Annotated in this window: 50 protein-coding genes (2 of these 50 cut by a window edge); 22 read left to right on the forward strand and 28 right to left on the reverse strand. The window is 67.3% G+C overall.

Features of this window, described 5'->3' with window-relative positions:
- Both IPM49_03940 and IPM49_03945 read left to right on the forward strand, forming a co-directional pair.
- Nucleotides 1-993, forward strand: partial view of an efflux RND transporter permease subunit gene (locus tag IPM49_03940; GenBank protein MBK9273675.1) — the 3' portion only. The gene continues 2,163 nt to the left of window position 1, outside the view; 993 of the gene's 3,156 nt are visible here — the last part of the coding sequence; its start codon lies beyond the left edge, outside the window; it ends in the stop codon at nt 991-993.
- Between the two features lie 5 nt (nt 994-998).
- Nucleotides 999-2,438: a TolC family protein gene (locus IPM49_03945; GenBank protein ID MBK9273676.1), complete on the forward strand. Its 1,440-nt coding sequence runs from the start codon at nt 999-1,001 to the stop codon at nt 2,436-2,438.
- A gap of 71 nt (nt 2,439-2,509) precedes the next feature.
- Here IPM49_03945 and IPM49_03950 read toward each other — a convergent pair whose 3' ends face one another.
- Nucleotides 2,510-3,094, reverse strand: a complete 585-nt coding sequence (locus IPM49_03950; protein ID MBK9273677.1) for a MarR family transcriptional regulator — start codon at nt 3,092-3,094, stop codon at nt 2,510-2,512.
- Between the two features lie 71 nt (nt 3,095-3,165).
- Nucleotides 3,166-3,402: a thioredoxin family protein gene (locus IPM49_03955; GenBank protein MBK9273678.1), complete on the reverse strand. Its 237-nt coding sequence runs from the start codon at nt 3,400-3,402 to the stop codon at nt 3,166-3,168.
- A 170-nt stretch (nt 3,403-3,572) separates the two neighbouring features.
- On the opposite strand from IPM49_03955, the gene IPM49_03960 reads away from it, so the two are divergent.
- The gene (locus tag IPM49_03960; GenBank protein ID MBK9273679.1) at nt 3,573-3,857 is read left to right on the forward strand and encodes a DUF2024 family protein; all 285 of its coding nucleotides are present in this window, start codon (nt 3,573-3,575) and stop codon (nt 3,855-3,857) included.
- A 10-nt stretch (nt 3,858-3,867) separates the two neighbouring features.
- Here IPM49_03960 and IPM49_03965 read toward each other — a convergent pair whose 3' ends face one another.
- On the reverse strand, nt 3,868-5,250 hold the full coding sequence (locus IPM49_03965) for a tyrosine phenol-lyase (GenBank protein MBK9273680.1): 1,383 nt from the start codon (nt 5,248-5,250) through the stop codon (nt 3,868-3,870).
- Between the two features lie 25 nt (nt 5,251-5,275).
- Nucleotides 5,276-7,054 (reverse strand): hypothetical protein, encoded by a 1,779-nt coding sequence (locus tag IPM49_03970; GenBank protein MBK9273681.1) that lies wholly within the window; start codon nt 7,052-7,054, stop codon nt 5,276-5,278.
- Nucleotides 7,055-7,452: 398 nt separating this feature from the next.
- Between IPM49_03970 and IPM49_03975 the strand changes: the two genes are divergently transcribed.
- On the forward strand, nt 7,453-9,831 hold the full coding sequence (locus tag IPM49_03975; GenBank protein ID MBK9273682.1) for a cbb3-type cytochrome c oxidase subunit I: 2,379 nt from the start codon (nt 7,453-7,455) through the stop codon (nt 9,829-9,831).
- Here IPM49_03975 and nadB read toward each other — a convergent pair.
- The 11 genes from nadB to IPM49_04030 form a co-directional block, all read right to left on the reverse strand.
- Nucleotides 9,801-11,351, reverse strand: coding sequence for an L-aspartate oxidase (gene nadB / locus IPM49_03980; protein ID MBK9273683.1), 1,551 nt, complete (start codon nt 11,349-11,351; stop codon nt 9,801-9,803). The two genes, IPM49_03975 and nadB, sit on opposite strands and share 31 nt — an antisense overlap.
- Nucleotides 11,348-12,334: a quinolinate synthase NadA gene (nadA, locus tag IPM49_03985; protein ID MBK9273684.1), complete on the reverse strand. Its 987-nt coding sequence runs from the start codon at nt 12,332-12,334 to the stop codon at nt 11,348-11,350. Before nadA ends, nadB begins: the two co-directional genes overlap by 4 nt.
- Nucleotides 12,335-12,396: 62 nt before the next feature.
- Complete coding sequence (locus tag IPM49_03990; GenBank protein MBK9273685.1) at nt 12,397-15,024, reverse strand: adenosylcobalamin-dependent ribonucleoside-diphosphate reductase; 2,628 nt, start codon at nt 15,022-15,024, stop codon at nt 12,397-12,399.
- 207 nt (nt 15,025-15,231) lie between these two features.
- Nucleotides 15,232-15,765, reverse strand: coding sequence for a fasciclin domain-containing protein (locus tag IPM49_03995; protein ID MBK9273686.1), 534 nt, complete (start codon nt 15,763-15,765; stop codon nt 15,232-15,234).
- A 130-nt stretch (nt 15,766-15,895) separates the two neighbouring features.
- A complete protein-coding gene (locus tag IPM49_04000) occupies nt 15,896-16,663 on the reverse strand; it encodes an ABC transporter permease subunit (GenBank protein ID MBK9273687.1) in 768 nt (255 codons plus the stop codon).
- 2 nt (nt 16,664-16,665) lie between these two features.
- Complete coding sequence (locus IPM49_04005; GenBank protein ID MBK9273688.1) at nt 16,666-17,382, reverse strand: ABC transporter ATP-binding protein; 717 nt, start codon at nt 17,380-17,382, stop codon at nt 16,666-16,668.
- Complete coding sequence (locus IPM49_04010; GenBank protein MBK9273689.1) at nt 17,375-18,601, reverse strand: nitrous oxide reductase family maturation protein NosD; 1,227 nt, start codon at nt 18,599-18,601, stop codon at nt 17,375-17,377. Before IPM49_04010 ends, IPM49_04005 begins: the two co-directional genes overlap by 8 nt.
- A 3-nt stretch (nt 18,602-18,604) precedes the next feature.
- Nucleotides 18,605-19,045: a nitrous oxide reductase accessory protein NosL gene (locus IPM49_04015; GenBank protein MBK9273690.1), complete on the reverse strand. Its 441-nt coding sequence runs from the start codon at nt 19,043-19,045 to the stop codon at nt 18,605-18,607.
- Complete coding sequence (locus tag IPM49_04020) at nt 19,042-19,629, reverse strand: hypothetical protein (GenBank protein ID MBK9273691.1); 588 nt, start codon at nt 19,627-19,629, stop codon at nt 19,042-19,044. Before IPM49_04020 ends, IPM49_04015 begins: the two co-directional genes overlap by 4 nt.
- A gap of 85 nt (nt 19,630-19,714) precedes the next feature.
- On the reverse strand, nt 19,715-21,709 hold the full coding sequence (gene nosZ / locus IPM49_04025; GenBank protein ID MBK9273692.1) for a Sec-dependent nitrous-oxide reductase: 1,995 nt from the start codon (nt 21,707-21,709) through the stop codon (nt 19,715-19,717).
- A gap of 26 nt (nt 21,710-21,735) precedes the next feature.
- The gene (locus tag IPM49_04030) at nt 21,736-22,206 is read right to left on the reverse strand and encodes a cytochrome c (protein MBK9273693.1); all 471 of its coding nucleotides are present in this window, start codon (nt 22,204-22,206) and stop codon (nt 21,736-21,738) included.
- 109 nt (nt 22,207-22,315) lie between these two features.
- Here IPM49_04030 and IPM49_04035 point away from each other — a divergent pair, with 109 nt between their 5' ends.
- Nucleotides 22,316-23,527: a hypothetical protein gene (locus tag IPM49_04035; GenBank protein ID MBK9273694.1), complete on the forward strand. Its 1,212-nt coding sequence runs from the start codon at nt 22,316-22,318 to the stop codon at nt 23,525-23,527.
- A gap of 35 nt (nt 23,528-23,562) precedes the next feature.
- Entirely contained in the window at nt 23,563-25,032 is a 1,470-nt protein-coding gene (locus IPM49_04040; GenBank protein MBK9273695.1) for an HD domain-containing protein, read from the forward strand.
- Here the strand turns inward: IPM49_04040 and IPM49_04045 are convergent.
- Nucleotides 25,029-26,678, reverse strand: a complete 1,650-nt coding sequence (locus IPM49_04045) for a dienelactone hydrolase family protein (protein MBK9273696.1) — start codon at nt 26,676-26,678, stop codon at nt 25,029-25,031. The two genes, IPM49_04040 and IPM49_04045, sit on opposite strands and share 4 nt — an antisense overlap.
- Before the next feature lie 88 nt (nt 26,679-26,766).
- Between IPM49_04045 and IPM49_04050 the strand changes: the two genes are divergently transcribed.
- From IPM49_04050 to IPM49_04065, 4 genes are read left to right on the forward strand one after another with little or no spacing between them, the layout of a single operon-like run.
- Nucleotides 26,767-27,357, forward strand: coding sequence for a hypothetical protein (locus IPM49_04050; protein ID MBK9273697.1), 591 nt, complete (start codon nt 26,767-26,769; stop codon nt 27,355-27,357).
- A complete protein-coding gene (miaA, locus tag IPM49_04055; GenBank protein ID MBK9273698.1) occupies nt 27,357-28,262 on the forward strand; it encodes a tRNA (adenosine(37)-N6)-dimethylallyltransferase MiaA in 906 nt (301 codons plus the stop codon). The genes IPM49_04050 and miaA overlap by 1 nt, the downstream gene beginning before the upstream one ends.
- Nucleotides 28,263-28,319: 57 nt before the next feature.
- A complete protein-coding gene (locus IPM49_04060; GenBank protein ID MBK9273699.1) occupies nt 28,320-29,375 on the forward strand; it encodes a Fe(3+) ABC transporter substrate-binding protein in 1,056 nt (351 codons plus the stop codon).
- 3 nt (nt 29,376-29,378) lie between these two features.
- Nucleotides 29,379-30,968: an iron ABC transporter permease gene (locus IPM49_04065; protein MBK9273700.1), complete on the forward strand. Its 1,590-nt coding sequence runs from the start codon at nt 29,379-29,381 to the stop codon at nt 30,966-30,968.
- Here IPM49_04065 and IPM49_04070 read toward each other — a convergent pair whose 3' ends face one another.
- Nucleotides 30,969-31,130 carry a hypothetical protein gene (locus tag IPM49_04070; protein MBK9273701.1) on the reverse strand — a complete coding sequence of 54 codons (162 nt, stop codon included), beginning with the start codon at nt 31,128-31,130 and terminating at the stop codon, nt 30,969-30,971.
- 40 nt (nt 31,131-31,170) lie between these two features.
- Nucleotides 31,171-31,698, reverse strand: a complete 528-nt coding sequence (locus IPM49_04075) for a DinB family protein (GenBank protein MBK9273702.1) — start codon at nt 31,696-31,698, stop codon at nt 31,171-31,173.
- Nucleotides 31,699-31,793: 95 nt separating this feature from the next.
- Here IPM49_04075 and uvrB point away from each other — a divergent pair, with 95 nt between their 5' ends.
- The 3 genes from uvrB (at nt 31,794) to IPM49_04090 (ending at nt 37,805) form a co-directional block, all read left to right on the forward strand.
- A complete protein-coding gene (gene uvrB / locus IPM49_04080; GenBank protein ID MBK9273703.1) occupies nt 31,794-33,839 on the forward strand; it encodes an excinuclease ABC subunit UvrB in 2,046 nt (681 codons plus the stop codon).
- A 60-nt stretch (nt 33,840-33,899) separates the two neighbouring features.
- Entirely contained in the window at nt 33,900-35,474 is a 1,575-nt protein-coding gene (locus tag IPM49_04085) for a trypsin-like peptidase domain-containing protein (protein MBK9273704.1), read from the forward strand.
- A 120-nt stretch (nt 35,475-35,594) separates the two neighbouring features.
- Complete coding sequence (locus IPM49_04090; GenBank protein MBK9273705.1) at nt 35,595-37,805, forward strand: trypsin-like peptidase domain-containing protein; 2,211 nt, start codon at nt 35,595-35,597, stop codon at nt 37,803-37,805.
- 3 nt (nt 37,806-37,808) lie between these two features.
- Here IPM49_04090 and IPM49_04095 read toward each other — a convergent pair whose 3' ends face one another.
- The 3 genes from IPM49_04095 to fabG form a co-directional block, all read right to left on the reverse strand.
- Entirely contained in the window at nt 37,809-38,438 is a 630-nt protein-coding gene (locus IPM49_04095; protein ID MBK9273706.1) for a YdcF family protein, read from the reverse strand.
- 12 nt (nt 38,439-38,450) lie between these two features.
- A complete protein-coding gene (locus tag IPM49_04100; protein ID MBK9273707.1) occupies nt 38,451-40,541 on the reverse strand; it encodes a hypothetical protein in 2,091 nt (696 codons plus the stop codon).
- Between the two features lie 109 nt (nt 40,542-40,650).
- Nucleotides 40,651-41,400: a 3-oxoacyl-[acyl-carrier-protein] reductase gene (gene fabG / locus IPM49_04105; protein MBK9273708.1), complete on the reverse strand. Its 750-nt coding sequence runs from the start codon at nt 41,398-41,400 to the stop codon at nt 40,651-40,653.
- 175 nt (nt 41,401-41,575) lie between these two features.
- Here fabG and IPM49_04110 point away from each other — a divergent pair, with 175 nt between their 5' ends.
- Nucleotides 41,576-43,489: a T9SS type A sorting domain-containing protein gene (locus IPM49_04110; protein ID MBK9273709.1), complete on the forward strand. Its 1,914-nt coding sequence runs from the start codon at nt 41,576-41,578 to the stop codon at nt 43,487-43,489.
- On the forward strand, nt 43,467-43,691 hold the full coding sequence (locus IPM49_04115) for a hypothetical protein (GenBank protein MBK9273710.1): 225 nt from the start codon (nt 43,467-43,469) through the stop codon (nt 43,689-43,691). The genes IPM49_04110 and IPM49_04115 overlap by 23 nt, the downstream gene beginning before the upstream one ends.
- Before the next feature lie 150 nt (nt 43,692-43,841).
- Here the strand turns inward: IPM49_04115 and sucD are convergent, their stop codons facing one another.
- Nucleotides 43,842-44,711, reverse strand: a complete 870-nt coding sequence (gene sucD, locus IPM49_04120) for a succinate--CoA ligase subunit alpha (protein ID MBK9273711.1) — start codon at nt 44,709-44,711, stop codon at nt 43,842-43,844.
- Between the two features lie 46 nt (nt 44,712-44,757).
- Nucleotides 44,758-45,954 (reverse strand): MFS transporter, encoded by a 1,197-nt coding sequence (locus IPM49_04125; GenBank protein ID MBK9273712.1) that lies wholly within the window; start codon nt 45,952-45,954, stop codon nt 44,758-44,760.
- An 89-nt stretch (nt 45,955-46,043) separates the two neighbouring features.
- Between IPM49_04125 and IPM49_04130 the strand changes: the two genes are divergently transcribed.
- Nucleotides 46,044-46,547 carry a hypothetical protein gene (locus IPM49_04130; GenBank protein MBK9273713.1) on the forward strand — a complete coding sequence of 168 codons (504 nt, stop codon included), beginning with the start codon at nt 46,044-46,046 and terminating at the stop codon, nt 46,545-46,547.
- A 28-nt stretch (nt 46,548-46,575) separates the two neighbouring features.
- Here IPM49_04130 and IPM49_04135 read toward each other — a convergent pair whose 3' ends face one another.
- A complete protein-coding gene (locus IPM49_04135; protein ID MBK9273714.1) occupies nt 46,576-47,901 on the reverse strand; it encodes an NAD(P)/FAD-dependent oxidoreductase in 1,326 nt (441 codons plus the stop codon).
- A gap of 37 nt (nt 47,902-47,938) precedes the next feature.
- Here IPM49_04135 and mnmE point away from each other — a divergent pair, with 37 nt between their 5' ends.
- Nucleotides 47,939-49,291, forward strand: coding sequence for a tRNA uridine-5-carboxymethylaminomethyl(34) synthesis GTPase MnmE (gene mnmE / locus IPM49_04140; GenBank protein ID MBK9273715.1), 1,353 nt, complete (start codon nt 47,939-47,941; stop codon nt 49,289-49,291).
- Here the strand turns inward: mnmE and IPM49_04145 are convergent, their stop codons facing one another.
- Complete coding sequence (locus IPM49_04145) at nt 49,292-50,056, reverse strand: copper resistance protein NlpE N-terminal domain-containing protein (protein MBK9273716.1); 765 nt, start codon at nt 50,054-50,056, stop codon at nt 49,292-49,294. It abuts the gene before it with no gap.
- A gap of 44 nt (nt 50,057-50,100) precedes the next feature.
- Here IPM49_04145 and IPM49_04150 point away from each other — a divergent pair, with 44 nt between their 5' ends.
- The 3 genes from IPM49_04150 (at nt 50,101) to IPM49_04160 (ending at nt 53,472) form a co-directional block, all read left to right on the forward strand.
- Entirely contained in the window at nt 50,101-50,778 is a 678-nt protein-coding gene (locus tag IPM49_04150; protein ID MBK9273717.1) for a WbqC family protein, read from the forward strand.
- A gap of 78 nt (nt 50,779-50,856) precedes the next feature.
- Entirely contained in the window at nt 50,857-52,440 is a 1,584-nt protein-coding gene (locus tag IPM49_04155) for a hypothetical protein (protein ID MBK9273718.1), read from the forward strand.
- A gap of 147 nt (nt 52,441-52,587) precedes the next feature.
- Nucleotides 52,588-53,472, forward strand: coding sequence for an alpha/beta fold hydrolase (locus IPM49_04160; GenBank protein ID MBK9273719.1), 885 nt, complete (start codon nt 52,588-52,590; stop codon nt 53,470-53,472).
- Here the strand turns inward: IPM49_04160 and IPM49_04165 are convergent.
- The gene (locus tag IPM49_04165; protein MBK9273720.1) at nt 53,459-54,316 is read right to left on the reverse strand and encodes a hypothetical protein; all 858 of its coding nucleotides are present in this window, start codon (nt 54,314-54,316) and stop codon (nt 53,459-53,461) included. The genes IPM49_04160 and IPM49_04165 overlap by 14 nt on opposite strands.
- Nucleotides 54,317-54,340: 24 nt before the next feature.
- Here IPM49_04165 and IPM49_04170 point away from each other — a divergent pair, with 24 nt between their 5' ends.
- Nucleotides 54,341-54,538 carry a hypothetical protein gene (locus IPM49_04170; GenBank protein MBK9273721.1) on the forward strand — a complete coding sequence of 66 codons (198 nt, stop codon included), beginning with the start codon at nt 54,341-54,343 and terminating at the stop codon, nt 54,536-54,538.
- Here IPM49_04170 and IPM49_04175 read toward each other — a convergent pair.
- Both IPM49_04175 and IPM49_04180 read right to left on the reverse strand, forming a co-directional pair.
- Nucleotides 54,516-54,965 carry a hypothetical protein gene (locus IPM49_04175; protein MBK9273722.1) on the reverse strand — a complete coding sequence of 150 codons (450 nt, stop codon included), beginning with the start codon at nt 54,963-54,965 and terminating at the stop codon, nt 54,516-54,518. The two genes, IPM49_04170 and IPM49_04175, sit on opposite strands and share 23 nt — an antisense overlap.
- Nucleotides 54,966-55,034: 69 nt before the next feature.
- Nucleotides 55,035-55,880: a hypothetical protein gene (locus IPM49_04180; GenBank protein MBK9273723.1), complete on the reverse strand. Its 846-nt coding sequence runs from the start codon at nt 55,878-55,880 to the stop codon at nt 55,035-55,037.
- A 142-nt stretch (nt 55,881-56,022) separates the two neighbouring features.
- Between IPM49_04180 and IPM49_04185 the strand changes: the two genes are divergently transcribed.
- A protein-coding gene (locus IPM49_04185; GenBank protein ID MBK9273724.1) for a gliding motility-associated C-terminal domain-containing protein crosses the window boundary here: on the forward strand, nt 56,023-57,189 show its 5' portion. The gene runs 210 nt beyond the window's last position; only the first 1,167 of its 1,377 coding nucleotides appear in the window; it begins with the start codon at nt 56,023-56,025; its stop codon lies beyond the right edge, outside the window.

A 57,189-nucleotide genomic window follows, 5' to 3' on the forward strand; every position in this document is an offset into this window, starting at 1 on the left:
GCCAGCTTCCCGCAGTACCTGCTCCACCTGGACATGGACCTGGCCGCCGAGAAGGGCATCACCGTGGAGAACGCGATGAGCACCCTGCAGACCATGATCGGCAGCGAGTACGCCACCAACTTCATCCGCTTCGCGCAGATGTACCGCGTGATGGTGCAGGCCGATCCGGAGTACCGCGCCGAACCCGATGACATCCTGAAGCTCTACCTCAGGAACGACAAGGGCGAACTGGTGCCCTACAGCACCTTCCTGCGTATCGAGAAGGTGTACGGTCCCGAGCAGATCACGCGCTATAACATGTACCCCTCGGCCATGGTGAACGGCCAGCCCGCTCCGGGCTACAGCAGCGGCGATGCCATCCAGGCGATCCGTGAGGTGACGGCAGAGGTGCTGCCCCGCGGCTACGGCTACGACTGGGCCGGCTCCTCCCGCGACCAGGCCAATGCGGGCAACCAGGCCATCATCATCTTCGCCATCAGCCTGCTCTTCGTGTACCTGCTGCTGGCCGCGCAGTACGAGAGCTTCCTGCTGCCGCTGCCGGTGCTGCTGTCGCTGCCCGTGGGCATCTTCGGCGCGCTCTTCTTCCTGCTCATCATGGGGCTGGAGAACAACATCTACGCGCAGATCGCCATGGTGATGCTGATCGGCATCCTGGGCAAGAACGCCATCCTCATCATCGAGTTCGCCACCCTGCGCCACCGCTCCGGCGCCAGCGCGTTCGATGCCGCCGTGGAGGCCGCCAACGACCGCCTCCGCCCCATCCTGATGACCAGCTTCGCCTTCATCGCGGGCCTGATCCCGCTGATGATGGCCAGCGGCGCAGGCAAGATCGGCAACAACACCATCGGCTCCGCAGCCGCGGGGGGCATGCTCTTCGGCACCATCTTCGGCGTGATCGTGGTGCCCGGGCTCTACGTGGTGTTCGCCACCCTGTCCGACCGCCTGAAACGCACCGGCCGCAAGGACGAGATCGCCTTCACCGAAACGCTTTGAGCACCATGGCCCGCATCCACCTTCCCGCCCTGGCGCTCGGTGCCGCCCTCTTCACCGGTTGCGCCTCCCTGGATGATCCGCTGAAGGCCCCGCAGCAGGTGCAGCCCGCGTCCTATGCCGGCACAACTGCCGACACGGCCAATGCCGGAACCACCGACTGGCGCACCTACTTCAACGACCCGCTGCTGGTGCAGCTGATCGACACCGCGCTGGCCCGCAACCTCGACCTGCAGATGGCGCTGCAGCGTGTGGAGATGGCGCGTGCCGGGGCGCGTGCCGCGCGCGGTGCGCAGCTCCCCACCGTGGGCCTCAACACCACGGCCGCCATGCGCCGCTTCGGCCTCTACACCATGGACGGGGCGGGCAACATCGTCACCGAGATCGTGCCCGGCAAGCTCATCCCCATCGACCTGCCCGATCTCTACATCGCCCTGCAGGCCACCTGGGAGGTGGACATCTGGGGACGCCTGCGCAACCAGCGCAAAGCGGCCGTTTCGCGCATGCTCGCCAGCCAGGAGGGCGCCCACCTGGTGATGACCAACGTGGTGGCCGACGTGGCGGTGGCCTACTACGAACTGGTGGCGCTGGACAACGAACTGGCCATCCTCCGCGAAACGGTGGTGCGCCAGGAGGAGGCGCTGAACGTGATCGAGCGGCAGAAGGACGCCGGACGCGCGAACGAGCTGGCCGTGCAGCAGTTCGAGGCACAGCTCCTGGGCACCAAGGCGCTGCAGAAGGAGATCGAACAGCGCATCGTGGCCACCGAGAACCTCATCAACCTGCTGCTCGGCCGTTTTCCGCAACCCGTGCAGCGCAACGCCGCCGGCCTGGCCGGCCCGCTGCCCGCCGATCCCGCCGTGGGCCTGCCCGCCCAACTGCTGCGCAACCGGCCCGACATCCGCGCCGCCGAACTGGAGTTGATGGCCGCACGCTTCGACCTGAAGGCCGCGCGTGCCGGCTTCCTGCCCAACCTCAACATCACGGCGGGCTATGGCTACCAGGCCTTCGACCCGACGTTGCTGTTCGAGAGCCCCTCATCCATTGCCTATCATTTGGTGGGGGGCCTGTTCACCCCACTGCTGAACCGCAACGCCCTCAAGGCACGCTTCCGCGAGGCCAGCGCCCAGCAGCTCGCCGCCGTGTTCGCCTACCAGCAACGCATCATCACCGGCCATGTGGAGGTGATGAACGAGCTGAGCAACCTGGGCAAATTGCGCGAGGCAGGTGACCTGCGTCGTCAACGGAACGACGTGCTGCAAGCCTCGGTGGACGTATCGCGCGAGCTGTACCGCAATGCGAAGGCCGGCTACATCGAGGTGTTGCTGGCCCAACAGAACGCCCTTTCCGCGAACCTGGAACTGGTGGAGGTGCAGAAGCGGCAGCGCTTCGCCCTGGTGGACCTGTACAAGGCCCTGGGCGGCGGATGGTCCGATCAGCGCCGGTGATCGGGCAGGTGGACCGGCCGGCCTGTAGGTAAAGTCTGGCACGCCATCCGGGCGAACGTGGCGCGCGGCGATCAGGCCGCCGCCTCGTGCTCCGGGCAATCGGTGCGCAGCTCGGCCACGGCCAGGTCCGTTCCCAACAACTGGCAGTGGTGCCGGCCCTTGCGATCGCCGCGGTAGTGTGCGCAGGTCCAGCACATGCGTTGCACCTGCACATCACCGCTTTCAAGCAGCGACGCCAGCAGGCGCATCAAGGCCAGCAACAGGGTCTCGCGTTCATGCAGGGGCAGGGTGGCCAGCGCCTCGGTGAAGGGCCCACCCGCAGGCAGCCAGCGCCGCCCGGCCGCCGTGAGCCGCAGCGCATGGCTGCGGCCATCGTGCGGATCGGGCTTCCGCAGCAGCAGGCCGCGTTCCACCAGGAGCGCCACACTGTCGCTCACCGTGGGCCGTGTCACCTGCAGCTCTTCCGCCAAACGCGCCACGCCCACGGGCTCACCGGGGTGGTCGGACACGAAACCCAAGATGCGGATCTGCAGGGGGCTGAGCCCGGCGCCCGTGGCCTGCTGCCAACGCAGGGCACGCGCCACCTCCCCGATGCGCTCCAGCACCCGGGCCAGGTGCGCATCCAGCGCTTCATCAGCGGCGTGTTTCCGGGCCATGGTCGAAAGGTATCGTGAACAAAGGGACCCGGCACGCACGGCCGGGTCCCCTGCTGTTCAACCGGGCCTCCTCAGCCCTTCACCTCGGCCATGCTCGCGCCGTGGTTGATGTGCAGCACATCGCTGCCGATGACCAGGGCGGGCACGCTCTTCACGCCGGCGGCCTCGGCCTCGGCAATGCGGCCGCGGTCCTGGCCCAGATGAACGAATTCCACCTCGAACCTGCTGCGGTCCACCAGTTCGGTGATCCGATCCTCCGCGTTGATGCATACCGGGCAACCGGCATGGTAGAAGACTGCCTTTTCCATGTTGTTGGGGTTAGGTATTGATGTGATCGGGCGGGGACGTCCTTCCCGGGGGCAAATATAGTTAGGCTTCCTTACCTTTGACCCCCGCCTACCACATTCCGATGCGCACGACCCTCCTCCTGACCGGCCTTCTCCTGTGGAGCGGCCTGCATGCCCAACAACGCACGAACATGAACGAACAAACGAAAGCGGCCGAAGTGGCCGTGTGGGACACCTACGTCACCCGCAAGGACGGCCGGGTGATGCACTTCGACATCATCGCACCCAGCAGCCAGCGCGACACCGCCGTGATCCACGGCCATGGCCGCGCCTACCTGGAGCGCAAGGGCGAGGGCGGACAGCCCCTCACGGCGAAGGAGTGCCGCTTCTGCCACGTGCGAGCACTGCACCCCCAATGGGAGACCAACATTCACCGCCAGGGCTATTTCATCCTGGAGATCGAGAACTGCGACTGAGCGGCCGTCGCTACGCCCCCAGCGGCTCGAACCGCGCCTGGAAGAAGCGCAGGTACTTCGGCTCGTAGGTCATCCGCAGGCCGGCGATGCGGTCGCGGCGCTCGTACACGCGTTGTACGCTCTCGGCCACCACGTCCATGTGGGCCTGGGTGTACACGCGGCGCGGGATGGTGAGGCGCACCAGCTCCAGCTCGGGGTAGCAGTGGTCGCCGGTGCTCTTGTCGCGGCCGGCGCTCACGATGCCGCGCTCCATGGCGCGCACCCCGCTGTCGATGTACAGCTCGGCGGCGAGCGCCTGTGCGGGGAAAGCGAGCTGCGGCAGGTGCGGCAGGAAGGCCTTTGCATCCAGGAAGATGCCGTGCGTGCCCACGGGACGCACAATGGGGATGCCCATGTCGATGAGCTTCTGCCCGAGATAGAACACCTGCCCCACCCGCGCGCGGATATGGTCGTCCTGCACGCTTTCGGCAATGCCGATGGCCATGGCCTCCATGTCCCGTCCGGCGAGGCCGCCGTACGTGTGCAGTCCTTCGTAGATCACCACCCTATTGCGCGCCTCCTCGAACACATCCCACTCATTGGTGGCCATGAAGCCGCCGATGTTCACCAGCGCGTCCTTCTTGGCGCTCATAGTGGCCCCGTCGGTGAGCGAGCAGATCTCCCGCACGATATCCGCCACGCTGCGCTCGGCCTGTCCCGGCTCCAGCAGCTTGATCATGTAGGCGTTCTCGGCCACGCGCGTCATGTCGTGGATGATGCGGATGCCGTGCTTCGCGGTCAGCTCCCGCAGGGCCTTCAGGTTGGCCAGAGAGATGGGCTGCCCACCGGCCATGTTCACCGTGGTGGCGATGGAGACGTAGGGGATCTTCTTCGCGCCGTGCTCGTCGATGACGCGCTGCAGCTTGGCGAGGTCCACGTTGCCCTTGAAGGGGAAGGTGCTCCGCGGATCGTGCGCCTCGTCCACGATGATATCCACGAAGGTGCCGCCCGCCAGCTCCTGGTGGAGCTTGGTGGTGGTGAAGTACATGTTGCCGGGCACGATGTCGCCGGGCTTGATCAGGATCTGCGAGAGGATGTTCTCCGCGCCGCGTCCCTGGTGGGTGGGCACGAGGTATTTGTAGCCGTAGAACTTCTTCACCGCCTCCTCCAGGTGGTAGTAGTTGCGGCTGCCGGCATACGCCTCATCACCGAGCATGAGCCCTGCCCACTGCCGGTCGCTCATGGCACTGGTGCCGCTGTCCGTGAGCAGGTCGATGTAGACCAGCTCGGAGCGCAGCAGAAAGGTGTTGTAGCCCGCTTCCTCAATGGCCTTCACGCGTTGTTCACGCGTGGTCAAGAAGAGGGGTTCGACCATCTTGATCTTGAAGGGCTCGGCCCAGGATGTCTTGTGCATGGGGTTGGCAGGTGTTCGGTCGTTGTCAGGCCACGGGCTGGCCATCGGGAAGGAGCAGCGTGCGCACCTCGTCGGCCTGGTGCTCCAAGGCCGCCCGGAAGCGTTCCGCATCCTGGGCCGCATCGGCGAAGGCGCTCTGCACCAGCCCGCAATAGTGCCGCATGCCCTCCAGCAGGTTGTCCCGGAAGGTGGTGAGGCGGCGGCGCTGCTTCGCGTTCATCTCACTGGCGCAGCGCTCCAGTTCGCGCTTGTAGTGGTCCACGTAGAGCCCCAGCTCCTTGATGAACATGTGGGGCCGCTCCACCCCCGCCAGCAGGTCGGTGCGCCCATAGATGTGATCCACCATGGTGCGCAGGGACACCACCTTGCTGAAGTAGGCGGTGTTGGGCCCCGGGCAGATGGCCACGGCCTCCAGCTTGTGGTCCGGGGAAAGCCCGGCCTTCAGCAGCGCAGCGGCCCCCAGCCCTTCGCACAGACAATCCTTGTCCATGACGGCCGCCTCTTCGCGGGCCAGCGCGGCGGGATCGGTGAGGGTGGCGCGCAGCTGCTGCAGCTTCAGGTGCTGGTACTGGCGCGAGGCGGTGCAGATGGGCCGCTCGGTGAACTCGGTGTTGCTGCTGAGGAACTCCTTGTAGCACGGGCTGCCCGGCCGTCCCTTGGCGATGCGCGCCAGCCGCTGCTGCTCCGAGCTGCACGGCCTGAAGTTGTGGAAGGGCACGCCCAGCGGCGAGGCGTTGCTGAGGAAGAAGTCCCCGGGGCGTGCGTGGGTGAGCTGGTGCAGGGTGGCCTCGTCCACGTTGGTGGCCTCGGGCACGAGCAGGAAGGGACTGCCCCACCCGGTGCCGTCCACGCCGTAGTGCTCCAGCAGGAAGCGGTCCTCGGCGGCCGTGCCGATGCCGCCCTGCGCGGTGATGCGTTGTTGAGGTAGCTCCTGGAACACTGCCTTGCCCAGCCCCGCCAGCACCTCGTTGCAGGTGGTGTACAGTTCCAGGGCCAGCGCGCTCCGGTGCTCGGCGAAGTCCTGCAGGATCGGCCCCATCAGCAGGCCGTCCGTCGCGAAGGCATGCCCGCCGCAGTTGAGGCCCGATTCGATCCGGAATTCGGACACCCACACGCCCTTCTTCGCCAGCAAGCGCCCCTGCACCTGGGCCGACCGCAGGTCGCTCACCTTGAGGATGACCTTCTTGCGCAGCTTCCCCTCCGCATCGGGCAGGAAGTCGGCGAACTGCGCGATGTAGTTGTAGAGCCTGGGGTTGTAGCCCGCGCTGAGCACCACGGCGGAGCTGAGCGTGCTGTTGGCGAACCCGCGGAAGGCTGCCATGGCATCGCAGAACTCATCGGGCAGGGGCACGCCATCCGGTCCGTGATTCACGGGGTCGATCTTGGCCATGATGTTCACATCGATGGCACCCGGCGTGATGCGCGCCCGCAACGCCTCATCCGCCATCTCGCGCTCGGGGCCCGGTGCCATGGCCATCACTTGGCGGTAGAGTTGCTGCAAGCGTGATCCAGGAGGCAACAGCTCGAAGTACAGGGCGCTCTCCGAACCGGGCGCCAGCGGCGTGGCCCGCACCCGCGCCGTGTTGCGCTCCACCAGCCGCTGCAACAGGTCCAGGTAGGCCGTGATGCGCCTCGCGCGGTGGTCGGGGGAAGGTTTGGGGATGGCCTCGCAGGGCTCGTCGTTCAAGGCCGCGTGGTGCGCACGCATCCGTTCGATGAGCTCGTCCTCGATGATGGATACCACGGACGAGATGCCGAGATGGGCCACCTTCAACGGAGTGTCGATGGTGTAGCCCAGCCCCATGACGGGGATATGGAAGGTGTGGGCAAGTGCTGGATCCCGCATGCAGGTGAGGAGCGGAACGCATCCGTTCGGAACGGACCAACGGCCACGCGTTCAGGACACAAAGGTCCTTTTATGGTCCCGACGCGATCATGACGCATGTCATATTCCGGTTGCAACCCGGATCCGCCGTACCGGGATCGACCGGCCCATTCGTCGCGTCCCCTCCTCACGCGCTGATCCGCATGGTGCGAGCGGCCGTTCACCGATCGGCGGCGGGTGCTCGCCCCGCGGCGGTGCCGGGCCTGATGTGCATCATGTCACCAGGGTACGCCGCCAGGGCATTTTCAGCCTGCGGGCGGGGATCCCGATGGCGGCTGATCGACCAGCACCATGCATGGGTCCACGCGCGCAGAACGATGAGCGACCGCCCCGTGCTCCGCTGGCTCATGCAGCCTCGCAACTGGTGGATCCCCCTGCTGGCCATCTTCCTCGTCAGCGCAGCGGGTGTCACATGGATCGCACGCGAAGCCTATCACGATGCACCGCCCATCGCCGACATGGTCGGGCCGGATGGGAGCGTAGTGATCCGCGGGGAGACGATCCTCGACGGCCAGGAGGTCTTTCTCAAGTACGCTCTGATGGAATATGGCAGTATGTTCGGCGATGGCGCCGGACGCGGGCCTGATCTCACCGCCGAGGCCCTGCACCACACCGCCGCGTACATGCGGGAGCACCACGCCGCCCGGCACACGGCCAAGGAACACGCTCCGCCGGACGAGTTCCAGCAACAGGCCATTGCTGAACGGGTGAAACGCGAGCTGAAGGGATCGGCCTTCGATGCCGCGACGGGGACGGTACCGATCACGGCAGCACAGGCCTCGGCCATCGAGCGCCTGCGTGCCCACACCATCGCTCGCTTCACCGCGCAGGCGAAGGCCGGGTCGTTCCCGCCGCCCGGCTTCATCACCGATACCGTCGAGCTGCGTGCACTGAGCGACTTCTTCTTCTGGGGCGGATGGGTCTGCGCCGCACAACGCCCCGGTGAGAGCTTCAGTTACACGCACAACTGGCCCTATGACAAGGAGGCCGGCAACCTGCCTACCGGTCCTGTGATGTGGTGGAGCGTGATCGGCGTGCTCGGCTTCATCCTCGGACTCGGTGCGGTGCTATATGCCTATGGTCAGTTCGACAGCTTGAACGAGGGAACGCTGGCCGCTGGATCCGGGGAGCGGATGAGCGCCGCGGCCGTACGCGATCACCGACCAAGCGCATTGCAGCGGACCACGTTCAAGTACTTCCTTGCTGCGGCGCTGGTGTTCCTGGTCCAGGTTCTCAGCGGCGCCATCACCATCACCGCCTTCGCCGACTGGCTGCGCGTGGTGGGCATCGATGTCTCAGGGCTGCTGCCGCTGGTGATCGCACGCAGCTGGCATCTGTCGCTCGCCCTGCTCTGGATCAGCGCGTGCTGGATCGGCGTCTCCATCTTCCTCATTCCCATGATCGGCCACGAGACAGCGCGACTGGTCCGCCTCAGCAACACGCTGTTCTGGATGATCATCGTGCTGGTGGCCGGTACGCTCGTGGGCACGTACGCCGGGCCGATGGGGCTGCTGGGGAGGTACTGGTCGCTGCTCGGACATCAAGGCTGGGAGTTCGTGGAGCTGGGCAGGCTGTTCCAGGGATTGCTGCTCGTGGTGCTCACCACCTGGGCGGCGACCCTCTATATCGGCTTCAGGCCGGCGTTCCGGAAAGGCTCGCCATGGGCGCTGCCCAACTGGCTGGTGTACTCCACGGTGTGCATCAGCCTGCTGCTGTTGTCCGGCTTTGTGTCCACCCCGCGCACCAACTTCGTCATCGCCGACCTGTGGCGCTGGGCGGTGGTCCACATGTGGGTCGAGGCCTTCTTTGAGGTGTTCACCACCATCGTGGTGGGCTACCTGATGGTCCGCATGGGCCTGGTGGGACAGGCGGCCGCTGTGCGCGTGGTGTATCTGGCCACGCTGCTGTTCCTCGGCAGCGGGCTGCTCGGCATCTCGCACAACTTCTACTGGAACGCCAAGCCGGTCGGCACCATGGCGCTGGGCAGCGTCTTCTCCACCCTCCAGGTGGTGCCGCTCATCCTGCTCACGCTCGAAGCCTGGCGGTTCAATCGCCTGCGCCGCCTGGTGGCGAACGGCGATGGGCACAGGCCGGCGTTCGGCCAATCGGAGGTCTTTCTCTTCCTGGTGGCGGTGAACTTCTGGAACTTCCTCGGCGCGGGCGTATTCGGCCTGATCATCAATCTGCCCATCGTGAACTACTACGAACACGGCACCTACCTCACCGTGAACCACGGGCATGCGGCGTTGTTCGGCGTGTACGGGAACCTCTCGCTGGCCGGCCTGCTGTTCTGCTGCAAACTCCTGCTGGAACCCGGGGCATGGAACGGCGTGGTCGTACGCCGATCGTTCTGGTCGCTCAACATCGGCCTGATGCTCATGGTGTTCATGGATCTTCTGCCCGCGGGGCTGGTGCAACTGAACGCGGTGCTGGAGAACGGCCTGTGGTTCGCACGTTCCGAGCAGTTCATCACGGGGTCCGTGTTCGAGGGGCTCACGTGGCTCCGAGGCATCGGCGCCACACTCTTCATTGTGGGCGGTGTGTTCCCTCTGGCCTGGGTGGTGGTGCGGGGCGCGCGCCACCTGAAACAAGTGGGGCACGCGCGCACGCCGGAAAGGGCTGTGTCGATCGAGGTGGATTCAACGGGACGCGGTCCGAACGGACCTCAGCACGACACCGGCACTTCCTCCATATAGTGCGCTCCGACGCTGACGGGTTCGCGCATCGCCGCTTCGGTCAAGCTGCGGGCCACCACCAGAAGGTCGCGCAGGTCCATGAGCCCGGGGGACCAGCGCCGGCGATGCCAGATGGGCTGGAGCTGCCGCTCAATGCAACTGATCACACGCAGCACGCTCTCCAGTCCCTTCGCGTTCCGCACGATGCCCGCGTGGGTGGTCATTCCGTGCGTCAGCGCGCCCATGGCGCGGTCCACGATCTCCACCGGGCGCTTGGCGAGCCGGCTGTGCATCACCGTGCACGAGCTGCGGACGGGGTCCACCGTGGATGCCTCCAAGGTGGCCCCGGCGGCGCGCTCGGGGATCACCAGCGCTTCGAGCAGCGAGTTCGAGGCAAGGCGGTCCGCACCGTGAAGGCCGCTGCCGGCGCATTCGCCCAGTGCATAGAGCCCGGCGATCGACGTCCGGCCGCAGTCGTCGGTGCGCAGGCCGCCGCACATGTAGTGCGCTGCAGGCATCACCGGCAACAGGTCGCGGCCAGGCAGGAGCCCGGCATCGCGGCAATGCCTGGCGATGCCCGGGAACTCGTGCGTGAAGCGGTGGATGCCGATGGGGCTGACATCGAGCCACACATGGTCCACGCCCGCACGCACCATCTCGCGGTGGATCGCCCGCGCCACGACATGTCGCGGCGCGAGGTCACCCATGGGGTGTACGCCGGCCATCAGGGGCTGCTTGTCCGCACCGAGCAGCCGTGCACCCGCGCCCCGCACCGCCTCACTGATGAGGTTCACCGTGCCGCGCTTGCCGGTGTACAGCGCGGTGGGATGGAATTGAACGAAGGCCATGTCGCGCGTGCGCGCGCCGGCACGGATGCCCATGGCGATGCCATCGCCCGTGGCGCCCGGTGGATTGGTGGTGTGCTCGTACAACCGCCCCGCTCCCCCGGTCGCCAGCACCACCGCATGCGCGAAGTGATCGGTGAGGTCACCGGTGCACAGGTCCACCGCGCGCACACCGATGCAGCGCCGTTCGGAGCCATCGCCTTCCATGACGAGGTCGATGGCGCGCTGGTCGGGGACCACGGTGATGGTCGGCGTCCCCTTCACACGCTGTTGCAGCACGCGCACGATCTCTTCACCGGTGCGATCACGGTGATGGACCACGCGCGCGGTACTGTGACCACCTTCGCGTGCCAGCTGAAGGGCGCCACCGGGTTCCCGGTCGAAATGGGCACCCAGCCCGATGAGCCCGCGGATCAGGGCGGGACCCTGCTGCACCACGATGCGCACCACGTCCGCATCGTTGCGACCACCGCCCACCACCAGGGTGTCACGCACATGGTCCATGAACGAATCCTCCCGGCGCATCACGGCGGCCACGCCACCTTGTGCGTGGTACGAATTGCTCACCTGCACCGCTGCCTTCGACAGGATGCGGATGCGCACGCTTCGTTCGCCGGCCCGATCCGCCAGTTGGGTCGCGTAGGTCATGCCGGCGATGCCGCCACCCACCACGATCACGTCCAGCGGCGTGCTCATCCCAGTTCGAGCATGCGGCGCAAGGCGCGGTGTGCGCGCAGGCGGACCTCCTCATCGAGCAGGATCTCCGGGGTCTCATGGAGCAGGGCGTCACGCATCTTCCGCAGTGTGTTCAGCTTCATGTAGGGGCACTCGCTGCACGCGCATTCATTGTCGGCGAAGGAGGGCGCCGGGATGAGCGTCTTGTCCGGGACGGCCGCGCGCATGTTGTAGAGGATGCCCGCTTCCGTGGCCACGATGAAGCTGGTGCCCGGGTCGTGCTTCACGAGATCGAGCAGCGAACTGGTACTGCCCACATGGTCGGCCTCGGCCAGGATGTGCGCAGGACATTCGGGGTGAGCGATCAGCTTCGCCTCCGGATGAGCGCCCATCAGCAGTTTCAGCTTGTCGATGCTGATGTTCACGTGCACCTCGCAGGTGCCATCCCACAGCAGCATGTGGCGACCGGTCACGCGTTGCACATAGGCCCCGAGGTGTTTGTCCGGTGCGAAGAGGATGGGTCTGTCCTCGGGGATGCTGTTCACCACGCGCACCGCGTTGCTGCTGGTGCAGATGATGTCGCTCATCGCCTTCACCTCAGCGGAGCAATTGATGTAGCTCACCACCACGTGATCGGGGTGGGCTGCAACGAACGCGCGGAACTTGTGCGCCGGGGCTGAGTCCGCCAGTGAACAGCCGGCCGCCAGGTCGGGCAGCAGCACCTTGCGCTGCGGGTTGAGGATCTTGGCCGTTTCGGCCATGAAGTGTACGCCGCAGAAGAGGATCACCGGTGCGTCCGTGCGCTCGGCCGCCTGGGCAAGCGCAAGGCTGTCGCCGATGTGGTCGGCCAGCTCCTGCACCTCACCGGTCTGGTAGTAGTGGGCCAGCACCACGACGCCCTTGTCCTTCTTCAAGCGCCGGATCTCGTGGATCAAGGCCTCGGGATGGTCCTCCTGTCCACCCGCCGAAGCTGGTTGCCGGTGAAGCGCGACCGGGGTGTTCATTTCCGGACAAATATGTCCGTTCCTCGTTGTCAGGAACATGACGGACGACAGGTAGGCGGGGCCTACCCGCACTTCGTACCGCCGCAGCTTCGGCACTTGAGGCAGCCCTCCTCGTAGTAGAGCCCTTCGGCATCGCCGCATTCCTGGCACTTCCGGCCCCGGGCCTCGGTGCCGTCGGGGATGTAGCGCGCGAGGGCGCGCACCACGCCGTTCTTCCAGGTGTTGAGGGTGGCGTCGTAGAGATGCAGGTTGGCCACCACGTCCACCACCTGGGGCACGGGCATGCCCTGGCGCAGCATGCTGCTGATGAGGATGGCGTAGTTCCAGAACTCGGGGTTGAAGGTGCGGCTGAGGCCCTGCACGGTGACGCGGTAACCCTCGTCGTCGGCGTACTCCAGGTCGTAGCGGTTCTTGCCGAGCTTCTCATCGCGCCGCTTCACCACCCAGCCCTTGGCGACCCACCTGGGCAGCTCGAATCCGCCGTTGGCCATGCCGGTGAAGATCTCGTAGGGCTTGCCGTCCAGCAGGCCCACCACGGCCAGCCAGGGCTCGGTCTCGTTGTGGAACCGCAGCACGTCGGCCTCCAAGGTCTCGGGGCGCGGTGTGTGGTGGGAGGTCGGGTCGCCCCCCTGGGTCGACGCTGCGGCGTCCTTGGTCTCCGAGGTGGATACCAGCACGCCGCTGCGGCTGCCGTCGCGGTACACGGTGATGCCCTTCAGCCCGTGGTGCCAGGCCTCCAGGTAGATGCCGCCCACCTCGTCCACCGTGGCGGTGCCGGGCAGGTTGATGGTGCTGCTGATGCTGTGGGTGGTGTACTTCTGCACCACGGCCTGCATGCGGATGCGCTTGTGCCAGTCGATGTCGTTGGCGGTGGCACCGGCGTAGGGGCTTTCGGCGGGATCGCTCTTGGCGGTGGCCTGCATCCAGTCCAGCACGCGGGGATGGTGCACGGTGAATTCCTCCCACTGGTCGCCCAGGTCGTCGGTGAAGGTGACCTTGGCGTTGGGGTCACCGGGCACCACCTTGCGGCGGCGCGTGTAGCCGAGCATGTACACGGGCTCGATGCCGCTGCTGGTGCGCGTGAGCAGGCTGAGGGTGCCGGTGGGCGCCACGGTGCTGAGGCTGATGTTGCGGCGGCCGTGGCGCATCATGCGGTCGTGCACATCGGGCAGCTCGCGCTCCATCATGGCGGTGAATTCGCTCGTGCGTTCCACGGCGGGCGCGAAACCGGCGAAGGCGCCGCGCTCGATGGCCATGTCGATGCTGCTGTCGAACTCCGCGCGGCACTTCGTCCTCAGGATGTCCTCGGCGGCGGTGATGGCGGCGTCACTGTCATACTTCAGGTTGAGGCCGGCGAGGGCATCGGCGAGGCCTGTGAAGCCCAGGCCCGTGCGGCGGCCCTTCCGCCCGGTGTCGCGCAGCAGCTCCCAGGTCTCCCGTTCGGTGCGCTTCAGTTCGTCGGGCTCGGGGTCGGCGTTCACCTTGGCCAGGATGCGGTCCACGGCCTCCAGTTCCAGGTCCACCAGGTCGTCCATGAGGCGCTGCGCCTCATAGGTGACGGCCGCGAAACGTTCGTGATCGAACCAGGCCTTGGGCGTGAAGGGTTCGTTGACGAAGCTGTAGAGGTTGATGGCGATGAGGCGGCAGCTGTCCCCGCCCTGCATGGCGATCTCGCTGCAGGGGTTGGTGCTCTCGTTGCGGAAGCCGGGATACACGCTGCTTGTGCTGTACCGGTGCTGGCGGTCCCAGAAGATCACGCCTGGCTCGGCGGTGGCATGGGCGCAGGAGATGAGCGTGATCCACAGCTCGCGCGCCTTCACCACCTTGGTCACCACCGGCTTCCTGCCGCCCGCCTCCGCACCAGGCTTCGGCAGGGCGCTGTCGATAGGCCAGCGCAGGGTGAAGTCGGCATCGGCCTCCACGGCCTTGAGGAACTCGTCGCTCACGCGCACGCTCACGTTCGCACCGGTCACCTTCGCGAGGTCCTGCTTGATGGTGATGAACTGCTCGATGTCCGGATGCGCGATGTCCATGGTGAGCATCAGTGCGCCCCTCCTGCCCTTCTGGGCCACTTCGCGCGTGGTGTTGCTGAAGCGCTCCATGAAGCTGACGGCGCCGGTGCTCGTGCGGGCCGCGTTGCTCACGGGCGCACCGGCCGGACGCAGCGTGCTGAGGTCGAAGCCCACGCCGCAGCGGCGCTTGAAGAGCTGGGCGAGCTGTTGGTCGTTATGGAAGATGCCTCCGTAACTGTCCAGCGGCGAGGGGATCACCACGCAGTTGCTCAGCGAGGCCAGGCGGTAGGGGTCGCCCAGCGAGGCCATCACGCTGCCCTGCGGCACCACGTCGCGGAAACCGTCGAAGAGCTGGAAGATGCGCTCCTCGTCCAACGCCGCGCGCTCCTTGCCGTAGGCGGAGAGCAGGGCGCGCTTCTCGGCCGGAACCTGCGCGTACCGTGCCTCGATGCGTGCGAATTCACGGGCCATCCGCCGGTGCATGTCGGTCGGCGAGGCTTCCACCAGGTGTCCTTCGGCGTCGCGCAGGGCGTACTTGTTCATCCATGTGGTGGCCGCGAGCTCATCACCTCTGAAATAGGCACGTGCGCGCGTCAGCACCTCCTCGGCGGTGTAGGGTCCGGTCTGATCGGGAAGGGTCACGGCGGGGGGGGACAAGGTGGCGGTGATCGATGGCATGGAGCGGTGGGATGAGGGCGGCAAAACTCACGGCGGTGGCGTGCCTCCGGACTGATGCGCATCATCCACGAACGATCGATCTTCAACACGGTTGTGAACGATCCAAGGTAAGGCCGAACGGCGGGCCATGAACGACATGAGCGCCCTTGCGGGGCGCCCATGCCGACTTTCACCAACACACCTGCGCGAGGTGGCGCTGATGCTCGCTCAACCGGGGAGCAGCACCTTGTCGATCACGTGGATGATGCCGTTGCTCGTGGGCACACTGGCCACCACGGTGGCATCATTGATCATGAGCTTGCCGTCCTTGTTGGAGATCGTGGCGTTCTTGAGGTTCACCATGTTCAACACCTTGCCGTCAGTGAGCTGCTCGGCCTTCAGGACGCCCACCCACACGTGGTACTCCAGGATGTTCTGCAGGTCGGCCTTCTTCTCGGGCTTCAACAGGCCCTCGACCGTTCCGGCGGGAAGCGCGTCGAACGCGGCGTTCACCGGAGCGAAGACGGTGAACGGACCGGCGTTGCTCAGCACGTCCACATACTCGGCGGCCTTCACCGCCGCCACAAGGGTGCTGTGGTCCTTGGAACCGACCGCAACGGCCACGATGTTCTTCTGGGATTGCTCATCCACGACGGTGGACTGCCCACCTCCAGGGGCTGCCGTTGTGCTCGTGGTGGGGGTACCTGATCCAGCGGTCGATCCGCCGCAGGCGGTGATCAACGAAGTGGCCATGAAGGCCATCACGGTGTGGGACAGAAGGGAGCGGGTCATGGTCCTGGTTTTGGTGTCGGACAAACTTGTCCTTTTCGGGCCGCATGGGAACTGATGGAAGTCCGGGATCGGTCTGATCCTCGTCATCCGGTCGGGCGGATCACAGGTCCTTGCGGCGGAAGACGCGGAAGGCCGCGAGCGTGGGCCAGGCGATCCAGAGCACCATGAGGGAGAGGGCCAGGGCGATGCCGGGCCCGGAGCCCAGAAGGTCCTTGTAGACCGCACCGCTGTAGCCCAGCATGGCGGCCAGGTCCACCTGGATGGTGACGGCGATGCGTGCCAGGTCGATGGGGTTCAAGGCCGCCACGGGAAGCACGAACGGCTCGATGGGGCGGTCGCTGAAGGCGAAGAGGAGGGCCATGAGCAGGGCGTCGTACACCAGCACCAGGCACGCCCAGGTGGCCAGGGCCACGCCCACCCCGCGCGCCTTGTCACGGTTCACCAGGGCCACGAGCGTGCCCAGTGCCATGAACACCCAGGCGAGCAGCACGGCGGAGGCCAGCAGCACCATGGCGGTGGCCCCGGCCGCATGTGCGGTGAGCGGCAGGCCGAGCCCGAAAAGCAAGGCCACCAGGAAGGCCAGGCCCAGCGCCGCCATGCGTCCGCCCAGGATCGCCCCGCGCCCGATGGGTTGTACGGCCAGCAATTGGGTGAACTCCTGCGTCCCGTAGGTATAGACCACCGTGAACACCAGGCTCACCAACGGGATCAGGGCCAGCATCACCTGCACCAGGCTCAGCAACGCCTTCACGGCATCGGCCTCCACCAGGAACAGCCCTTCGGCCACCACGAAGAGCAGGGCAGCGAAGGCCAGCACGGAGCGGTTGCGCGCCAGGTCCACCAGGGTATAGTAGAGCACCTTGCCCATGGTCACGATGATGGAGCGAGCATGCGGGGGAGCGCCGCCGCCAGCCGGTCCGCGCCGGTGCGGGTCAAGACTTCGCGCAGGGGCAGCAGAAAGCGGAGCGACCCGTCCTGCAGGTAGGCGATGCGGTCGGCCAGGGCCTCCACCTCCTCCAGCAGGTGCGAGGTGATGAGCACGGTGCCCCCGCGTTCCCTCACCTTCGCGGCCTGCTCCAGCACCGTGCGCGCGCTCAGGGGATCGAGCCCTGCGGTGGGTTCGTCCATCACCAGGATGTCCGGAGAGGAGCGGAAGGCGAGCACCGCGCTCACCTTCTGCATGGTGCCACCGGAAAGGGTGCCCAACCGCTTGTCGAGCTGGGGCGCCAGGCCGAGGTCCTCCACGAGGCCATCGTCCGTGTCTCCGGAGGCCAGGCCGCGCACGTCGCGCATCATGTCGAGCAGCTGGCCGATGGTGAGCGACGGCGGGAACTGGGAGATCTGCGGCATGTAGCCGATGGAGCGGCGGTATCCGGGATCCGGGCCGATGACCGTCCCGTTCACCCGGATGGTACCGGTGGTGGGCTTCACTAGGCCCAGCAAGCACTTGATCAGGGTGGTCTTGCCCGAGCCGTTCGGCCCGATCACCATCACCACCTCGCCGGTGCGGAACGACGCATCCACTTCCTTCAGCGCCCAGAGCGCGCGGTAGCGCTTGCCCACACCGGTGAAGGTGACGTTATCCATGCGGGGGGCGCATCAGGGGCCGGTCGTCCTTCAGGGCGGCGGGCGAAAGGGAGGGGATCACGCGCTCGGCACGGTCCAGCAGGGTGACGAACAGGCTGCGGGAGAACACGATGGCGTACGGGACGCGCTCCACGAGCAGGGCGAAGAAACCGACCGGCCGGTAGGGCACATCGCCATGGCCGTCGCGGTCCAGGTCGTAGCCCAGATGCCGGTCCCAGTAATTGGCCACGATGGTGTTCAGCATCAGGTCGCCGTTGGTGCTCACGTCGAAGGTGTTCCCCGAGAACGTGTTGCCGGTGAAGGAACAACCCGTGGCGTTGGCGAACAGCCGCAGGGCCCAACCGTTCGTGCGGAATGTGTTGCCCTCGGCCCGGATGCGGTTGCAGCCGTCCACCAGCAGGCCGGTGGTGTTGTCCATGAAGGTGTTGTCCTTCAGTTCCCCATCGTTGATCTCCTTCAGCAGCAGCCCGTAGGCGCTGGCCCCGCGGTTGTGCAGGAACCGGTTGCCCGTCATGCCGATGTGGTGGCTGAACATCACGGCCACCCCGGCGCCGTTGTCGAGGAAGACGTTGCGCGCATAGGTATCGCGGTGGCTGAACATGAAGTGCAGTCCATAGCGCACGTTGCCCCGGCACAGGTTGTCCTCGATGCGCGAGTCGGTGACGAACTCGAAGTAGATGCCATCGCGATGGTCGCGCACGCTGTTGCGGCGGATGGTGGCCTCGCTGCACTTCCACAGGTGGATGCCGTTGCCCATCTGCCCCTCGCCCACCACCATTCCCTGCACCACGTTGCCTTCCACGACGGCCCCGCGCACCCCGCTGAGGTAGATCGCGAAGAAGCAGTCCTCCAACCGGTTGGCCCGGAGGATCGGCCGGGCCGCACCGTTCACCTTGATGCCGGCGTTGTCGTGCAGGCTGCTGATGCGGGTTCCGCGGATGGTGAGGCCCTGGAGCGTGACATCGGGCGCGGTGATCACCACCACCTCCCCCGCCCCGCCCCCGTCGATGACGGCACCGGGCCGACCGAGCAGGCACAGGGAACGATCGATGAGCACGGTGCCCTCGTTCACCACACCGTCCAGCACGATGGTATCGCCCGCGGCGGCGCGGGCCACGAGCGCCGCCAGCGTGCCCTCACCGCCACGATGCAGGTGGACGCGGGCGAACGCCGGTAGCGACCACAGGACCAGCAGACAGAGGATGGACCGTGGCGCCATGAGCTATTCGGCCAGACGTTGCTGTGCGGTGGACCAGTCCCAGGCCTCGCCACCGGAGACCGCGATGGCCGAATCACGCTCAGCGGCGGTGGCGAAGGCGGCCACATCCCCGCGCATCGGGCTGCGGAAGGCGTCGCCGTGGGCGTAGTGCGCCGTGGTGGCGTCGATGAGCCGGCCGGGCCGCACGATGTCGCTCACGTACCAGGACTTCACCTGGGATGCGGCGATCGCGCCCCCGCTCACGTGGGGCACCATGCACTCCGGTCCGTCAAAGGTGTACTGCCGCCCCCCCTTGGTGATCAGTGCGGCGGCGAAGCGCGCGTCCACGACGTTCATTCGGCAGTGCGCGCATTCCACGCGGCCCAGGTCGATGGTGGGTGCTTCCGGGGCGCAGGCCCCAAGGACCAACGGGAGGAGGAACAACGGAACCCGGCGGGCCTTCATGCGCGGACCGCGGCGCGATGGGAACGTCGCCATTCGAGGACAAAGATGATCGTGGCGATCGCGCTGGTGAAGAAGAGCGCCCATCCGCCCACGTCCGGAGTGCTCCACGCATCGAAGTTGAGCAGCTGCTTGTGGCCGATCAGCGGGGGTTGGTAGGCCATGCCCTCCACCTTGATGGCGGCCCGTGGATCAAGCTCGTGCCCGTATTTGTAGCCCCATGCGTACATGTCCCACACCGCCCAGATGATGAAGGCGGCGATGGCGAAGAGCCAGCTGAGCAGCACGGCGCGCCGGCCGATGAGGGCGGTGACCAGGCCCCAGGCCATCAGCAGGTAGAACGCATAGCGCATGATCTCGAACTCCGGGAACATCTCGTTCTTGATGTGCGCCATCCCGATGTAGTGGTTCAGTCCGTTGATCTTGTCGATGTCGCCGGCGAAGCGGTCGTGGAAGATCTGCAGATAGAGGCCCTCCGGGTACTGGGGCGCGCCCAGGTCGATGCGCCAGATGGGCATCACCAGATTGATGCCGAGGGCGAGGGCGGCCAGGGCAAGGAGCACGCGTGAAACGGGATGGAGGCGCATGGTTCGGCTGGAAATGGACCGCGCCACCCTTCCAGGCACCGCAGTGGACGGTGATGGAAGGGTGGCGCTGGTCATGGCGTTCTGATCAGACCCCGGCGTCGACCGACACGGTCTCGCCTTTCAGCGGCACCGTGCTGTTGGCCGGCGACACCCGGACGTAGCCCTGCATCTCCTGGTGGAGGGCCGAGCAGAAGTCCGTGCAGTACATGGGCCACACGCCCACGCGGGTCGGGATCCACTTCAGCGTCTGGGTCTCACCGGGCATCACCAGCAGTTCGGCATTGGCGGCACCCTTGATGGCGAAGCCGTGCGGCACGTCCCAATCCTGCTCCAGGTTCGTCACGTGGAAGTACACCTCATCGCCCAGCTTCACGCCCTCGATGTTGTCCGGCGCGAAGTGCGAGCGGATGGTGGTCATCCACACGTGCACCTCCTTGCCGCGGCGCTCCACCTTGGTCTCCTTCTCGCCCTTGGCCACGAAGGGGTGCTTGTTCTCCTCGATCTTGAAGAACTTCACTTCGCGCGGCTTCACCAGGTCGGCCGGGATGGCTTGTGCGTAGTGGGGCTCACCCGTGGTGGGGAAGTCGAGCAGCAGTTCCATCTTGTCACCATCGATGCTGTAGAGCTGGGCGCTCTGCGTCAACTCGGGGCCGGTGGGCAGGTAGCGGTCCTTCGTGATCTTGTTGTAGGCGACCACGTACTTGCCCCAGGGCTTCTTGCTGTCGCCTCCGGGCACCATCAGGTGGCCGATGCTGTAGTAGGTGGGCACACGGTCCACCACCTCCAGTTTCTCCACGTTCCACTTGACGATCTCGCTGCTCACGAAGAAGCTGGTGTAGGCATTGCCGTTCGCGTCGAACTCGGTGTGCAGGGGGCCGAGGCCCGGCTTCTTCACCTCGCCATGCAGCACGCTCTCGTATTTCAGCACGGGGATGCCGGCGAAGTCGCCCTCCACATCATTGGCGGCGATGGCCTTCTGGATCTTCTCGAAGCTGAACACGGGGATGAGGGCGGCCAGTTTGCCGCTGCCCACGATGTACTTGCCGGTGGGGTCCACGTCACAGCCGTGCGGGCTCTTGGGGCAGGGCATGAAGTAGAGCAGCCCCGGATGGTCCTTGGGATCAAGCTGCAGCACATCCTCGTGCACCGTCGTCTCGGCGCTGTGCGTCTCCTCGTTCCACCAGTTGCTGTAGTGCTTGCCGGGCACGCGCGTGCCCTTGCCGTCCTTGGCCAGTTGCTCGGCCAGTTTCCAGTTCACGGCCATGATGAAGTCCTTGTCGCGCTGGCTGGCGTTCACCTCCAACAGGCTGTAGGCCTGCTCGGTGTTGTAGCAGCTGAAGAAGAACCAGCCTTCGCTGGGGCCTTTGCCGGCGTGGCTCAGGTCGAAGTTCACGCCCGGGGTGGCGATCTGGAACGCGATGCTCATCCTGCCCGTCCCGGGATCGGGGTGGATGAAGCTGACGTTGCCCTTGAAGTTCTCCTTGTAGGTGCTGATGGATACGTCCCGTGCGGCATCGTCGCCCATGGGTACGCTGAAACGCGTGCCGGCCACCACGTACTCGCTGTTGCCCGTGGTGAATGGGGAGCTGTGGTTGCCCGCGCTGTTGGGGATCTCGATGATGCTCTTCGTGCGGAAGGTGCCGAGGTCCACCAGGGCGATGCGCGGCGTGTTGTTGCCGTTGATGAAGCACCATTTGCCATCGGGCACGCCGTCGGTCTGCGAGAGCTCGGGGTGGTGGCTGTCATCCCAGGGGATGAAGCCGGAACTGGTCATCAGCATGCCCTTGGTCTCCTCACTGTAACCGTAGCCGCTCTCGGGATCCACGCTGAAGACGGGCACCTCGCGGAGCAGACGACCGCTGGGCAGGCCATACACGGCCAATTGGCCACTGAAGCCGCCGCTCACGAAGTTGTAGAACTCATCGTGGGTACCGGGCTTCACATAGACCTTGGCGGCGGCGTCGCCCGTCACCACCGTCTGCGTGGTGGTGGGGCGGCAGCCGGGCAGTGAATTGACCAGGACGAACGCAAGCCCGGCCAGGGTCAGCGTTCCGGTGGTGAGCATCAGGGGGCGTTTCATGGGAACTGGTTGTGGTGGATGGTCGATCAAAGGGTGCGCATGAACTCAAGGACCTGCCGGGCCTCCTCCATGCTGAGGTTCTGATTGGGCATGCGCACCAGGCATTCCTCCAACTGCCTCTGCGCTTCGGGGTCCTCGGCCAGCATGGCGTCGGTGTTCACGATCATGTTCATGATCCATTCCGGCTTGCGCCGCGTGGTGATGCCCTTCCAACCCGGTCCCACCACCCGGTTCTCGCCCATGCTATGACAGGCCTGGCATTTGACGTCGTAGGTGGTCTTACCCTGCTCGGCCATGCCGGCGTCGATGTCGCCCAGCGTCACATCGGCTTCCGTCAACAGCTTGGCCTTGGAACCTGCCCCGCCTCCTGCGCTCTCCTTCTCGAGCGTGGGGGCACCCGGCGGACCGGCGCTCGGTGCATCGTTGCCGCCGCCACAGGCGGCCGTCAGGCTCAGGACCATCACGGCGATGGCGATCTTCTTCGTGCTCGTGCTCATGTTCAGATGTTCGTTGCGGGTTGACAAATCTCAACGGACAAATCTATCCGTTACATGATATTCGTCACTCGGAACGCTGACCTCCATCGCTCCTTTCGCGAACCCGCCCATGGACCACACCCGACGCTGGTACCGCATCGCCCTGGCCGACCTGCTGGTGGCCGCCCTGATCGGCTGCGTGCTGCGCGCCATCTACCTAGTGGAGATCCCCTTCGTGCGCTTCAAGCCGCTGCTGCACGCCCACTCGCATGTGGCGCTCCTGGGCTGGGTCTTCATCGGGCTGATGGTCTTCCTGCTGGATGATGCTCCGGATGCGCGGACGTTGCGCAGGCGGCGCGTGCTCCTCTGGTGCGTGCAGGCCACGGTGCTCGGCATGCTGTTCAGCTTTCCCGTGCAGGGCTACGGACCGGTCTCCATCACGGCCTCCGCGCTGCACATGATCATGAGCTACCTGCTTGTCCGGGAGGCCTGGACGGCCACGCTCGACTGGTCCGCGGCGGGGAGCCGCATGCTGGCGCGGCTGGCCCTGGGCGGCTTCGTGCTGTCCACCGTCGGGGTCTGGGCCATCGGCCCCCTGCTCGCGGCCGGGCTGTTCGGCACGGAGGCCTACTACTGGAGCATCCAGTTCTTCCTGCACTTCCAGTTCAACGGGTGGGCCTGGTTCGCCGCGCTGGCGCTGTGGTCGCGCTGGGCCGAGCAGCAGGGATCGCCCACCCCGCTCGATCCCTTCACCGTGCGCCTGTGGGTGGTGTCCACCATGCTGAGCTTCGCCCTGGCCATCGCCTGGAGCGAGCGGCACTGGACCATCATCGCCGTCAACTCCGCGGCCGTGCTGTTGCAGCTGTGGGCCGGCTGGCGCACGGGCAATGCCATCCACCGGGCGCAGGCGCTGCTGATGGACCGCGCACCGCTGTGGGCCTGGCGCTGCGTCACCTACGCGCTCATCGTCATGGGCATCAAGGTGATGATGCAGGCCGCGGTGGCGTTCCCGCCGGTGGCCATCATGGCCTTCACCATCCGCAACTACGTCATCGGCTTCATCCACCTCAACATGCTCGGGGCCATCACCCTGATGCTCTTCGCCATGGCCCTGCTGCGGGGCTGGTTCACCTCCACGGCCGTGCCGGTGCGCATCGGGCTGTCGCTGTTCACCTCGGGGCTCGTGCTCACCGAAGCGTTGCTCTTCCTGCAGGGCACGCTGTTCTGGGCGGGCCTTGGCATGCTGCCCGGCTACCATGCCACGCTGCTCGGCTTCAGCCTGCTGCTCCCGGCGGGCATCGCGGTGTTGTTGGCGCACCGCGGCCCGCGCGCGCGGGCCTGAGCACGCACGGGCCTACTTTTGCCGCCCTTCGCGCCATGGCCCACGCCCATTCCTTCACCGTGGACCCCGCCCGCCTCGATGGTGCGGTGGGCGAGCCGCTGTTCGCGGCGGTGGCGGCGGAGGCCGCCGCGCGGTCCATCCCCGCCTTCGCCATCGGCGGATACGTGCGCGACCGGCTCATCGGCAGGCCCTGCAAGGACATCGACTTCGTGGTGGAGGGCGATGGCATCGCCTTCGCGCAGCAGGTGGCGCGCCGGATCGGGGCGGGCGATGTGCATGTGTTCAGGAACTTCGGCACGGCCATGTTCATGTACGGCGAGCTCCAGGTGGAGTTCGTGGGCGCCCGGCGCGAGAGCTACCGACGCGACAGCCGCAAGCCCGAGGTGGAGCCCGGCACCATCAAGGACGATCAGGAGCGGCGCGACTTCACCATCAACGCGCTCGCCATCTCCTTGAACGCCGGCAGCATGGGTGCGCTCGTGGACCCCTTCGGCGGGCTGCTGCATCTGGACCAGGGGCTGATCCGCACCCCGCTCGACCCCGACATCACCTTCAGCGACGATCCATTGCGGATGCTGCGAGCCGTGCGCTTCGCCAACCAGCTGGGCTTCACCATCGACCCCGGGACCTTCGCGGCGATCGGGCGCAACGCGCAACGGCTGGAGATCATCAGCGCGGAGCGCATCCACACGGAGCTCAACAAGATCCTGGGCTGCGACAGGCCCAGCATCGGCTTCAACCTGATGCGCGACAGCGGGCTCCTGCAGCAGTTCTTCCCGGAGTTCGTGGCCCTCAGCGGCGCCGAGGAGAAGTACGGCATCGGCCACAAGGACAACTTCCACCACACCCTGCAGGTGCTGGACAACGTGTGCGCCGTGAGCGACGACCTGTGGCTGCGCTGGGGAGCGGTGCTGCACGACATCGCCAAACCCCTCACCAAGCGCTTCGTGCCCGGCCTGGGCTGGACCTTTCACGGCCACGAGGACAAGGGCGCGCGCATGGTGCCCAAGATCTTCCGCCGACTGAAGCTTCCTCTGGACGACAAGATGAAGTTCGTGCAGAAGCTCGTCGCGCTGCACCTGCGCCCGATCGCGCTCACCAAGGAGGAAGTGACCGACAGCGCGGTGCGCCGCCTGCTCTTCGACGCCGGTGACGACATCGACGCGCTGATGATCCTGTGCCGCGCCGACATCACCAGCAAGAACGAACGGAAGAAGGAGCGCTACCTGCGCAACTACGAGCTGGTGATGCGCAAGCTGGCCGATGTGGAGGAGAAGGACCGAGTGCGCAACTTCCAGCCACCGGTCACCGGCGAGGACATCATGCGGGCCTTCGGGATCCCGCCCTGCAAGCTCATCGGTGACATCAAGACCGTGATCAAGGACGCGATCCTCGACGGCGTGATCGCCAACGACCGTGCACAGGCCTGGGCGTTGATGCTGGAGGAGGGACGCCGGCTCGGGCTCAGCGCCACCGCCGCGGCGACCGGACCTTCCGAGGACTAGGGAAGCTGCTCGTTGCGCACCGCCGTGGGCACCGCACCGCCGATGGATTGAAGCAGCCGGTCGCGGTCGTTGGCTGCGCCCGCATACCGCACGAGCCCGTCCAGGGTGGCATCCTCGGGCCAGTAGCCGGCGACGGTCGCGGTGGGCACCACGCCACCTATGCGCACCAGCATCGCATCCCTGTCATTCTGTGCACCGGTATACCTCAATTGCGTATCGCGCACGGCGTTCCCGCACCACAACAGGGCCTTCCCATCGCGCAGCCGGCGGGCGTCCGCACCGAAGGCGGCAAGCTGCGGATCGGAGAGGTCCACGGGAACCGGTTCCCGGGTCAGGGCGATGCCGGTGGCCATGCATGCGCCGAGGTGGTTGCGATGGCGCACAGCGATGCGGTAGCCGCCCGGTGCGGCGGCGAACGCGGGTGTGCCACCGTCCGGCGCCACGACGTCGCCATCCCGTTGCACCAGACCGTTCGCCGTGGCCAGCACCGTGCTCCCGGTGGCCGCATCACGCAGCTCCAGGAAGACCCAGTCCACCACCGCGTCGGGTCCGACCACGGCGAGGAGCGCCGGGTCGAGGGACTGCCCCGCACCACCGCCCACATGCACGAAACCTGCGGCCGAGTTCGGTTCCACCGCTGGGATCAGGCCCTGCGCGCGGAGGGCATCGTCCATCAGGTCGGTCACCTCGTCGTACGGTCCATCGAGCAGCGCACGCACCTGGGCCCGCACCGCGATCGGGGGGCAGTCCGTGAAGACGCTCTGCGCGGTGATCCGGGGCGACAGCGCGAGCGAGTCGGCGAACGCGTCACCGGCCGCGGGATCATCCTTCAGGTAGCGCTTCAACCAGAGCAGGGCCAGGTCCTGGGCGGCGTCCTGCTGCTGGGCCCGCGTAAGGCTGCCCGGTCCGCCGCACGTGGTCTCGCCGAAGCTGCAGTTGAAGTTGCTGTTGGCGAAGAAGCAATGTCCACCGCCGGTGATGCTCACGTAGGCCTTGCAGGCCGAGGCGCTGGCCGTGTACATGGGCAGCTGGTTCGAGGATGGCGGGGTCACACAGTCCTCGCTGCCGGCGAATACCAGGGTGGGCACGGTGACCGCACCCGCCGCGGCGATGGCGGAGGGGTTGGTCTCCGCCGGAGCGAAGTTCACCACCGTGGTCACCACGCTGGAGCCGGAGGCGCCCAGGAACGATGCCCCGCCACCCATGCTGTGGCCCAGGAGGGCCGAGGTCGGGAACACCCGGCCGAAAAAGGGTGAACCGGGATCGTCATCGAGCTGCTGCATCGCACCGATCACGAAGGCCAGGTCGAGCCCGAAGTTGCCATGGCTGGGCAGGAACCCTCCTTCGGTGGTGGGCAGCACCAGGATGAAGCCCTCCGGCACGAAGGCATCGCGGAAGTTGCCATAGGCGCCCACGGTCATCACGAAGCCATGGCCGAAGGCCAGCACCGGGAAGCGGCCCGCGGCAACGGGCGTGTTGGCCCCTGCCGCGGTGGCCGGGTAGTACACATCGCATGGGATCTGGCGCCCCCCGCGTGTGGGATCGGTGAAGGTGAGTGAGCGCGAGCCGATGGCGAAGGGCTGGGCGACCAGCAGCGCCGGCAGCAGCAGCGCGAGGGTCGGGAGCAGGCGAAGCAGGTGGTGCATGGGACGGATGGAACTGCAACTTATGGCGAACAGCGGCGGCCTGTCCACGGTTCGCGCAATGCGGTAGCTTCGTCGCTTCATTCCCGCCATGCGCATCTACCGTTTCCGCGTGCTACTCGACGATGCCAGCGAGGCCTTTCGCGACATCGAGATCGGCAGCGAGCAGGACTTCCGGCAGCTCCATGAGGCCATCAAGCAGGCCTTCGGGTTCACCGGAAGTGAGATGGCGTGCTTCTATGTGAGCGACGAGGAATGGAACAAGGGGGCCGAGATCCCGCTGGCCGACCTGGGCTTCGCCGAGGAGGGAACACCGCCGCCGGCCCTGATGGACCAGGTGACCATCAGCGACCACATGCGCAGCACCCGCCAGCGCTTCCTCTACGTGTACGACTTCCTGCACATGTGGGTCTTCATGGTGGAGCTGATCGGCGCCCATGCCCCGGAGAAGGGTGCTGAGTACCCGCGTGTGGTGCTGAGCTTCGGCACGCCACCGGCGGAGAACAGCCGCATGGACGCAGCGCTGCTGCCCCCCGAGGAGGACGACAGCTATGCGGAGGACACCGCCGAGGTGTACGACCCGGACGAGGACATGGGCTTCGTGGACGATGAGGACCTGGGCCCTGGCGGCGAGGACGATGGGCTGAGCGGACACGAGCCGCTGCCCGACGAATACCACTGATGGTCCGGCGAACGCTCGTCGTGGTGGGCGGGCCCACGGCCTCGGGCAAGACGGCGCTGGCCGCCCGGCTCGCCGCGCACCTGGGCACCGAGGTGATCAGCGCGGACGCCCGGCAGTTCTATCGGGCGATGCGCATCGGCACGGCGCGGCCCACCGGAGCGGAGCTGATGGGCGTGCCGCATCACTTCCTGGGGCACCTTGAACTGGAGACCACCTGGAGCGCCGGCCACTTCGCGAGGGCCGCGGAGCCCGTGCTGCAGCGCATCCTGGGGGAGCATGGCCGCGCGGTGCTCGTGGGCGGCAGCGGCCTTTACATCGACGCGGTGGTCACAGGGCTCGATCCGCTTCCCGAGGCCGACGAAGCGCTGCGGAGCCGGTTGCGCGAACGGCTGCAACATGAAGGCTTGGCGGCGCTGGTGCAACATCTCGGGCGGCTCGACGCGGCCACCGCGGCACGCATCGACACGCGGAACCCGCAGCGCGTGCTCCGCGCCCTGGAGGTGTGCCTGGTGACCGGCCGTCCCTACAGCGCGCAGCGCCGCGCACCCCTACAGCGCACCGACATGGACATCGTGCGCGTGGCGCTTCACCCGGCGCGCCCGGTGCTCTATGCCCGCATCAACACCCGGGTGGACGCCATGATGGCCGCGGGACTGATGGACGAAGCGCGGGCCCTGCTCCCGCACCGGCACCTCAACGCCCTGAACACCGTGGGCTACAAGGAACTGTTCCAGCATCTGGACGGGGCGATCCCCCGCGAACGGGCCGTGGAGCTCATCAAGCAGCACACGCGCAACTACGCCAAGCGCCAGCTCACCTGGCTGCGCCGCGAGCCCCGTTGGCATCGCGTGGACCCCGGGGATGGCAGCGACGCGCTGGAACAGGTCCTGCGGCTCCTCCCCTGATCATGGTATGGGGCCCGGCACCTGCCGGACCTAGTTTTGGCGCCCATCTCCGCATCGATGCCGAAGCACATGTCCGTCCTGCTGAACAGTTGGCCCATCCTCCTCCTGCTGCTTCCGCTCGTGCGTTGCTCCGATGGAGGATCCACCGGGAACGAGGCCTCGCGCCAAGTGAACGTGTACAGCCACAGGCACTACGACACGGACAAGGCCCTGTTCGACGCCTTCACCCGGGCCACCGGCATCGAGGTGAACCTGGTGCTGGCCGATGACAACGAGGTGCTGGCACGGCTGGAGCGCGAGGGCGAGCGCAGCCCGTGCGACCTGCTGATCACCAGTGACGCGGGGCGGCTGGGGCAGGCCCGGATGCGCGGCCTCCTGCGTCCGGTGCGCTCCGCGCTCCTCGACAGTGTGGTGCCGGCGGCGCTGCGCGATCCCGAAGGGCATTGGTACGGGCTGACGATGCGGGCGCGCGTGCTGGCCTACAACAGGAACAAGGTGCGTGCGGAGGAACTGCCCACCTACCAGGCGCTGACGGCCCCGCAGTGGAAGGGGCGGCTGCTGGCCCGCTCGTCGGAGAACCTGTACAACCAGAGCCTGATGGCGGCCTTCGTGGCCCACTACGGCCCGGACAGCGCGCAGGCGTGGGCCCGCGGCGTGGCGGCCAACTTCGCCCGCGATCCGAAGGGGGGTGACACCGACCAGCTGCTGGCGTTGGCCGAGGGCATCGGCGATGTGGCCCTTGCCAACAGCTACTACATCGGCAAGCTGATGAGCGGCGACGAGCCGGAACGGGCCAGGGCCCGCGAAGTGATCGCCGTGGCCCTGCCGACGATGGGCGGTTCGGGCACCCACGTGAACGTGAGCGGTGCCGGTGTGGCCAGGCACGCACGGCACGAGGCCGAGGCCATCGCCCTGCTGGAGTTCCTGTTGGGTGCCGAAGCCCAGCGCGCCTTCGCCGAGGGCAACAAGGAGTATCCCGTGCGCCGCGGTGTGGCGGTGGACCCGGTGCTGGAGTCCTTCGGCACGCTCACCCCCGACACGCTCGATCTGGCGCAGTTGGGCCTGAACAACGCCACGGCCGTGAAGCTGCTGCAGGCCGCCGGCTGGCGCTGAGCCATGGCCACCCGTCGGAGCTTGGGCGCACGCGGCATCGCACCTGGTGCGGCCGTGCTGCTCGCCCTGCCGGTGCTGGCTCCGTTGCTGGTCGTGCTCACCGCGCCCTGGCACGCCAGGGCCGTGGAGTGGCCCCATGTGTGGCGCACGATCATCCCCGCGCATACCAGCGAGACCCTGCTCCTCCTGGGCGGCACGGTGTTCCTGGCCACGGCACTGGGCACCGGCTGCGCCTGGCTGGTGGCCGCCTTCGACTTCCCGGGGCGGCGGATCTTCCGATGGGCCCTGGTGCTGCCGCTGACCGTGCCCACCTACATCGGTGCGATCACCTACGCCGCCCTGCTGGGCCCCACCGGCAGCATCAGCCTCCAGGTGCATGCCGCCACCGGTTGGCGTCCCGACATCGTCGATCTGCCCGGGCTGTGCGTCGTGCTCGGCCTGGTGCTCTACCCCTATGTCTACCTCCCGGCCCGTGCGGTGTTCTCCGGCGGCCTGCGCGATGCGCTGGACGCCGCACGGCTGCTGGGCGCGCGCGGGGTTCGACGGTTCCGCGCCGTGGCGCTGCCCCTGGCACGACCGGCCATCGCCGGCGGCGCGCTGCTGGTGGCCATGGAGACGCTGAACGACTACGGTGCGGTGAAGTTCTACGGCATCCGCACCCTGACCACGGCCATTTTCCAGAGCTGGGGCGGACTCTACGACCTGGGCAGCGCGCTGCGGATCGGCGGGCTGCTGCTGGGGCTGGTGGCCCTGCTGCTGCTGCTGGAGCGCCGCAGCCGCCGCCATCGGAGACAGGCCACCGAAGACCCCGCGCTTCAGCGCACGCCCCTCCGCGGCGCACGGGGCAGCGCGGCCGCCACCGCCTGTGGACTGGTGCTCGGGCTCGGCTTCGTGCTGCCTGCGGTCAAGCTGCTGGGCGATGCGTGGTCCGTGCTTCCCCGCTGGGAGGCCGCCACCGACCTGCTGGCCCTGGGCCGCACCGTGGGCGTGGCCGGTGCGGCGGCGGCCGCCACCCTGCTGCTGGCCCTGCTGCTGAGCTTCGCCTGGCGCCATGGCCGCGGTCCCTGGGTGCAGGCGCTGGTGCAGGCCTCCGGGCTGGGCTACGCCATCCCCGGCGCGGTGATCGCCGTGGGCGTGATGACCGCGGCCGGCGGGTTGGACCGGGCGCTGGGGCTGCCGTTCACCCTGATCGGCAGCATCGGTGTCCTGGTCTACGCGTTCGCCGTGCGCTTCCTGGCCGTGGCCCTTCACCCCGTGCAGGGCGGCCTGGCCCGTCAATCCATCGCACAGGACGAAGCGGCGCGGATGCTGGGCGCCTCCCCCGTGCGCACCTACCTGCGCATCAACCTCCCCGCCCTGCGGCCGGTGATGCTCGCCGCGCTCGTGCTGGTGGCCATCGACGTCATCAAGGAACTGCCGCTCACGCTCATCCTGCGCCCCTTCGACTTCGACACCTTGAGCACCCGCGTGTTCGAACAGGCGCGCATCGAAGCGATGGAGGCCGCGGCGCCTCCGGCCCTGCTCATCGTGCTCTGCGGGTTGGTGCCCGTGCTGGTGCTGGACCGCCTGGCGGAACGACGGGCGCAGGCTTGATCACCGCGTGCACGCCCGCACCACCATCACCAGCAGGCAGCCCAGGAAGAGCAGGATGCTGATGCGGTTGATGCCGTGCATGAAGCGCAGGTTCAGGTTGCCCTCGCTGCGCCCGAACAGCGTGGCCGGGTTGAGGTAGTAGGCGATGCGCTTCCAGAACATGGCGTGAAGGTAGGTGCTGGAGCAACGGACGAAGGACCCCTCAGGTTCGGTCCTCCTCCGGACCGGAGACCAGCCCGCGCAGGGTGGCCAGATGATGATCGTCGTGCTCGGCGATCCAGAGCAGCATGTCCATGGGACGCATGGGGCGGTCCTTGCAGGGGTGCGAGGCCACATGCAGCAGTGAGGCCTGCGAGAGACGCTCCACACGGCGCAGGAAGGCCTTGCGCTTCAGGTGCAGCTCCTCGAGCACATCACCCAGGCTGCGTCCCCGCTGCCCGGTCAGGGCCCGGTCCTGGTCGGACAGGTCGATCACGCACAGGCGCGGCCGGCGCAGCTCGAAATCGGTCACGCGCTCCTCGAACCGGTCCTGCAGCGTGATCAGATGGCCCAGGTGCTCCATCACGCTCCACTTGCCGCTGATGCGCAGGCTGAGCGCCTCGGGGCTGCGGTGCTGGAGCAGGGCACGCAACCGATGGGGAGTGCCGCGCACGCGCTCCACAAGCACGGGCAGTTCATCCAATCCGCGGCCGAAAGGCAGCTGGCGCTGGTTCCAGGGAACGGGTCGCATCATCGCAAGGTAGTGACGGCCCTGGAACGGCGCCAGTGGCCCGACAAGGGTGCCCGGCGGGTGGCGGACCTACCTTTGTGACACTCCCCTGACGCGTGCCCTTCCAGCTCGTTTCCGAGTTCATCCCCACGGGTGATCAGCCCGAGGCCATCCGCCAGTTGGTGGCCGGCGCGCGGGAAGGCGTGCCGTTCCAGACCCTGCTGGGCGTCACCGGATCGGGCAAGACCTTCACCGTGGCCAACATGATCGCGGAGCTGGACCGGCCCGCGCTGATCCTGAGCCACAACAAGACGCTGGCCGCCCAGCTCTACGGCGAGTTCAAGCACTTCTTCCCGCACGACCGGGTGGAGTACTTCGTGAGCTACTACGACTACTACCAGCCCGAGGCCTATCTGCCCACGACGAACACCTACATCGAGAAGGACCTCAGCATCAACCAGGAGATCGAGAAGCTGCGGTTGAGCGCCACCAGCGCGCTGCTGAGCGGGAGGCGCAACGTGATCGTGGTGGCCAGCGTGAGCTGCATCTACGGCATCGGCAACCCGGCGGAGTTCCACCGCAGCATGGTGGAGGTGCGCACCGGACAGAAGGTGAGCCGCAACAAGCTGCTGCTTCAGCTGGTGGAAGCGCTGTACAGCCGCAAGGATGCCGAGCCCACGCGCGGCCAGTTCCGCGTGCGGGGCGATGTGGTCGAGGTGTTCCTCGCCTACGCGGACGAGGGCATGCGCATCCACTTCTGGGGCGACGAGATCGAACGGCTGGAACGCTTCGACGTGCAGGGCGGCCGCACCATCGAGGCGGTGGACCGCACCACCATCTATCCGGCGAACATCTTCGTCACCAGCCGAGACACCATGAACGCGGCCCTGCAGGCCATCCAGGAGGACTGCGGGCGGCAGGTGGAGTTCTTCAAGAGCATCGGCAAGCACCTGGAGGCCAAGCGGCTGGAGGAGCGCACGTTGTACGACCTGGAGATGATGCGTGAGCTGGGGTATTGCTCGGGCATCGAGAACTACAGCCGCTATTTCGATCATCGGCAGCCCGGGCAGCGGCCCTTCTGCCTGCTGGATTACTTCCCGAAGGACTTCCTGATGGTGATCGACGAGAGCCACGCCACCATCGGGCAGGTGCAGGCCATGTACGGCGGCGACCGCAGCCGCAAGAAGAACCTGGTGGAATACGGGTTCCGCCTGCCCAGCGCGATGGACAACCGGCCGCTCACCTTCGCGGAGTTCGAGGGCATGCTGGGCCAGACCGTCTTCGTGAGCGCCACCCCGGCGGACTACGAGCTGCAGCGCTGCGAAGGCGTGGTGGTGGAGCAGGTGGTGCGCCCCACAGGCCTGCTGGACCCGCCCATCGAGGTGCGGCCCAGCCGGGACCAGATCGACGACCTGCTGCACGAGGTGCGGCTGCGCGAGCAGCGCAGCGAACGCGTCCTGGTGACGACGCTCACCAAGCGCATGGCCGAGGAGCTCAGCACCTTCCTCGGCCGGAACGGCGTCAAGTGCAAGTACATCCACAGCGAGGTGGAGACCCTGGAACGCATCGAGATCCTGCGGCAGCTGCGACTGGGCCTGTTCGATGTGCTGGTGGGCGTGAACCTGCTGCGCGAAGGCCTTGACCTGCCGGAGGTGAGCCTGGTGGCCGTGATCGATGCCGACAAGGAGGGCTTCCTGCGCAGCGACCGCAGCCTGACCCAGACGGCCGGGCGGGCGGCGCGGAACGTCAACGGCCGCGTCATCTTCTACGCCGACACGGTGACCGAGAGCATGCAGCGCACCATCGACGAGACGGAGCGGCGCCGCGCCAAGCAGATGGCCTACAACGCCGAGCACGGCATCACCCCGCAGCAGATCAGGCGCGACCGGCAGGATGTGATCCGGCAGACCGGTGTGCTGGAGGCGAGCGAGCGCGTACCGCCGCAGGCCTATGTGGAGCCCGAGGCCCTGAGCCTGGCCGCCGACCCCGTGGTGGCCTACATGACCGCCGACCAGCTCGCCGAGAACTGCCGCATCCTGGAGCAGGAGATGCGCAAGGCGGCCAAGCAGATGGACTTCATCAATGCCGCGCAGCTGCGCGACGAGCTCTTCGCCATGCGCAAGCTGCTGGAGGAGCGGCAGCAGGCCTCCAACGAAGCCTGAGATCGGGCGTCGGGCGGAGCACCCGTGATGCTACTTTGCGCGTCCTGTTGCGCACACACCATGAAACACCTTCTACCCGGAACCTTCGCCTCCCTCGCCTTTCTGACCGCCGCACCCCTGCTCGCCCAGTTGGAGTTCGGCGGACGCCCCTACGGTCTTGACCGCTCGGTGCATGGCCTCCCCGAGCCCCCGGTGGCCGTGATGCCCGTGGTGGACCCCGCACCGCTCCTCGCCGAGGATGAGGCCCGGCTGGCCAATGGGAACAAAGGCCCGTACCGCTACGGCGTGGTCCATGCCACCGACCTGGGGTTGGACAACAGCGGGAGTTGGACCGTGCTCTCCAACGGGGACAGGGTCTGGCAGCTTGGCATCGAATGCCCGGCCGCCTTCAGCATCGACATGGTGTTCACGACCTACGTGGTCCCTGAAGGTGCGCGCGTGTACGTGCACACGCCCAATGGCGAGCACCTCGGTGCGTTCACCGCGGCCAGCAACGGGGGCTTCACGCAGATGGGTGTGGCACCCATGACCGGCGACCGCATCACCATCGAGTATGTGGAACCGGCCTCCGTGGCCGGTCAGGGCGACCTGCGCATCGGCGAAGTGATCCACGCCTATCGCGACATCATGGGCACCACCAAGGGGCTCAACGACAGCGGCGCCTGCAACAACAACGTGATCTGCCCGGAAGGCGATCCATGGAGGGACCAGATCCGTTCGGTGGCGTTGATCAGCGGTGGCGGAGGGCTCTGCACCGGTCAGTTGATGAACAACTGCGCCCAGGATGAGACCCCTTATTTCCTCACAGCCAATCACTGCGTGCAGGGAGGGATCAATCCGGCCACGGCGATCTACCGGTTCCGTTGGGAAAGCCCCACCTGCACCCCCACCCAGAACGCACCCACGAACAAGACCATCAGCGGGGCGCAACAGCTGGCGACCAATGCCGGATCGGACATGGCCTTCCTTCAGTTGAACAGTTCCCCTCAGGACAGCTGGGAGGTCTTCTACACGGGTTGGAACAAGGGGACCACGGCGGCGACGAGCGTCACTGCCATCCATCATCCTTCGGGCGACATCAAGAAGATCTCCTTCGAAGAGCAGCCTGTGACCAGTGGATCCTACGGCGGTGCACAGTGCTGGAAGGTGGCCGCCTGGGATGATGGCACCACCGAGGGCGGATCCTCCGGAAGCGGCCTGTGGGACCAGAACGGCCTGCTCGTGGGCCAGCTCTACGGCGGTCAGGCGAACTGTAATTTCAACTTCAACGACTATTACGGCAAGTTCAACGTGAGCTTCCCCTTCCTGGAGCAATGGCTGGGCGATTGCGGCACCACCCTGCCCGGACTTGATCCCGCCACGGTGAGCGTTGCGGAGCTCGATGAGGCCGCCGCCATCGGTCTGGCCCCCAACCCCACCACCGGCACCGTGCTGGTGACGCTTCCCGCCTTGGGTGATGGCACGGCCGTGCTGCGCCTCACCGACGCCCTGGGCCGCGTGGTGGCCGAGCGGAACGTGGCGCGTGGCACCGAGCGGCTCACCCTCGACCTTGGAGGCCAAGCGGACGGCCTCTACCTCGTTGACCTGCGGCAGAACGACCGGCGTGTGGTGCAGCGCCTGCTGCTGGAACGCTGAACCGCATCTCCGGATCCCATGGGAAGGCGACCCGCACGGTCGCCTTCCGCTTTCCAGGCCGCCCGTACCTTGCGGCAACGCTCGCCCCCTCGCGCGCGTCCTACCACCGACCCTTTCGTCATGCACCGGACCACGATCCTGATCGGCCTGTTGGCCGCTCCGCTCCTCTCCCTGGCGCAGCCCGCGTTCGGCGGGCGCCCGTTCGGACTTTCCGCACCGAAGTATGGCCTGCCCGCACCGGTGCTGCTGACCCTGCCCGAGGTGGATGTGGCGGCGCGCATGGCCGAGGACGACCTGCATGCCCAGCAAGGACGGCCGGGACCAGCGCGGTTCGGTGTCGTGCACCCCACCGCCTTCGACCTGGAGCACCACGGCAGCTGGCACAATGGGCCCGATGGGCTTCGCATCTGGCAGCTGGCGCTGCATTGTCCGGGTGCCATGGCGGTGGGCGTCACCTTCACCGACTTCCGCATCCCGGAGGGCGGTCGGGTGTTCGTGTACGATCCGCAGGGCCCCTACCGCGGCGGCTTCACGGCAGCGAGCGCACCGGGGCAGCTGAGCATGGGTACCGTGCCCCTCGCGGGCCACACGGTGGTGGTGGAAGTGCAGGAACCCGCCTCGGCAACCGGCCTCACGAGGCTCACCATCGGCGAGGTGGTGCATGCCTACCGCGATCCCTTCGGGGGCGCGAAGGGTTTCGGTGACAGCGGATCGTGCAACATCAACGTGATCTGCCCGGACGGCGATCCGTGGCGCGACCAGATCCGCAGTGTGGCACTGATCATGGCCGGTGGTGGCACCTGCACCGGTCAGTTGCTGAACAACTGCGCCGAGGACGGCACGCCCTACTTCCTCACCGCCAACCACTGCGTGAGCGGCAGCACGGCCAACTGGGTCTTCGTGTTCAACTGGGACAGCCCCACCTGCACCCCCACCAACAACGCCCCGGACAACGAGACGGTGGCGGGCAGCACCCTGCTGGTGAACGACCCGGGCACCGATGTGGCGCTGCTGGAGCTGAGCGCGGCACCGCCGGACACCTTCAACGTGTTCTACTCGGGCTGGGACCACAGCGGCGCGTTTCCCGACAGCCTGATCGGGATCCACCATCCCCGCGGCGACATCAAGAAGATCAGCCGCGACCTGGACCCGCCCCTGCAGGGCACCTTCGGAAGCCCGCCCGCCCAGTGCTGGCACATCCAGACCTGGGACCACGGCACCACCGAGCCCGGCTCCAGCGGCAGCGGGGTGTGGGACCAGAACAAGCGGCTGGTGGGTCAGCTCTTCGGCGGCCAGGCCGACTGCAGCAATAGCGTGAACGACTATTACGGCCGCTTCGACCTGAGCTGGCCGCTGCTGGAGCAATACCTGGGCACCTGCGGACCGACGCTGGACGGCTGGGACCCGAACGGGCTCGTCCCCACCACGAACGACGCAGCGGTGACCGCCATCTTCGACCTGCCCGAGCAGCTCTGCGGCATCGACAGCATCACGCCGTACGTGACCCTGAAGAACAATGGCACGGCAGTGCTCACGGGCGCGACCCTGCTGGTGACCGTGGATGCCGGAGCGCCCGTGCCGCAACCCTGGAGCGGCGGCCTTCAGCCCGGGCAGACGATGAACGTGCCCCTCGGCACGCTGTACGTCGGTAACGGCACGCATACGCTGACGGTGGCCAGCAGCCTGCCCAACGGCCTCACCGATGGAAACCCGGCCAACGACGCCTCCAGCAAGGAATTCCTGGTGGCCTTCCCCGCGCAGGACGTATCGATCATCCTGACGCTCGACGCCTGGGGCAGCGAGACCACCTGGGAGCTGTCCACCGACCAGGGCACGATCCTCGACGAGGGCGGCCCCTACCTGAACGGCGCACCCGGCCAGGAGGTGGACCTCTCCTATTGCCTCGGCGATGGCTGCTACATCTTCACCCTCGAGGATGTGGCGGGTGATGGCATCTGCTGCGACTACGGCGACGGCGGACTGGTAGTGCTCGACGGCGACAGTGTGCTGCTGGCGGAGAGCGATGGCCAGTTCACCGATCTGGAGGAGGTCACCTTCTGCATCACGGGCACGGGCATCGCCTCGCACGACGACGCGGCGGCCTTCACCCTGTGGCCCAATCCGGCGAACGACCAGCTCACGGTGGAATGCTCCTGGGCCGAGCGGATCATCGTGTACGACCTGACCGGCCGCCCCATGCTCGGCGTGGGCCTGCGGACCGGCAGCACGCGCCACGCGGTGGACATCACCACACTGGCCGCCGGAGGCTACGTGGTGGAATGCATGGGCGAAGGCCTCCGGCGCGCCCTGCCCCTGTTGATCCAGCGCTGAGCCTTAGTAGCGCCAAGCGTAGTACACGAGTTTCAGGTACTCGTTGGCGAGCATCACCAGCCCGTCCTCGTAGCGCCACCATTCCTCTTCGCGGAACTGGACGGCCGGTGCACCATGCAGCAGCACGGTGATGCCGCCGGCCCGCGGATGGCGGGCGAACACCCGGTGGATGCGTCGTAGGTGGAACTTCGAGGACAGCACCATGATCGTATCGTGCCCGGCACGATGCGCGTGGACCAGGATGGCGTCCGCCTCCTCCATGGTGCTGGTGCCGTAGTGGATGGCGGATCCCCTCCCCACCGGCAGTCCCGCGCGTTCCGCAGCCTGGAGCGACACATCGGCCTCCGGCAGCGGGATCCCCATCGACTCCAGGACGGTGGGGATGTTGGAACCGGTGAACCAGGCGTGGTCGCACCACCCGGCCTGCATCACGCGGGCGGCCTCACGGCCGCGGTCCAGCGAGGCGCCCCCCAGCACGTAGAGGGCATCGGCGTGGCGGAGGGCATCCTCGCGGATGAGGAAGGCACCCGAAGCGCGCAGCACCGGCACCCGGAACAGCCACAGTCCTCCGGCGATGCCGAGCAGGACCAGCAGGAGGACGGGCGCACGACCGGAAAGCAAGCGAACGGACATGCGCCGTGACGGTCAATAGGCGCCGCTGCGCCGCCGAAGCGCCCACTCCAGCGTGAGCAGCGCGAGGAAGAGCAGGAAGGGCCAGCGGAGCGCGATCAGGTCCGTGGTGCTGGCGTAGGCGTGGCTCCGTGGCGCCAGCCGTTGATCGGCGAGCAAGGCGTCGCGCAGTGGGCCCAGGCCGCCGGGCCGCACCATGAGCCCCCCGGTGCCGGCCGCCAGGTCGGCCAGCAGGGCATGGTCCGCCACGGTGCGCGCCGATTCCACCTGCACGGGCCGCACCATGAACTCGCCGGTGGCCGTGAACGGGGTGCCGTCGTAGGTGGTGCGGGCCGTGTACGTGTAGCGGCCCGGGGCGGCGCCGTTGATCACCAGCCGATGACCACGACCGCTGCGGCTGAAGGCGTAGGGCCGTTCCAAGCCCTCTTCGTCCTTCAGCACGAGCTCCACTTCGGCATCGCCGACCAGTTCGAAGGCCGCGTCGTACAGCTCGGCCTGCAGCTCCACCGGCTCCTGATCGTCGAACACGTCGGCATGCTGCACGCGGAACCGATCGGCGGAGGAGCGGTTGGCCATCAGCTGGGCCAGCTTGCGGAAGAAGCCGTCGAACCGGTCGGTGCCGCCGTTCTGCTGCTGATCGGCCAGTCGCCAGCGCCAGAGGCCTTCGCCCACGATCACCGCTGCGCGTGGTCCGGTCTGCGAACGCTGCACAAGCAGGAGCGGCTGATCGGTGTTCACCATTCCGATGCGTTGCCGGAAGCAGGTGACCGCACCGGGACCGGCCTGGTATTGGGCGAAGGGCACCTGCAGGGGCGGAAAACGCTCGAAGGCCTGCGCCGTCGCCGGGTCCACCTGGAACAGGGCGAACGACGGCTCGAACAGGGGCCGGGCATCGGTGAGGGCGGTGCGCTGGGCGCCCTCCAGCCGCAGACCGACCCCAAGGGCGTTGACCGCTTCGGCATCGACCTCGGTGCCGAGGATGAGCAGCAGCGGCACATTGCGCTCGCGGCATCGCGCGATCAGCGACCGGCCGTCCTGCCGCACGTTCGGGATGCGGTGCAGCACCACCAGATCGAAGGCCGCGACGTCCGCCGGCACCTTGTCCATCGTGGCCGTGGTCACCGTGTACGCTTCGGAGCCGGAGAGGGCGCGGGACAGGGCGCCCAGGTCGGGGTGCGGCGCATCGGCCAGCAGCAGGATGCGCTGCCGGTCATCGAGCACCTGCACCACCACCTCCGCGGAGTTGTTGCGGTCCGAGTGTTCGCCTTCCACCGGGCGCAGCACCACGGTGAAGCGCTGCATGCCGGTGGCGGTGGCCTTCACCAGCAGGGGCACCTGCTGGACGTACGGATCGGCGGTCACCACCACCTCGCGTTCCGCGATCACCTGTCCCCCCTGTTCCACCGCCAGGCGGGTGCGGCGCCCCTGCAGATGATGGGCCTCGATGCGCACCACCAGCGGGAACTCGTTGCCCAGGTAGGCCACCCGGTTGGCCTCCACGGCCCGCACCAGAAGGTCGGGCCGCACGGTGGTGTCACCCAGCGCGATGGTGTGCACGGGCACGCCCAGGCGGGCGGCCTCGTGACGGGGATCGCGGCCGCGGTTGACGATGCCGTCACCGTCCAGGATCACCGCGCCGAGGTCGGGACCGGCGAAGCGGTCGTGCACTTCGCGGAGCAGGGCGGCCATGTCCGTGCGGTTGGCCTGCTGGCGGTGCTCGATGCCCTCCACCACCTCGCGTCCGTAGGTGAAGGTGCGCACGTCGAAGCGGTCACCGAGCGCCGCTGCCAGGGCATCCAGTTCGGTGGCGTAGGCGCCGCGCAGGGCCGCGGTGTCACCGGCGAGCAGCAGGGAGGAGCTGCCGTCGTGCGCCAGCACCACCACGGGCTTGCGCACCTCGCGCACCCAGGCCCGCACCAGGGGACCCAGCAACAGGAAGGCCAGCAGGGCCACCACGGTCGCCCGGGTCACCGCCAGGGTCCACCGCAGAGCGGGGCCCCAGCCGTGGGTGTGCGCGCCCCCCCGATAGAGCAGCCAGGCATAGGCGATGCCCAGCAGGATGCAGACCGGGATGAGCCAGGGGCTGTGGGTAAGGGTCAGGTCCACGGGGTGCAAAGGTCAGGGTTCCACGGCCGCGCACGAAGGGTGCGCCTCCCGATGTGTCCCACGGGATCCGGTAGCAAGGCGATCCGGGCGGTGGCGGACGAACAGCGGCTCAGGTGAGCATGCCCCCGCACACGTGCAGGGTCTGGCCGGTGACGTAAGTGCTGAGGTCGCTGGCGAAGTAGACGCAGGCATTGGCCACGTCGGTCGGGGTGCCGCCGCGCTTCAGGGGGATCCCTTCGCGCCATTGCTCCACCACCTTGGGATCCAGCGCGCCGGTCATCTCCGTCTCGATGAAGCCCGGGGCGATGGCGTTGCTGCGGATGTTGCGGCTGCCCAGTTCCAGCGCCACGCTCTTGGTGAAGCCGATGATGCCGGCCTTGCTGGCGGCGTAGTTGGCCTGTCCGGCATTGCCCTTCACCCCCACCACGCTGCTCATGTTGATGATGCTGCCGCTGCGCTGCTTGAGCATGGTGCGCATCACCGCCTTGGTCATGTTGAACACGCTCTTGAGGTTGGTGTCCATCACCGCGTCCCAGTCGGCCTCGCTCATGCGCATCAGCAGCTGGTCCTTGGTGATGCCGGCGTTGTTCACGAGCACGTCGAGGCGCTCCCAGGCGGTGGTCACCTGATCCACGGCGGCCTGGGCCGCATCGAACTGCGCGGCATCGCTCTGGATGGCGAGCACCCGGCGCCCGGTGCGGGAGGCGAGCTCGGCGGCGAGGGCATTGGCCTTGTCCGGGCTGCTCACGAAGGTGAAGGCCACGTCGGCGCCTTCCTCGAGGAAGCGTTCCACGATGCCGCGGCCGATGCCGCGTGAGCCGCCGGTGATGAGGGCGACCTTGCCGTCCAACAGTCCCATGGGTGTTCGGGCCGGATCCCGGTGGAGCCGGCGGTGGCTAAGGTAGCCGCGCAGGCGATCGGCCGCACACCGGGGCCGGAGGAGCACGGACCATGCGGGCGGCTCACGAAGATCCGGGAGGAGGTCCGTGCGGTAACGCGAAGGGTCGTATTTTCACGGCACAAAGCCAGAACCGATGCGCAGATCCCTACACCTGAACATGGCCGGAGGCGTGATCGCCCTGTCCGCCCTGCTCTTCCTCACCCCGCTGCTTCGTGCCCAGGAAGTGGGCCGCGCCCTCCCCGCCGCCACCGCCCAGGTGAACGGGACGGCGAACGCCGCCCAGCGCTCCGCCCTGCTGTCGACGGCCCGCGCGGGCGAAGCCAGCATCCGCATGAACACCACGCGCTGGGCGAACCGGGTGAGCCGGATCTCACCGCGCAACCCGCAGCTCCCCGAGGTGGAGGCCATCAAGCAGGCCAAGTGGCCCGCCAAGGTGGCCAGCTTCCGTGGCGAGGCCGGCGAACCCGTGCAGCCCAAGGCCGTGACCCCGGCGATCGGGGTCAACATGGAGGGCAACTGGAGCCAGGTGAGCACCCCGCCGGACAACACGATGGCCATCTCCAACGGCGGGCAGATCGTGACCTGCAACAACGACGGCATCGAGCTCTACAACGCGAGCGGCCAGTTCCTGGCCTCCACGTTCTGGCCCGATTTCTTCAACGACCCGCAGCTCAACGCCAACATCTACGACCCCAAGGTGATCTACGATCCGCAGGCGGACCGGTTCTTCCTGACGGTGCTGCATGGTACCACCTCCAGCAACAGCCTGCTGCTGCTGTGCTTCAGCAAGACGAACAACCCGCAGGACGGCTGGTGGATCTACTACCTGCCGGGCAGCCCGCTGGGCAACGGCACCTGGTTCGACTACCCGAGCATCGGCGTGAGCAACAACGAGGTGTACGTGTCGGGCAACCTGTTCACCGACGGCAACAACCAGTTCCAGCAGGCCATCCTGTTCCAGATCACCAAGAGCGGCGGATACAACGGCACGGCGAACCTGGACTGGATCTACTGGTACAACCTGAGCAACCAGCCCTTCGCCGCCTTCACGGTGGTGCCGGTGAGCGGCGGTCAGGCCAACTACGGCCCCGGCATCCTGCTGCTGAGCGGCAACAGCCCCGGGGCGAACAGCCTGCGGTTGTGGGACCTCACCGATGACCTCACGGGCAACCCGTCGCTGAACGTGTACGATGTGTCCACCCAGCCGTACGCCCCGGCGGCCCCGGCGCAGATGCCCGGCAGCCCCGACCCGCTGAGCAATGGCGATTGCCGCATGCTGAGCACCTTCTTCATGAACGGATTGGTGCATTACACCTTCTGCACGGACATCGGTGGGGGCTGGAACGGCCTGCGTTACGGGCGCATCAACATCAGCACCCTGAACGACCAGCGTACGAACCTGGGGCAGCAGGGCACGGCGGACCTGTGCTATCCGGCGCTCGCCTCCTACTCCACCAGCAACAACGACCCGAGCGTGATGATCGCGTTCACGCGCAGTTCCGCGCAGGTGTTCCCCGAGGCGCGGGTGGTGAACGTGGACGCCAACCTGCAATGGTCCAACAGCACCCTGGTGAAGGAGGGTGAGACCTACGTGAACTTCCTGCAGCAGGGCGATGAGCGCTGGGGCGATTACACGGGCATGGCCCGGCGCCACAACGCCAACCCGCCGCGCGTGTGGATGGCGGCCTGTTACGGCTCCAACATCCAGGGCGGCTTGCAGAACACCTGGAAGACCTGGGTGGCCGAGGTCGGCGATGTCGGTTCATCGGTCGTTCCGGAGCAGGCCCCGGCCATGGCGGTTTCGGTGGCGCCCAACCCCACGGTGGACCTCTTCCGGCTCAGCTTCCACATCGATGCGTTCGCCATCTACACCATCGAGGTGCTGGACCTCAACGGCCGCGTGGTGAAGACGCTCTACCAGGACGGCCTCACCGCGGGCGAGCACCAGCTCAGCTTCAACCGCAACGCCTTGAGCGCCGGCCAGTACGTCATCGCCATCCGCAACGGAGCCCAACCCATCGCCCATGAGCCCCTCGTCATCCATTAGTGTGGTGCTCGCCGCGCTGTTCATGGCGTGCTGTGGGCAGAAGGGCGCCGCCGACGGCAGCGCCGCTCCGGCATCGGGCGGTCCGCAGAAGGTGGTGGTGAAGGACGGGGAGCGGACCGAGGCGCCCCGCCCCGGCAGCAACGACCCCGCCGCGCTCGACAGCATCAAGCAGGAGAAAGCGAAGGAGAAGAACAAGCCCTGATCGCCCCTCCCACGGAAGCAGAAAGCCCCGCTCGATGAGCGGGGCTTTTTGCTTGCACCATGCATCACATCCCTCGCGACCCTGAACGGGTCGTAGACATCCAGCATCGAGGAGCTGGACAAGAACCGACCCTGAATGGGGCGCAGGCCCTCAACCCATCACCTCCTTCACCTTCGCCCCGATGGTGGCCGGGCTGTCCACCACGTGGATGCCGCACTCGCGCATCACCGCCTTCTTGGCGGCCGCGCTCTCATCGGCTCCGCTCACGATGGCGCCGGCATGGCCCATGGTGCGGCCCTTGGGCGCGGTCTCTCCGGCGATGAAGCCGATCACCGGCTTTTTGCAGTTCGCCTTGATCCACCGGGCGGCCTGGATCTCGAGGTCCCCGCCGATCTCGCCGATCATGACGATGGCCTTGGTCTCGCGATCGTTGGCGAAGAGCTGCACCGCCTCCAGGGTGGTGGTGCCGATGATGGGGTCGCCGCCGATGCCGATGGCCGTGGTGATGCCCAGGCCCGCCTTCACCACCTGGTCCGCCGCCTCGTAGGTGAGCGTGCCGCTCTTGCTGACGATGCCCACGGGCCCCTTCTTGAACACGAAGCCCGGCATGATGCCCACCTTGCACTCGTCCGCCGTGATGACGCCCGGGCAGTTGGGGCCGATCAACGTGCAGCCCTTGCCGCGGATGTACTCGCGGGCCATCACCATGTCCTTCACCGGGATGCCCTCGGTGATGCACACGATCACCTTGATGCCGGCCTCGGCGGCCTCCATGATGGCATCGGCGGCGAAGGCGGGCGGAACGAAAATGATGCTGACATCGGCGCTGGTGGCCTTCACAGCATCGCTCACGGTCTCGAACACGGGCCGGTCGAGATGCTTCTGGCCACCCTTGCCCGGGGTGACGCCCCCGACGACGTTGGTGCCGTACTCGATCATCTGCGTGGCGTGGAAGGTGCCTTCACTGCCGGTGAAGCCCTGGACGATGACCTTGCTCTTCGAATTGACGAGAACGCTCATGGGAGGATGCGGGGCCGGGTTGATCCGGCGGCCGCGAAAGTAAGCCTCACCTCCGATCGGGGCGGAGGCCGATGCGCTGATCCATCCGGTGCAGGAAGCCGCGGATGTAGAAATACGTGGCGAGCATGATGGCCGAACCGCCCAGGAAGGGCAGCAGGTGCCACAGTTCGTAGGCGCGGCCCGCCATGAAGGGCCCGGCGATGCGCCCGAGGCTGCCGAAGCTCTGGTTCATGCCCAGCACCTGACCCTGCTCCTTCTGGTCGGCCTGCCGGGTGAGCATGGCGGCGAGCGAGGGCCACAGCATGCCGTTGCCCAGCGTCAGGCAGGCGATGGGGACGAAGGCCGCCGGGATGAACCAGACACGGGGCACCAGGCCGGTCAACGCCAACCCGACCGCCACGAGCACGGTGCCCATGATCACCAGGCGGCGCTCGCCGAAGCGCTTGTTGAGCCAGCCCAGCAGGCCGCCCTGCACGATGGCGCTGGCCAGGCCCACCGCGGCGAACATGTAGCTGATCTGCGCCTCGGTGAGGCCGTAATCGTCCTTCCACAACAGCGGCACGGCCGTCTGCATCATGCTGAAGGCGGCGATGTACACGAAGCCGATGAGGTAGATGTCGCGGAACCGGATGTCCTGCAGCGCCCGCACCGTGGCGCTGATCGGGGCGAAGCGGATGGGCGCGTGCGGAGCGCGTTGGTGCAGGGACTCGGGCAGCAGCAGCCAGATGCCCAGGAGGTTCACCGCGCACAGGCCGGCGGCCACATAGCCCACCCAGGCCGTGCCCAGGTAGTGGTACACCACGCCGCCCAACGGCGGTCCCGCGATGAAGCCCAGGCCGAACGCCGCCCCCACCAGACCGAGCGACTTGGCGCGCTGCTCGGGCGGGGTGATGTCGGTGATGTAGGCCTGCGCGGCGGCGATGTTGGCCGAGCCCACCCCGGTGAGCATGCGGCTGATGAAGAGCAGCACGATGCCATGCGCGAAGGAGAACAGCACATAGCTGACCCCGCTGATCGCCACGGCGATCGCGATCACCGGACGACGGCCGTAGCGGTCGCTCACCGCGCCCCAGAAGGGCCCGAAGAGGTACATCAGCACCGAGAACACCACCGCCGTATCACCCACCAGCGCATCGCTCGCCCCCAGGTCCCGCGCCACGAAGGGCACCACCGGGATGAAGATCCCGAAGCCCATCAGGTCGATGAAGATGGTGAGGAAGAGGATGACCAGGCGGCGGTCCATGGGGCGCGAAGGTCGGTCGGAACCGGACTACGCGCACCGCAGGGCGCATACCAGAGGTCCCGTTCGCCCGTTACACCCGCGCATCCCCCATGCGGACCCTCCTTCGCACCTCCGCCGTCCTGGCGCTGTTGACCGTGCTCGTGCTGAGCCTGCTGATCGACCCGTTCATGCCGCTGCACGCCAGCTGGTGGTTCACGCTGCCCCTGGGTGCGCTGGCGGCCGGCGCCGTGGCCTGGGGATCGACCGGCATGCCGACGAGGCGGCGGTGGGTCCTGGTCGTTTCCGGCGCCGTGCTCGTGCTGTCCATGCGCTACTGGGACTTCAACAGCCGGAAGCCCTTCCTCCGGAGCTTCCAAGGCCTGGCCGTGGGCGACACGAAGGAGCAAGCGATCCGGAAGATGGCCCGCTTCCGGCTCTCCGGCAGCGGCAGGGGCTTCGTGTTCGCGCGCCTGCGCCACCGATACCCCGCGTTGAGCGAAAGGGTGGAGTTCCTGTGCTTCACGCACACCCGGGAAGGCTGGGGCGACTCGGACTGGGGCCTCGCCTACTTCGTGGACGGTCGGCTCATCCGCACACAGTTCAGCCACGACTGAAGCGGCACGCCGGGGTGTGCGGTGCGGATCAACGCCCGCCGGAGGCGAGCTCCTGCTCCTTCACCGCGCCATGACGCACGTACGGCCGGATGATGAGGCGGATGGTGTTCTTCCAGCTGAGGTACTTCCACGCCCAGGCCATCAGCACCTGCAGGCGGTTGCGGTAGCCCACCAGCGCCATCAGGTGCACGAACATCCACGCCAGCCAGGCGACCAGGCCGCCGAGGTGGAAGCGGCCCACATCCACCACGGCCTTGTAGCGGCCGATGACGGCCATGCTGCCCTTGTCCTGATAGGTGAACGGCTCCATGGGCCGACCCGCCGCCTTCCGGCGCAGGTTGGCGGCCAGCAGGCGCGCCTGCTGGATGGCGGCCTGCGCCACCTGCGGATGCCCCCGCTCCCACGCCCCCTCGACCATCAGCGCCACATCGCCCACCGCATACACGTCGGTCGCGCCCTGCACCTGATTGAACCGGTCCACCGCATAGCGACTGGCCTTCGGCACTTCCACCGCCTCCAGCCCCGGCAGCGTGACGCCCTTCACCCCGGCCGCCCAGATCAGCGTGTTGCTGTCCATGCGGGTCCCGTCCTGGAACGTGACCACTTCGCCATCGTAGCCGGTGACGCGAGCGCCCAGCTTCACGTGCACGCCCATGTCCTTCAGGTAGCCCAGGGCATGCGCGCTGGCCTGTGGGCTGAAGTTCTTCAGCACACGGTCGTTGCTGTCCACGAGCCAGATCTGCATGCGGTCGCTGTCCAGCTCGCGGTACTCGCGCTTGAGCACGGTGCGGCGGATCTCCGCCAGGGAACCGGCCAGTTCCACGCCGGTGGGGCCGGCGCCCACGATGGTGAAGTTGAGGCAGCGCCGCTGGCCGGCCTCGTCCTGTGCGTACAGCGCGGCCTCGAAGTCCTGCAGGAAATCGCTGCGGATGTCGAGCGCCTGCCCGATGCTCTTGAGCTGCATGGCCTCGCGCTCCACCTCGGCATTGCCGAAGAAGTTGGTGGTGCTTCCCGTCGCCAGCACGAGGATGTCGTACCTGAACTCCCCGTGATCGGTGACCACACGCTTCTCCTTCGGCTTCACGCCCAGCACGCGGGTCATGCGGAAGGCCACGTTGGGCATGGGCGCCACGGTGCGGCGGAAGGGATGCGCGATGCTGTCCGCGCTGAGGCTGGCCGTGGCCACCTGGTACAGCAGCGGCTGGAAGCAGTGATGATTGTGCCGGTCCAGCAGCAGCACCTTGTAGGGAGCGCCCTCGAGCCGCTTGATGAGCTCAAGCCCGGCGAAGCCGCCGCCCACCACCACCACCTGCGGGTGTGGCAGGGCCTCATATGCACGGCGGGCCTTGGACATGGTGGAGCGGGCACGAAGTTCCGGAAATTCGCGCCCGATGAGCGACCGCGACACCATCTGTGCGCCGGCCACCGCGGGCGGTGTGGCGGCCGTGGCGGTGGTGCGGCTCAGCGGGCCCGAGGCGGTGGCCGTGCTCGACCGGCTCACGGGTGGCCCTGCGCGCACCTGGCCCGCGCGTCGTGCGGTGCTGGCCCCGGTGGTCGATGCCGACGGCCCCATCGACGAGGCCCTGGTGACCGTGTTCCGCGCGCCGGCCAGTTACACGGGCGAGGATGTGGTGGAGCTGGGCCTTCACGGTTCGCCCTACATCGTGCAGCGCGTGCTGCAGGCGGCGGTGAAGGCCGGCGCCCGGCTGGCGCGGCCGGGCGAGTTCACCCTGCGCGCCTACCTCAACCGCAAGCTGGACCTCAGCCAGGCGGAAGCCGTGGCCGACCTCATCGCCGGCCAGAGCGCCGCCGCCCACCGCCTCGCCATGCAGCAGCTCCGGGGCGGCTACAGCGCGCACATCGACGCCCTGCGCCAGCAGCTCATCGACTTCTGCGCGTTGATCGAACTGGAGCTCGACTTCGGGGAGGAGGACGTGACCTTCGCCCGGCGCGATGAGCTCGACACCCTGCTGGTGGACCTGATCGCCCTTTGCACGGGGCTCATCGACAGCTTCCGCTATGGCAACGCCGTGAAGCAGGGCGTGCCCGTGGCCATCGTCGGCGCGCCGAACAGCGGCAAGAGCACCCTGCTTAACGCGCTGCTGCAGGAGGACCGCGCCATCGTCAGCGACATCCCGGGCACCACGCGGGACACCGTGGAGGAGACGATCACACTGGACGGCATCCAGTTCCGCTTCATCGACACGGCGGGCCTGCGCGAGACCGGCGACACCGTGGAGCGGATGGGCATCGAGCGCAGCTACCGCAAGGCGCGCGAGGCGGCCATCGTGGTGCTGCTGGGCGATGCGGCCGCCTTGAACGAGGACGCCTTCCTCACCCAGGCGGCCCTGCTGCGCGAGCGCATCGGCGAAGGGCCGCAGCTGCTGCCCGTGCTGAACAAGAGCGACCTCGCGGAGGCCGGCCGGAGCGGCCGCGTGATGCGCATCAGCGCACGCACGGGCCAGGGGCTTGATGCGCTGAAGGCGGCCTTCATGCGGCATGTACAGGCCCTTCACCACGACGAGGGGGGCGTGGTGGTGACGAACGCGCGGCACGTGGAAGCGCTGGCCCACGCCCGTCAGGCCCTCGAGGATGCCCGTGCCGGCCTGAGCCAGGGGATCAGCGGCGACCTGCTGGCCGTGGACCTGCGCCGCGCCATGCACCACCTGGGCGAGATCACCGGACGCATCTCCCCGGACGATGTGCTCGGCAGCATCTTCGGCCGGTTCTGTATCGGGAAGTGACTACGGGCACCCCACGCCCTCCTTCAGGATGGAGTGGATGAGGATGTACTCGTCCGACCCGTCGCCTTCCATGGCCGGCCCCAGGTCGAGCGAGCACTCCGCCTCGATGGTCCAGGGCTCCCCGCCCTGCTTCACGCTGCGCAGGTAGTGCCGTTCAAGCTCCGCACCGTTCATCGACCCGACCAGCTCGCCTTCCTCCGCACCGAGGTCCTCCCCGCCTGCACAGGGCCACGAACGCTCCGCGCCGCAGGGCCTGAAGCTCATGGCGTCGGCCATGTACGTGAAGGTGCCGGTGAGGCGCATGCGGGGGATCTCCCCTTCCAGTTCGCCGGCCAGCTTCTCCAGGGTGTAGGGCGCGTTGGACGCGAACGCCACGCCCATCTCATCCACCAGGCGCAAGCCTCCGGCCTCGGCGCGGTAGAAGTCCGGCTTGTCCCCCGCCTGGCCGATGGTCATCAGAGGCACGGCGCCCGGCGCGTTCGGCGTCACCATCTGCCACCGGCCGATGAGCCCGTGCGCGAGGGTGTCCCGGTCGAGGTACCGCTGCCGGAGAACGAAGCTGCTGTCCGCACGGACCCAGAGCTGGGTGAGGATGCCGGGGCAGTCCGCGCAAAGCAATGTGTCCTCGTAATAGCCGGGCCATTCGGGCACCGCCGCAAGCGACAGGCTGTCCACGGCGGATGTGGAGCCCCCGTCGGCGGGCTTCGGGTCGCTGCCGCAGGCGGTGAGCAACGCAGCGCCCAACAGGAAGGACAGGTGTCGCATGGGATGAACTTTCCGCACCGAAGGTAGCCGCCGACCTTTGCGCCATGGTGCCGGTGCTCTCCGCCTTCTACTTCGGCAGCGTGGAGCACTACCGCCTGCTCGCCCGCCATCGCCACGTGATCATCGACACCGGCGAGCACTACGAGCGCCAGAGCTACCGCACGCGCACCCGCATCGTGGGGCCCAACGGCGTGCAGGACCTCACCGTGCCGATCATCCGCCGCAGCGGGGAGAAGATGCCGATGCGGGACATGCGCCTGAGCTACGCCGAGACCTGGCCGCAGCAGCAGGTGCACGCCATCCGCAGCGCCTATGGCAACACCCCCTGGTTCATCCACTACATCGATGCGATCGAGGACCTGATCCTTCAGCGGCACGAACGCCTGATCGACCTGGACCTGGGGACGATGCGGCTGGGCATGAGGTGGCTGGGGCTGACGACGGAGGTGGAGGTGCGGCAGACCTACTTGGACGTGAGTGGCGAGTATCGAGTGGCGAGTGGCGAGTGTGGACCGTCGGTGCCACACTCGCCACTCGCCACTCACCACTCGGTACTCGACCTCCGAACCTCCTTCCACCCCAAGAAGCCCCTGCCTGCCGGGATCGATGCCGTGGGGCCCTACCCCCAGGTCTTCGCGGACCGCCACGGCTTCCAGCCGCGGATGAGCGTGATCGACCTGGTGTGCAACTGCGGGCCGGAGGCGCTTCATCGCATCGCCTGACATGGCAGCGTTACGTTCCACCATCCCGTTCACCGGCAAGCCCACCTAGAGGGCACCCGCAGGACCTGCGCACGCACCATGGGGCGACCGTTCCGGAACCAGCTTATCCAGGTATTGGACCGCGCCCTGAACGCCGGACCCTGGCCATTTCTGGTGCTCGGTCTGGTGGACAGGGTCATCCTGGTCGTTCAGTTCGGCGCGCGCTACGTCAGCACCGACGATGCCATCCAGTGGGCTGGCGCGGTCGACTACGCCCATGGGATCTTCCGCTGGCCCTATTACTACGGGCAGGATTACGGGCCCATGTTCGAGGCCCTGCTCGCCGCCCCGGGGATCTGGGTCGGGGCACCCCTGTCCTGGTCGCTTCCCGCCATATCCTCCGCGCTCTTCCTGCTGCCGTTCTGGTCGTTCGCCCTGTACCACCATGCGCGCGGCCAGGCCTGGCCCGCGCTCGGCTTCGCCCTCACACCGGTGCTCCTTCCTGTGGAATTCGGCATGATGACGACCATACCTCGGGGCTTCGTGACCGGTTTGGCCCCGTTGGCGTTCCTGCCCTGGGCACAACGGTCCGGCGGGACATTCCGGGGAGCGCTGCTCATCGGGGTCTCCGTGGGTCTCGCCGGATACCTCAACCCCAACGCGCTGGTCTTCGCCCTGCCCTATGTGATGTTGTTCGTCCTGAACCGGAGGCCGGGGATGGTGGGAGGCTTGGGTCTCCTCGTCGGCCTGTTGCCCGCGATCGCACTGCACCTGGCCAGCCAGGCGTGGTGCACTGGGCATGGCGATGCCATCGTGCATCGCCTGGGCAACATGGGCTGGAGCGTCGATGGAGGCGCGATGCTGCGCAGCCTGGGGCGGATGAACGAGCATCTGCAGTGGACGTTCCCGCTCCTCTGGGGCGCTGAGGGCGTGCTGCTTCCGGGCCTCATCGCCTTTTCGATCCTGGCGTTCCGCCGTGGGGACCGCGTCCTATCCGCAGTGGTCCTGATGACCACAGCAGGCATCGTGGCCTCCCTTTCCCTGCCCAAGGTCCAGGACGGATGGGACTCCGTGTTCTTCCCGCTCTCCCGCATGTTCCTGGCCGTGCCCTTGCTCGTCGCTTGGATCCTGGGCCTTTCGGCACCGGCCCGTGGGCCGCGTCGGTCCCTGGTCCTCATCGCCCTGGCGGCCTCCGTGAGCGCCATTGTCCATAAGGCCGCCGTGGTCGACCGGGTGGGTGCCGAACAGGTGGCGGCGCAGACCAAATGGGTCTCGGTTCTCCCGGTCACCGAACTGGAGCAGGACGCGGCCGAGCTGGGGAGGCTGTGCACGACCCACGACGTGGACCTGATCGTGGTGCCGATCCGGTTGGGCACCCGGGTCTGGGCGCAGTTCCGGGCCTATCTCCACCCCACGCTCGTCCCCGAGCTGCCACCGACCTATGTCCACGGCTATGAGCGCCGCCATTGGCAACGCACCGAACAGGGCCAGGCGGTCCACAGGACCCTGCTCGTGATCGGAGGAGCGGAGGAGCGTTGGTCCGAGCTGAGGACCCTGGACCCGCGCATCCGGCGCATCGGCGCACTGCAGGGCGACCTGGTCCATCTGCTCCCGGCGGAAGACCGCCCCACGGATGATCGTATGGCCGAACTCGTGGAAGACCTCCTCGGCGCCGGGCCCTAGCACCAGGCCTTCGCGGACCGCCACGGCTTCCAGCCGCGGATGAGCGTGATCGATCGGGTGTGCAACGGCGGACCGGAGGCTGGCCGTGCCATCCGTTCTTGATCCCGGTCAAGTGTACGCCAGGCGTACGCCCATGACCTTCGCCGCATGGCCACGGACATCGCGCTCCCCGCCTGGGTCGACCGCATCGCCTTTCCCTTCACGCCCCGCACCTTCCACCACCCCGACGGGCGGATGCACCTTGTGGATGAGGGCCACGGCCCGGTGATCCTCTTCGTGCACGGCACCCCCGACTGGAGCTTCGGCTTCCGGCACCTCATCGCGGCGCTCCGCAGCACGCATCGGTGCATCGCACCGGACCATCTCGGCTTCGGCCTCAGCGACAAGCCGGTGCAGGCGGACTTCACCGTGGCCGCGCATGCCCGACGCCTGCAGGACCTCATCGACCATCTGGGGTTGAAGGACCTCACCCTGGTGGTGACGGACTTCGGCGGCGGCATCGGCCTGCAACATGCGCTCGAACACCCGTCGAACGTGAAGCGCATCGTGCTGTACAACACGTGGATGTGGGACCTGATGCCGGACCGGCGCTTCAGCCGGCCCAGCGCCCTCATGCACACCGGGTTCGGCCGCTTGCTCTACCTGCATTTCGGCTTCAGCGTGAAGGTGATGATGCCCGGCGGCTATGGCGACAGGTCCAAGTTGACCCAAGGGATCCACGCACACTTCAAGAACGCCTTGCCCGATCCGGCCGCACGCACGGCCACCTTCGCCTGTGTGCAGGAGATCGCGAACGCGGGCCCGTTCTGGCAGGCGCAATGGAGCAGGGTGGAGCGCCTGCGCAACACCCCCACCCTGCTGGGTTGGGGAATGAAGGACCGCTTCTTCCCTCCGGACCTGCTGGAGCGATGGCGGATCGCCCTGCCGCACGCGGCGGTCGTCACCGTCCCCGATGCGGGCCACTTCCTCCACGAGGAGGCCCCTGATGTGCTGATCGACACCCTGCGCGGCAACCGCGTCACCAGCGCATGAACCGATGGGTGCGGAACCGCCCGGCACGATGCACGCGCACGATGTGGATGCCCGGCGACAACCCGCGCACCGAGTAGCGTCCGGGGGCCGTTCGGGGCAGCTCCGCTCGGCGGCCCAGGGCGTCGAAGAAGACCACTTCATCGAAGGGCCCTTCACCCAGGGGCAGAACGAGTTCGTCCGCCGCGGTGGTGATGAGCGTTGCCGGGTCCGCATCGAACGCATCGTCCGCGATACCGGTCGCCAGCGGCACGAAGAAGGTGTTCGTATCCGTCAGGATGGACCCGCACGACAGGTCGTACAAGCGCACCTGGTAGGAATGGCCGGGCGGCACGTTGTGGAACAGGAAGGTCGTTCCCGAACAGCTCACCAGGTCGCAGTTCACGCAGGGTGACGTGGTGATCTCCGTCGTGCCATCCTGCACCAAGCGGACATAGGTGAGCGCCGGGTCGGGGATGCAGCAGGGGGCGTTGAACGCGGAGGTGTTGCACCGGGGAACCTCGACCCATCCGGAGATGGTGTGGCCACCGCCCATCGGTTGCATGTTCACGCTCTGCATCGACCACGCCAGCTGCACCACGGGCAACGTATCGGCAGCCACGACCGACCCGTTGTCGTAGACCTGATAGGAATGATCCCCCACGGGCAGTCCTTGGGCCCACATGCCCTGATACCCGGTGGACCACACGATGGAGTCGAAGCCGGTCGGGCAGCCGGAGAGGGCGATATCACCCACGGTGCAGGTGCCGAACGGATGGCCGGTGAAGCTGGTTGCGCAGGGGGCCTGCGGCCGGACCTGGGACCCGGCCACGATCACCAGCAGGAGCAGCAGCAGGAGGCGCAGCATCGGGAGCGATGAGATCGGTGATGAATGGACGAAGCCCCAGCCCACCGGTTGCCCTGCAGCTGCCGGGACGCCACGGGACCGACGGCCCGCCGCACTCCGGGGATCGCCCACCTTCACGCCGCGGTCGTCACCGTCCCCGATGCGGGCCACTTCCTCTACGAGGAGGCCCCTGCGCTCTTGCTGGCGGCGATGACCGAGGCTACTTCTCCGCGCGACCGGTGAACCGGTACTGGGTGAACGTGCCGTCGGCCCTCGAAACGTTCATGTCGCCGCTGTAGACACCGTTGATCACCTCGCCCTTCCACGCCCTCGAATTCCCCTTCTCATCGCTCTTCACCGCCTTGATCGTCAAATGCCCGGGCGCCAGCTCGTCACAGCCGACCTCTCCCAGGGTGAGCCCTTCGGTCGCACAGGCCGAGCAGTCCACCCCGTCACCGGTCATGGTCACCACATCGCTGCCCTGGTGTTGGCCGCCCAGTTGATAGTCGAGATGGAAGGTCAGCCCACCCTTCAGGATGGAGCAATCCGCCCGCCCCCAATGTGCCGTATCCAATGCAGGGAGCTCTTCGGCCCCGCCACCGGAACCGCCGCAGGAATGGAGGGTCAAGAGGCCAAGGCCCAAGGCCAGGGGAAGGATCGTGCGCTTCATGCTCGTGTTCGTGGTGCGCGAAAGTAGCGTGTCCTCTTCGGCCGGACCGCCGCGCGCCACATCGCTGGATCAGGGAGCGGCCGATGGATGGTCCGCCTTGCGCCCACCCAGGGCGAACTGGGCCCCCACGGTGAGGTTGGCCTGCCAGAACCAAAAGTGCTGGCTCGCCCGCTCGCCCGCCTCCCCGGTGGTGAGCACGTCCGGCAGCTCCACCCACCCCGCCCTGCCGGTGGTCCGCACCAGCAGATGCTTCCACAGGACCAGATGCAGCCCCGCCTGCGCCCCCACCCCGAAACCCGCCAGGTGGAACACGTTGTTCACCCCTTCACCGAAGATGCGCACATCGCTGCGGGGGATGAGCGCACCGGCGTGGAGCCCCTCGAAGACATGCAACCCGTGCCTCCCGTTCGCCGCCCGCCAGAGGGCGTCGTAGTGGTCCACATCCACGCACAGCAGGTTGAGGCCGTCGGTGTGTTCGTATTTCAGCAGGTCCGGACCCAGGGTCACCATGCGGCTGTCGTGGTCCATGGCGTAGGCGTCCGATCGATCCGGCGCGACGGTGCCGTCCACACGCACCATCTGATCCTGGTCCACCACGTACTTCATGTGGTCCAACCCGAGGGAGAGGCTCCACCGGTCCCGCAGGAAATAACCGAGCCGGTAATTGTACTGCGGAGTGGTGAAGGTGCCGGGCAGCACGTACTCCGTGGAGGGTTCACTGGGCCGGTCATGCGCCTTCACGTGCCGGAAGGTGACATCGTAGCCCGGACCCTCCAGGTGGATATCGCTCCAGCTGTAGCCCGCGCGGTTATAGCCCCAATACAGGAACCACTGGCCCCGGGCGGTGAGGTCCTGGGCGTACACCGGCGCCAGGGACAGGCCGAACAGGAAGATGAAAAGCGACCAGCGACCCATGCGCCGCGAATGTAGCGGGGGTCGGCACCGACCACGCTCGGGTGACCGAGCCTCCTGGCCGTTCCCTGCACCATCCGACCCATTCCCTGTCGCCGACCCCGCGCGAGCGGACGTTCCGGCTGGTTGAGCCGTCCTTCAACCGATGCGTGCTTCCGCCTTGGCTCTTCTCCTATGGACGGTGTGCGGCTCGGGGTCCGCGCAGAACCTGGTGCCCAATCCAAGCTTCGAGCAGGTCACCAGTTGTCCCAGCTTCGCGAGCCAGCTCGATCGCGCAGCACCGTGGACCAACCCCACGCTCGGCACCCCGGAGCTCTTCCACGGCTGCGCGCCGCTCGCCTCATACGTATCGGTCCCCTACTGCACCACGGGTGGCTTCCAACACGCACGGACCGGACAGGGATTCATCGGCCTCTATACCTGGCGCACGGATATCGCGGACATGCGGGAGTATGCCGAGGTGGAGCTGGTCGCCCCGCTCGTGGCGGGTACCTGTTATCGCGTCGCGTTCTTCGTGAACATGCCGAATGACCACCCGTACGCGTGCGATGGCATCGGTGCGCACTTCTCCGCCGGCCCCATCGGCGCATCGAACGGAACGGTGCTCCCCTACCCCGCGCATGTCGAACATCCGGCCGGTACGCTGATCACGGATACCCTGGGATGGACCCTGGTGAGCGGCGCGTACATGGCTTCCGGTGGCGAAACACACCTCACGATCGGGAACTTCAGGAACGACACGGGCACGCAGACGCTGCAGATCGCGACCAACGTGTGGCATACCACCAGCGCCTACCTGCTCGTGGACGATGTATCCGTGGAGGAGCTGTTCCTTTCCGTGGATCTGGGTCCGGATACGCTGATCTGTGATGGCGCATCGCTTCTTCTGGATGCCACCATCCCGGGGGCCTCCTACCTATGGAGCGATGGCGGCACGGGGCCAACGACGGTCGCAGGAGGGCCCGGCACGTATTGGGTCCGGGTGTTCTCGGGCCCCTGCAGCGCGTCGGACACCATCGTGATCACTGGTGGCACGATCCCGGAATTGGACCTTCCGCAGCGCGTGAACCTGTGCCCGGGCGCTTCCCTGGAGCTGGATGCCTCCTCGGCGGGTGCCCGTGTGGTCTGGATGGACGGGGATAGCGTGGCGATCCGGACGGTGAGCGCACCTGGCACCTACACCGTCACCGCCACGAATCCATGCGGCAGCACGACGGCAAGCGTGGAGGTCACCTACGACCTCTGTCCGTGCGTTCCGTACCTGCCCAACGCCTTCACGCCGAACGCAGACGGCATCAACGATGTCGTTCGC

The organism is Flavobacteriales bacterium, from assembly GCA_016715895.1.
Classification (GTDB): Bacteria; Bacteroidota; Bacteroidia; order Flavobacteriales_F; family PHOS-HE28; genus PHOS-HE28.

Coding starts and splice junctions, on each gene's coding strand:
- IPM49_03990 (MBK9273685.1), bottom strand. CDS start 15,024: ATGCCATCGATCACCGCCACCTTGTCCCCCCCCGCCGTGACCCTTCCC.
- IPM49_04150 (MBK9273717.1), top strand. CDS start 50,101: ATGGTGCCGGTGCTCTCCGCCTTCTACTTCGGCAGCGTGGAGCACTAC.
- nadB (MBK9273683.1), bottom strand. CDS start 11,351: ATGAGCACGCCGCTGGACGTGATCGTGGTGGGTGGCGGCATCGCCGGC.
- IPM49_04060 (MBK9273699.1), top strand. CDS start 28,320: ATGCCGAAGCACATGTCCGTCCTGCTGAACAGTTGGCCCATCCTCCTC.
- IPM49_04180 (MBK9273723.1), bottom strand. CDS start 55,880: ATGGGTCGCTGGTCGCTTTTCATCTTCCTGTTCGGCCTGTCCCTGGCG.
- IPM49_03945 (MBK9273676.1), top strand. CDS start 999: ATGGCCCGCATCCACCTTCCCGCCCTGGCGCTCGGTGCCGCCCTCTTC.
- IPM49_04075 (MBK9273702.1), bottom strand. CDS start 31,698: ATGCGACCCGTTCCCTGGAACCAGCGCCAGCTGCCTTTCGGCCGCGGA.
- IPM49_03970 (MBK9273681.1), bottom strand. CDS start 7,054: ATGGGGCTGGGCTACACCATCGACACTCCGTTGAAGGTGGCCCATCTC.
- IPM49_04015 (MBK9273690.1), bottom strand. CDS start 19,045: ATGAAGGCCCGCCGGGTTCCGTTGTTCCTCCTCCCGTTGGTCCTTGGG.
- IPM49_03960 (MBK9273679.1), top strand. CDS start 3,573: ATGAACGAACAAACGAAAGCGGCCGAAGTGGCCGTGTGGGACACCTAC.
- mnmE (MBK9273715.1), top strand. CDS start 47,939: ATGAGCGACCGCGACACCATCTGTGCGCCGGCCACCGCGGGCGGTGTG.
- IPM49_04070 (MBK9273701.1), bottom strand. CDS start 31,130: ATGTTCTGGAAGCGCATCGCCTACTACCTCAACCCGGCCACGCTGTTC.
- IPM49_03955 (MBK9273678.1), bottom strand. CDS start 3,402: ATGGAAAAGGCAGTCTTCTACCATGCCGGTTGCCCGGTATGCATCAAC.
- IPM49_04010 (MBK9273689.1), bottom strand. CDS start 18,601: ATGGCGCCACGGTCCATCCTCTGTCTGCTGGTCCTGTGGTCGCTACCG.
- IPM49_03995 (MBK9273686.1), bottom strand. CDS start 15,765: ATGGCCTTCATGGCCACTTCGTTGATCACCGCCTGCGGCGGATCGACC.
- IPM49_04165 (MBK9273720.1), bottom strand. CDS start 54,316: ATGCTGCGCCTCCTGCTGCTGCTCCTGCTGGTGATCGTGGCCGGGTCC.
- IPM49_04155 (MBK9273718.1), top strand. CDS start 50,857: ATGGGGCGACCGTTCCGGAACCAGCTTATCCAGGTATTGGACCGCGCC.
- IPM49_04030 (MBK9273693.1), bottom strand. CDS start 22,206: ATGAGCACGAGCACGAAGAAGATCGCCATCGCCGTGATGGTCCTGAGC.
- IPM49_04115 (MBK9273710.1), top strand. CDS start 43,467: ATGAGCCCCTCGTCATCCATTAGTGTGGTGCTCGCCGCGCTGTTCATG.
- IPM49_04000 (MBK9273687.1), bottom strand. CDS start 16,663: ATGGGCAAGGTGCTCTACTATACCCTGGTGGACCTGGCGCGCAACCGC.
- IPM49_04135 (MBK9273714.1), bottom strand. CDS start 47,901: ATGTCCAAGGCCCGCCGTGCATATGAGGCCCTGCCACACCCGCAGGTG.
- IPM49_04090 (MBK9273705.1), top strand. CDS start 35,595: ATGCACCGGACCACGATCCTGATCGGCCTGTTGGCCGCTCCGCTCCTC.
- IPM49_04005 (MBK9273688.1), bottom strand. CDS start 17,382: ATGGATAACGTCACCTTCACCGGTGTGGGCAAGCGCTACCGCGCGCTC.
- IPM49_04050 (MBK9273697.1), top strand. CDS start 26,767: ATGCGCATCTACCGTTTCCGCGTGCTACTCGACGATGCCAGCGAGGCC.
- nosZ (MBK9273692.1), bottom strand. CDS start 21,709: ATGAAACGCCCCCTGATGCTCACCACCGGAACGCTGACCCTGGCCGGG.
- fabG (MBK9273708.1), bottom strand. CDS start 41,400: ATGGGACTGTTGGACGGCAAGGTCGCCCTCATCACCGGCGGCTCACGC.
- IPM49_04170 (MBK9273721.1), top strand. CDS start 54,341: ATGGACGAAGCCCCAGCCCACCGGTTGCCCTGCAGCTGCCGGGACGCC.
- IPM49_03950 (MBK9273677.1), bottom strand. CDS start 3,094: ATGGCCCGGAAACACGCCGCTGATGAAGCGCTGGATGCGCACCTGGCC.
- IPM49_04110 (MBK9273709.1), top strand. CDS start 41,576: ATGCGCAGATCCCTACACCTGAACATGGCCGGAGGCGTGATCGCCCTG.
- miaA (MBK9273698.1), top strand. CDS start 27,357: ATGGTCCGGCGAACGCTCGTCGTGGTGGGCGGGCCCACGGCCTCGGGC.
- nadA (MBK9273684.1), bottom strand. CDS start 12,334: ATGAACACCCCGGTCGCGCTTCACCGGCAACCAGCTTCGGCGGGTGGA.
- IPM49_04065 (MBK9273700.1), top strand. CDS start 29,379: ATGGCCACCCGTCGGAGCTTGGGCGCACGCGGCATCGCACCTGGTGCG.
- IPM49_04035 (MBK9273694.1), top strand. CDS start 22,316: ATGGACCACACCCGACGCTGGTACCGCATCGCCCTGGCCGACCTGCTG.
- sucD (MBK9273711.1), bottom strand. CDS start 44,711: ATGAGCGTTCTCGTCAATTCGAAGAGCAAGGTCATCGTCCAGGGCTTC.
- IPM49_04175 (MBK9273722.1), bottom strand. CDS start 54,965: ATGAAGCGCACGATCCTTCCCCTGGCCTTGGGCCTTGGCCTCTTGACC.
- IPM49_04145 (MBK9273716.1), bottom strand. CDS start 50,056: ATGCGACACCTGTCCTTCCTGTTGGGCGCTGCGTTGCTCACCGCCTGC.
- IPM49_04045 (MBK9273696.1), bottom strand. CDS start 26,678: ATGCACCACCTGCTTCGCCTGCTCCCGACCCTCGCGCTGCTGCTGCCG.
- IPM49_04125 (MBK9273712.1), bottom strand. CDS start 45,954: ATGGACCGCCGCCTGGTCATCCTCTTCCTCACCATCTTCATCGACCTG.
- IPM49_04095 (MBK9273706.1), bottom strand. CDS start 38,438: ATGTCCGTTCGCTTGCTTTCCGGTCGTGCGCCCGTCCTCCTGCTGGTC.
- IPM49_03975 (MBK9273682.1), top strand. CDS start 7,453: ATGAGCGACCGCCCCGTGCTCCGCTGGCTCATGCAGCCTCGCAACTGG.
- IPM49_04020 (MBK9273691.1), bottom strand. CDS start 19,629: ATGCGCCTCCATCCCGTTTCACGCGTGCTCCTTGCCCTGGCCGCCCTC.
- IPM49_04160 (MBK9273719.1), top strand. CDS start 52,588: ATGGCCACGGACATCGCGCTCCCCGCCTGGGTCGACCGCATCGCCTTT.
- IPM49_04130 (MBK9273713.1), top strand. CDS start 46,044: ATGCGGACCCTCCTTCGCACCTCCGCCGTCCTGGCGCTGTTGACCGTG.
- IPM49_03965 (MBK9273680.1), bottom strand. CDS start 5,250: ATGCACAAGACATCCTGGGCCGAGCCCTTCAAGATCAAGATGGTCGAA.
- IPM49_04085 (MBK9273704.1), top strand. CDS start 33,900: ATGAAACACCTTCTACCCGGAACCTTCGCCTCCCTCGCCTTTCTGACC.
- IPM49_04040 (MBK9273695.1), top strand. CDS start 23,563: ATGGCCCACGCCCATTCCTTCACCGTGGACCCCGCCCGCCTCGATGGT.